53 protein-coding genes, 1 tRNA gene, 1 pseudogene and 1 riboswitch (1 of these 56 cut by a window edge) are annotated in these 56,239 nt (G+C 64.8%); of the genes and pseudogenes, 29 read left to right on the top strand and 26 right to left on the bottom strand.

Annotation, left to right across the window (positions count from 1 at the left end; all coding sequences use genetic code 11):
- The 3 genes from AOP77_RS04360 to AOP77_RS04350 all read right to left on the bottom strand — a co-directional run.
- Positions 1 to 568, bottom strand: partial view of an FUSC family protein gene (locus AOP77_RS04360; protein WP_160300043.1) — the 5' portion only. Its footprint begins 512 nt before the window's first position; only the first 568 of its 1,080 coding nucleotides appear in the window; its start codon is at positions 566 to 568; the stop codon falls past the left edge of the window.
- Positions 569 to 715: 147 nt separating this feature from the next.
- Positions 716 to 806 (bottom strand) — tRNA-Ser (locus AOP77_RS04355).
- An 89-nt stretch (positions 807 to 895) separates the two neighbouring features.
- Entirely contained in the window at positions 896 to 1,351 is a 456-nt protein-coding gene (locus AOP77_RS04350; RefSeq protein WP_236685750.1) for a nucleoside deaminase, read from the bottom strand.
- A gap of 88 nt (positions 1,352 to 1,439) precedes the next feature.
- On the opposite strand from AOP77_RS04350, the gene upp reads away from it, so the two are divergent.
- The 5 genes from upp to AOP77_RS04325 all read left to right on the top strand — a co-directional run bounded on the left by upp (position 1,440) and on the right by AOP77_RS04325 (position 8,640).
- Positions 1,440 to 2,075 carry a uracil phosphoribosyltransferase gene (upp, locus tag AOP77_RS04345; protein ID WP_062209784.1) on the top strand — a complete coding sequence of 212 codons (636 nt, stop codon included), beginning with the start codon at positions 1,440 to 1,442 and terminating at the stop codon, positions 2,073 to 2,075.
- A 439-nt stretch (positions 2,076 to 2,514) separates the two neighbouring features.
- Positions 2,515 to 5,406, top strand: a complete 2,892-nt coding sequence (locus tag AOP77_RS04340; RefSeq protein ID WP_084622420.1) for a ribonucleoside-diphosphate reductase subunit alpha — start codon at positions 2,515 to 2,517, stop codon at positions 5,404 to 5,406.
- A gap of 27 nt (positions 5,407 to 5,433) precedes the next feature.
- Complete coding sequence (locus AOP77_RS04335) at positions 5,434 to 6,420, top strand: ribonucleotide-diphosphate reductase subunit beta (RefSeq protein WP_062209781.1); 987 nt, start codon at positions 5,434 to 5,436, stop codon at positions 6,418 to 6,420.
- Between the two features lie 278 nt (positions 6,421 to 6,698).
- Positions 6,699 to 8,000 carry a multidrug effflux MFS transporter gene (locus AOP77_RS04330; protein ID WP_236685749.1) on the top strand — a complete coding sequence of 434 codons (1,302 nt, stop codon included), beginning with the start codon at positions 6,699 to 6,701 and terminating at the stop codon, positions 7,998 to 8,000.
- 22 nt (positions 8,001 to 8,022) lie between these two features.
- A complete protein-coding gene (locus AOP77_RS04325; RefSeq protein WP_062209778.1) occupies positions 8,023 to 8,640 on the top strand; it encodes a DJ-1/PfpI family protein in 618 nt (205 codons plus the stop codon).
- 47 nt (positions 8,641 to 8,687) lie between these two features.
- Here AOP77_RS04325 and AOP77_RS12090 read toward each other — a convergent pair whose 3' ends face one another.
- Positions 8,688 to 11,906 carry a sigma-70 family RNA polymerase sigma factor gene (locus AOP77_RS12090; protein WP_084622284.1) on the bottom strand — a complete coding sequence of 1,073 codons (3,219 nt, stop codon included), beginning with the start codon at positions 11,904 to 11,906 and terminating at the stop codon, positions 8,688 to 8,690.
- Positions 11,907 to 12,079: 173 nt separating this feature from the next.
- On the opposite strand from AOP77_RS12090, the gene AOP77_RS04315 reads away from it, so the two are divergent.
- Entirely contained in the window at positions 12,080 to 12,853 is a 774-nt protein-coding gene (locus AOP77_RS04315; RefSeq protein WP_062209775.1) for a hypothetical protein, read from the top strand.
- 125 nt (positions 12,854 to 12,978) lie between these two features.
- Here the strand turns inward: AOP77_RS04315 and AOP77_RS04310 are convergent, their stop codons facing one another.
- The 7 genes from AOP77_RS04310 to dnaK form a co-directional block, all read right to left on the bottom strand.
- Positions 12,979 to 13,785, bottom strand: a complete 807-nt coding sequence (locus AOP77_RS04310) for an ABC transporter permease (protein ID WP_062209770.1) — start codon at positions 13,783 to 13,785, stop codon at positions 12,979 to 12,981.
- Positions 13,782 to 14,777, bottom strand: coding sequence for an ATP-binding cassette domain-containing protein (locus tag AOP77_RS04305; RefSeq protein ID WP_062209767.1), 996 nt, complete (start codon positions 14,775 to 14,777; stop codon positions 13,782 to 13,784). Before AOP77_RS04305 ends, AOP77_RS04310 begins: the two co-directional genes overlap by 4 nt.
- A gap of 57 nt (positions 14,778 to 14,834) precedes the next feature.
- Positions 14,835 to 15,221 (bottom strand): VOC family protein, encoded by a 387-nt coding sequence (locus AOP77_RS04300; protein ID WP_062209765.1) that lies wholly within the window; start codon positions 15,219 to 15,221, stop codon positions 14,835 to 14,837.
- 48 nt (positions 15,222 to 15,269) lie between these two features.
- Positions 15,270 to 15,683, bottom strand: a complete 414-nt coding sequence (locus AOP77_RS04295) for a heat shock protein transcriptional repressor HspR (RefSeq protein ID WP_062209761.1) — start codon at positions 15,681 to 15,683, stop codon at positions 15,270 to 15,272.
- A gap of 45 nt (positions 15,684 to 15,728) precedes the next feature.
- Complete coding sequence (locus tag AOP77_RS04290) at positions 15,729 to 16,688, bottom strand: DnaJ C-terminal domain-containing protein (protein WP_062209757.1); 960 nt, start codon at positions 16,686 to 16,688, stop codon at positions 15,729 to 15,731.
- A 33-nt stretch (positions 16,689 to 16,721) separates the two neighbouring features.
- A complete protein-coding gene (locus AOP77_RS04285) occupies positions 16,722 to 17,321 on the bottom strand; it encodes a nucleotide exchange factor GrpE (RefSeq protein WP_062209754.1) in 600 nt (199 codons plus the stop codon).
- A gap of 80 nt (positions 17,322 to 17,401) precedes the next feature.
- A complete protein-coding gene (gene dnaK, locus AOP77_RS04280) occupies positions 17,402 to 19,282 on the bottom strand; it encodes a molecular chaperone DnaK (protein ID WP_062209751.1) in 1,881 nt (626 codons plus the stop codon).
- 208 nt (positions 19,283 to 19,490) lie between these two features.
- Between dnaK and AOP77_RS04275 the strand changes: the two genes are divergently transcribed.
- Positions 19,491 to 19,985 carry a rhodanese-like domain-containing protein gene (locus AOP77_RS04275; RefSeq protein ID WP_236685748.1) on the top strand — a complete coding sequence of 165 codons (495 nt, stop codon included), beginning with the start codon at positions 19,491 to 19,493 and terminating at the stop codon, positions 19,983 to 19,985.
- Here the strand turns inward: AOP77_RS04275 and AOP77_RS04270 are convergent.
- The 5 genes from AOP77_RS04270 to dcd form a co-directional block, all read right to left on the bottom strand.
- Positions 19,982 to 20,644 carry an ABC transporter ATP-binding protein gene (locus AOP77_RS04270; protein ID WP_062209748.1) on the bottom strand — a complete coding sequence of 221 codons (663 nt, stop codon included), beginning with the start codon at positions 20,642 to 20,644 and terminating at the stop codon, positions 19,982 to 19,984. The genes AOP77_RS04275 and AOP77_RS04270 overlap by 4 nt on opposite strands.
- Complete coding sequence (locus tag AOP77_RS04265; RefSeq protein WP_062209745.1) at positions 20,641 to 22,281, bottom strand: ABC transporter permease; 1,641 nt, start codon at positions 22,279 to 22,281, stop codon at positions 20,641 to 20,643. The genes AOP77_RS04270 and AOP77_RS04265 overlap by 4 nt, the downstream gene beginning before the upstream one ends.
- A gap of 34 nt (positions 22,282 to 22,315) precedes the next feature.
- Positions 22,316 to 23,425, bottom strand: coding sequence for a thiamine ABC transporter substrate-binding protein (locus tag AOP77_RS04260; RefSeq protein ID WP_062209742.1), 1,110 nt, complete (start codon positions 23,423 to 23,425; stop codon positions 22,316 to 22,318).
- 24 nt (positions 23,426 to 23,449) lie between these two features.
- A riboswitch (TPP riboswitch) is annotated at positions 23,450 to 23,567 on the bottom strand.
- Positions 23,568 to 23,702: 135 nt separating this feature from the next.
- Positions 23,703 to 24,809, bottom strand: coding sequence for a DUF2510 domain-containing protein (locus AOP77_RS04255; protein WP_062209739.1), 1,107 nt, complete (start codon positions 24,807 to 24,809; stop codon positions 23,703 to 23,705).
- 148 nt (positions 24,810 to 24,957) lie between these two features.
- Positions 24,958 to 25,533: a dCTP deaminase gene (dcd, locus tag AOP77_RS04250; RefSeq protein ID WP_062209736.1), complete on the bottom strand. Its 576-nt coding sequence runs from the start codon at positions 25,531 to 25,533 to the stop codon at positions 24,958 to 24,960.
- Positions 25,534 to 25,749: 216 nt separating this feature from the next.
- Here dcd and AOP77_RS04245 point away from each other — a divergent pair, with 216 nt between their 5' ends.
- Entirely contained in the window at positions 25,750 to 28,176 is a 2,427-nt protein-coding gene (locus AOP77_RS04245) for a glycoside hydrolase family 94 protein (protein ID WP_236685747.1), read from the top strand.
- A gap of 150 nt (positions 28,177 to 28,326) precedes the next feature.
- On the opposite strand, the gene AOP77_RS04240 is transcribed toward AOP77_RS04245, so the two are convergent.
- The gene (locus AOP77_RS04240) at positions 28,327 to 29,436 is read right to left on the bottom strand and encodes a DUF4349 domain-containing protein (protein ID WP_062209724.1); all 1,110 of its coding nucleotides are present in this window, start codon (positions 29,434 to 29,436) and stop codon (positions 28,327 to 28,329) included.
- Between the two features lie 179 nt (positions 29,437 to 29,615).
- Here AOP77_RS04240 and AOP77_RS04235 point away from each other — a divergent pair, with 179 nt between their 5' ends.
- The 4 genes from AOP77_RS04235 to AOP77_RS04220 all read left to right on the top strand — a co-directional run bounded on the left by AOP77_RS04235 (position 29,616) and on the right by AOP77_RS04220 (position 32,815).
- Complete coding sequence (locus tag AOP77_RS04235; RefSeq protein ID WP_062209721.1) at positions 29,616 to 30,440, top strand: DUF4397 domain-containing protein; 825 nt, start codon at positions 29,616 to 29,618, stop codon at positions 30,438 to 30,440.
- 128 nt (positions 30,441 to 30,568) lie between these two features.
- Positions 30,569 to 31,339, top strand: a complete 771-nt coding sequence (locus AOP77_RS04230) for a class F sortase (protein WP_062209718.1) — start codon at positions 30,569 to 30,571, stop codon at positions 31,337 to 31,339.
- A 41-nt stretch (positions 31,340 to 31,380) separates the two neighbouring features.
- The gene (locus AOP77_RS04225; protein ID WP_062209716.1) at positions 31,381 to 31,965 is read left to right on the top strand and encodes an RNA polymerase sigma factor; all 585 of its coding nucleotides are present in this window, start codon (positions 31,381 to 31,383) and stop codon (positions 31,963 to 31,965) included.
- Positions 31,952 to 32,815 (top strand): anti-sigma factor, encoded by an 864-nt coding sequence (locus AOP77_RS04220; protein WP_062209713.1) that lies wholly within the window; start codon positions 31,952 to 31,954, stop codon positions 32,813 to 32,815. The genes AOP77_RS04225 and AOP77_RS04220 overlap by 14 nt, the downstream gene beginning before the upstream one ends.
- 33 nt (positions 32,816 to 32,848) lie before the next feature.
- Here the strand turns inward: AOP77_RS04220 and AOP77_RS04215 are convergent, their stop codons facing one another.
- Together AOP77_RS04215 and AOP77_RS04210 are read right to left on the bottom strand one after the other, a co-directional pair.
- Positions 32,849 to 33,514, bottom strand: coding sequence for a potassium channel family protein (locus tag AOP77_RS04215; protein WP_062209710.1), 666 nt, complete (start codon positions 33,512 to 33,514; stop codon positions 32,849 to 32,851).
- Entirely contained in the window at positions 33,507 to 34,880 is a 1,374-nt protein-coding gene (locus AOP77_RS04210; protein ID WP_062209707.1) for a TrkH family potassium uptake protein, read from the bottom strand. Before AOP77_RS04210 ends, AOP77_RS04215 begins: the two co-directional genes overlap by 8 nt.
- Positions 34,881 to 35,056: 176 nt before the next feature.
- On the opposite strand from AOP77_RS04210, the gene AOP77_RS04205 reads away from it, so the two are divergent.
- Entirely contained in the window at positions 35,057 to 35,296 is a 240-nt protein-coding gene (locus tag AOP77_RS04205; protein ID WP_061963415.1) for a helix-turn-helix domain-containing protein, read from the top strand.
- Positions 35,297 to 35,382: 86 nt separating this feature from the next.
- Entirely contained in the window at positions 35,383 to 35,481 is a 99-nt protein-coding gene (locus AOP77_RS12085; RefSeq protein WP_005504750.1) for a 30S ribosomal protein bS22, read from the top strand.
- 270 nt (positions 35,482 to 35,751) lie between these two features.
- Here AOP77_RS12085 and AOP77_RS04200 read toward each other — a convergent pair whose 3' ends face one another.
- Entirely contained in the window at positions 35,752 to 36,609 is an 858-nt protein-coding gene (locus tag AOP77_RS04200; RefSeq protein ID WP_236685746.1) for an HAD family hydrolase, read from the bottom strand.
- 52 nt (positions 36,610 to 36,661) lie between these two features.
- Here AOP77_RS04200 and AOP77_RS04195 point away from each other — a divergent pair, with 52 nt between their 5' ends.
- Genes AOP77_RS04195 through AOP77_RS04165 form a run of 7 tightly spaced genes read left to right on the top strand, consistent with a single transcriptional unit; the run spans position 36,662 to position 42,868 of the window.
- Positions 36,662 to 36,898 (top strand): glutaredoxin family protein, encoded by a 237-nt coding sequence (locus tag AOP77_RS04195; RefSeq protein ID WP_062209704.1) that lies wholly within the window; start codon positions 36,662 to 36,664, stop codon positions 36,896 to 36,898.
- An 18-nt stretch (positions 36,899 to 36,916) separates the two neighbouring features.
- The gene (locus AOP77_RS04190) at positions 36,917 to 37,537 is read left to right on the top strand and encodes a histidine phosphatase family protein (RefSeq protein WP_062209701.1); all 621 of its coding nucleotides are present in this window, start codon (positions 36,917 to 36,919) and stop codon (positions 37,535 to 37,537) included.
- On the top strand, positions 37,534 to 38,187 hold the full coding sequence (locus AOP77_RS04185; protein WP_084622280.1) for a TlpA family protein disulfide reductase: 654 nt from the start codon (positions 37,534 to 37,536) through the stop codon (positions 38,185 to 38,187). The genes AOP77_RS04190 and AOP77_RS04185 overlap by 4 nt, the downstream gene beginning before the upstream one ends.
- Positions 38,184 to 38,972 carry a cytochrome c biogenesis CcdA family protein gene (locus AOP77_RS04180; RefSeq protein ID WP_439644695.1) on the top strand — a complete coding sequence of 263 codons (789 nt, stop codon included), beginning with the start codon at positions 38,184 to 38,186 and terminating at the stop codon, positions 38,970 to 38,972. Before AOP77_RS04185 ends, AOP77_RS04180 begins: the two co-directional genes overlap by 4 nt.
- Positions 38,972 to 40,612, top strand: coding sequence for a cytochrome c biogenesis protein ResB (gene resB / locus AOP77_RS04175; RefSeq protein WP_062209698.1), 1,641 nt, complete (start codon positions 38,972 to 38,974; stop codon positions 40,610 to 40,612). The genes AOP77_RS04180 and resB overlap by 1 nt, the downstream gene beginning before the upstream one ends.
- Positions 40,609 to 41,700 (top strand): c-type cytochrome biogenesis protein CcsB, encoded by a 1,092-nt coding sequence (ccsB, locus tag AOP77_RS04170; protein WP_062209694.1) that lies wholly within the window; start codon positions 40,609 to 40,611, stop codon positions 41,698 to 41,700. The genes resB and ccsB overlap by 4 nt, the downstream gene beginning before the upstream one ends.
- A 28-nt stretch (positions 41,701 to 41,728) precedes the next feature.
- On the top strand, positions 41,729 to 42,868 hold the full coding sequence (locus tag AOP77_RS04165; protein WP_062209691.1) for a glycosyltransferase family 4 protein: 1,140 nt from the start codon (positions 41,729 to 41,731) through the stop codon (positions 42,866 to 42,868).
- Positions 42,869 to 43,042: 174 nt separating this feature from the next.
- On the opposite strand, the gene AOP77_RS04160 is transcribed toward AOP77_RS04165, so the two are convergent.
- Positions 43,043 to 43,342, bottom strand: coding sequence for a PLD nuclease N-terminal domain-containing protein (locus AOP77_RS04160; protein WP_062209688.1), 300 nt, complete (start codon positions 43,340 to 43,342; stop codon positions 43,043 to 43,045).
- Between the two features lie 33 nt (positions 43,343 to 43,375).
- On the opposite strand from AOP77_RS04160, the gene AOP77_RS04155 reads away from it, so the two are divergent.
- Positions 43,376 to 43,666 carry a DUF4229 domain-containing protein gene (locus AOP77_RS04155; protein WP_062209685.1) on the top strand — a complete coding sequence of 97 codons (291 nt, stop codon included), beginning with the start codon at positions 43,376 to 43,378 and terminating at the stop codon, positions 43,664 to 43,666.
- Here the strand turns inward: AOP77_RS04155 and AOP77_RS04150 are convergent.
- Positions 43,640 to 44,515, bottom strand: coding sequence for a 1,4-dihydroxy-2-naphthoate polyprenyltransferase (locus tag AOP77_RS04150; protein ID WP_062209682.1), 876 nt, complete (start codon positions 44,513 to 44,515; stop codon positions 43,640 to 43,642). The two genes, AOP77_RS04155 and AOP77_RS04150, sit on opposite strands and share 27 nt — an antisense overlap.
- Positions 44,516 to 44,605: 90 nt before the next feature.
- Positions 44,606 to 45,649, bottom strand: coding sequence for an AMP-binding enzyme (locus tag AOP77_RS04145; protein WP_062209680.1), 1,044 nt, complete (start codon positions 45,647 to 45,649; stop codon positions 44,606 to 44,608).
- A 34-nt stretch (positions 45,650 to 45,683) separates the two neighbouring features.
- Here AOP77_RS04145 and AOP77_RS04140 point away from each other — a divergent pair, with 34 nt between their 5' ends.
- A complete protein-coding gene (locus AOP77_RS04140; RefSeq protein WP_062209678.1) occupies positions 45,684 to 46,766 on the top strand; it encodes a DUF3048 domain-containing protein in 1,083 nt (360 codons plus the stop codon).
- A gap of 47 nt (positions 46,767 to 46,813) precedes the next feature.
- On the opposite strand, the gene AOP77_RS04135 is transcribed toward AOP77_RS04140, so the two are convergent.
- Together AOP77_RS04135 and AOP77_RS04130 are read right to left on the bottom strand one after the other, a co-directional pair.
- Positions 46,814 to 48,373, bottom strand: a complete 1,560-nt coding sequence (locus AOP77_RS04135) for an HNH endonuclease signature motif containing protein (protein WP_062209676.1) — start codon at positions 48,371 to 48,373, stop codon at positions 46,814 to 46,816.
- 91 nt (positions 48,374 to 48,464) lie between these two features.
- Positions 48,465 to 49,397: a 1,4-dihydroxy-2-naphthoyl-CoA synthase gene (locus AOP77_RS04130; protein WP_062209674.1), complete on the bottom strand. Its 933-nt coding sequence runs from the start codon at positions 49,395 to 49,397 to the stop codon at positions 48,465 to 48,467.
- 105 nt (positions 49,398 to 49,502) lie between these two features.
- Between AOP77_RS04130 and AOP77_RS04125 the strand changes: the two genes are divergently transcribed.
- The 6 genes from AOP77_RS04125 to AOP77_RS04100 all read left to right on the top strand — a co-directional run bounded on the left by AOP77_RS04125 (position 49,503) and on the right by AOP77_RS04100 (position 55,689).
- Entirely contained in the window at positions 49,503 to 50,042 is a 540-nt protein-coding gene (locus tag AOP77_RS04125) for an RNA polymerase sigma factor (RefSeq protein WP_062209671.1), read from the top strand.
- A complete protein-coding gene (locus AOP77_RS04120) occupies positions 50,039 to 51,565 on the top strand; it encodes a hypothetical protein (RefSeq protein WP_062209668.1) in 1,527 nt (508 codons plus the stop codon). The genes AOP77_RS04125 and AOP77_RS04120 overlap by 4 nt, the downstream gene beginning before the upstream one ends.
- A 47-nt stretch (positions 51,566 to 51,612) precedes the next feature.
- Positions 51,613 to 52,500 (top strand): o-succinylbenzoate synthase, encoded by an 888-nt coding sequence (locus AOP77_RS12230; protein ID WP_152649764.1) that lies wholly within the window; start codon positions 51,613 to 51,615, stop codon positions 52,498 to 52,500.
- On the top strand, positions 52,497 to 54,173 hold the full coding sequence (gene menD / locus AOP77_RS12225) for a 2-succinyl-5-enolpyruvyl-6-hydroxy-3-cyclohexene-1-carboxylic-acid synthase (RefSeq protein ID WP_062211440.1): 1,677 nt from the start codon (positions 52,497 to 52,499) through the stop codon (positions 54,171 to 54,173). Before AOP77_RS12230 ends, menD begins: the two co-directional genes overlap by 4 nt.
- A 29-nt stretch (positions 54,174 to 54,202) precedes the next feature.
- Positions 54,203 to 54,970, top strand: a complete 768-nt coding sequence (locus tag AOP77_RS04105; RefSeq protein ID WP_152649763.1) for a hypothetical protein — start codon at positions 54,203 to 54,205, stop codon at positions 54,968 to 54,970.
- 158 nt (positions 54,971 to 55,128) lie between these two features.
- Positions 55,129 to 55,689, top strand: a complete 561-nt coding sequence (locus tag AOP77_RS04100; protein WP_062209662.1) for a hypothetical protein — start codon at positions 55,129 to 55,131, stop codon at positions 55,687 to 55,689.
- Positions 55,690 to 55,741: 52 nt separating this feature from the next.
- Here the strand turns inward: AOP77_RS04100 and AOP77_RS04095 are convergent.
- Positions 55,742 to 56,011: pseudogene (locus AOP77_RS04095) on the bottom strand (chorismate-binding protein); the annotation flags it as partial.
- Positions 56,012 to 56,239 lie beyond the last annotated feature (228 nt).

The raw sequence follows: 56,239 nt of genomic DNA, 5'->3' as shown, positions 1-56,239 counted from the left end.
GGTGCCGATTTCTCGCCAGGACAAGGGGGAAGGCCGCGACCGCGAGCGAAAACAGCATCCCCGCTGACACGGCGACGATGAGGGAGGCCGGGGAGATGGCCCTCTCGCCATCGACCACCGACGTGACGCGCGCGGAGAGGCCATACGTAAGCGCGACAAAGAGCGGCCCCGGGGCGCCCATGCGGTAGCCGAACGACAGGGCGGCCCCTGCGATTGTCACCACCACGAGGCCCACGGAGGCCACCAAGGGGTAGGGCGCGAGCGCGGTTGCTAGGACGGAGACGGAGAGCAGGAAGGCTGCGACCAAGGGGAGGACGCGTATCCGTTCGCGGACGTTGAGGGTGGTGACGTGAAGCACCGTGAATCCGCCGGTCGCCGCCAGGATCCCTAGAGTCTCCGACCCAAGCGCCGAGCCCACCGCAATGGGCACCGCCATAACTAGGGCCGCCTGCAGCCCCAAGGGCCATCGTGGCCCGGTGTACGGCTGGAAGGTCCGCAGGCTCTTTACTGCCCTGTGCGTGCCGTGCGTCCAACGTTCACGGCGCTCGCGAGCGGCGCTGTGATTCATTTGGGCTCCCATCGCGAGGCGCGTGGGCGTCCCCTCAACCCATTATTGCCGGAGAGCGCCGCATGGGGTCGGGACCATCGCGTCGACCGCCCCGGCCCGGCACACAAAAAACCCGGCCCCGATTCGTAAGAATCAAGGCCGGGTAAGTGGCGGTGACGGCGGGATTTGAACCCGCGGTACGGGGGTACCGTACACAACATTTCGAGTGTTGCACCTTCGGCCGCTCGGACACGTCACCGTGGGAGAGGATACCTGCTGCAAGTGGCCCCGACCAAACTGGGCCAAAGTGTGCACTCAGCCCGAGCATCGGCCGTGTGCCTTGTGCCGCTAGCGGCGCTGCTCAAAAAACGTGCGTAGGAGCAACGCGGATTCTTCACCGCGGATTCCTGAGACGACCTCGACTTTGGCGCCGATGCGGGCATCGCGGACCAAGTCCCATTGCGACCCGGTGGCACCCGCCTTTTGGTCCCACGCACCAAGCACCAGCCGGGGGATGCGTGCGGCGAGCAACGCGCCGGCGCACATCGCGCACGGTTCGAGCGTCACCACCAGCGTGCACTCTTCAAGCCGCCAACTGCCGACAGACTCTGCAGCCTCCCGGAGTGCAAGCACCTCAGCGTGTGCCGTGGGATCGGAGCGCACAGCCCGCTGGTTAAATCCTCGTCCTATGACGGAACCCTCCGTGTCCAGCACTACGGCACCCACGGGCACCTCGCCGATGTTTCCGGCGGCGCGCGCGAGCATGAGGGCCTCGCCCATGGCCGCCTCGTAGAAACCGTGCATGCACGCCAGGCTACCGGGGCGGCTTGCCGCGGGACGATGCTGGGGCAAGGCAGGCGCGCGCGGCGTCGCTACGAAGTAGGGTTGAGCCATGCAGCTTCACGTCGCGGATCACCCGCTCATCGCCCACAAGGTCACCGTCCTCAGGGACAAGAACACGCCGTCGCCGACGTTCCGGCTACTGGTGGATGAGTTGGTGACGCTCCTCGCGTATGAGGCGACCCGCCAAGTGCGCGTGGTGGAGTGCGAAGTGGAGACGCCTCTTCAAATGACCACCGGCACCAAGATCGCGAGTCCCGCTCCGCTGATCGTGCCGATTCTGCGTGCCGGGCTGGGCATGCTTGACGGCATGACCAGGCTGTTGCCGAGCGCCGAGGTGGGATTCCTGGGGCTCAAGCGCGACGAGGAAACCCTTGAGGCGATCACCTATGCGAATCGCTTGCCGGACGACCTCACTGGTCGCCAGGTCTTTCTCATCGACCCGATGCTTGCGACGGGTGGCTCACTTGTAGCCGCGATCGAGTACGTCCTGGAACGTGGCGCGACTGACGTGACCTGCGTATGCCTGTTGGCTGCGCCCGAGGGAATCGAGCGGGTTCGGTCTGCAATGGGTGAGCGCGTAGATGTGTCTGTTGTCGTGGCTCAGGTCGACGAGAAGCTCAACGAACAAGGCTTCATTGTGCCCGGACTCGGTGACGCAGGCGACAGGCTCTACGGGCTGGTGTAGCTGTCCGGCACGCAGGCCGTGCCGCGTTCGATGTCAGACCCCTTTGGCATGCTTGAGTCATGCCCAAAAACTCGCGGTGGCTAATCCTTCCCCAGAGTTTTCGCGCGCCTGTGGAGGACACGCCGAGTTGTGCACAACGTATCCACAGGGTTTTACACAGGACCACAACATCTAGGGGCTGTTTTGGAAAAACACCCCTATATCTAGTTGCACACCGTTGTAATTCGAGATACATTCTAGGAACGCTTCACCAGGATTTCGATGCCGTGAGTACGCCCCATCGAGACCCTCACTCAGAGTGTCACGCAGTATCCAGACAGGGCCGCACGGCCGCAGTTCCAATCACTTGCAGGGGAGCATTGTGACGATCACCGAAAACTCCGCCAACACCGACGTCAACGGCGACGTTTCGGCCACCGCGGCACTCACTAAGCCAGGCATCCACGTCACCAAGCGTGACGGCACGCGCGAGCCGTACAACGCCGACCGCATCAACAAGGCGATCGAGCGTTCGGCCGAGGGTCTCTCAGATCAGATCTCGAAGACCACCCAGATCGCGACTGAACTGGGAATCACCCTGTTCGATGGCATCACCACCGAGCAGCTCGACGAGGCCGCCATCGGCGTGGCCGTCCAGAACGTCAAGGATGACCCCGACTTCGACATCATTGCGGCCCGCCTGCTTCGCAAGGTGATCTACAAGCGCGTCCTTGGTGGCTTTGACAGCTCGCTCGAGCTCGCCCTCCTGCACCAGGCACGCTTCCCGGGCTACATTCGCGACGCGGCGGAGGAAGGACTGCTCGACACGCGTCTCACCACCATCTTTGACCTCGACGCCCTCGCGGCCGCAATCGACCACGAGCGTGACGACCTGCTGAAGTACATTGGCACCGTCACCATGCGCAACCGCTACATGATCACCGATCGCTACGGAAAGTCGCTTGAAGTTCCCCAGTACTTCTGGATGCGCGTCTCGATGGGTCTCTCCCTGAATGAAGAGAATCCCACAGAGATGGCACTCAAGTTCTACGACAAGATCTCCAAGCTCGACTACCTTCCCGCAGGCTCGACGCTGGTCAATGCCGGCACCTCGTACCCGCAGCTATCCAACTGCTTCGTTATGCAGATGGAAGACGACATGGATCACATCGCCAAGACCGTTGGCGACGTCATGTGGCTCACCAAGGGCACGGGCGGCATCGGCCTGTCGGTCACCAAGCTGCGCTCCGAGGGTTCGCCTATCAAGTCGAACAACACCACCTCAACTGGTCCCATCCCCTTCATGCACACCATCGACTCGACGCTGCGCGCCGTGTCTCGTGGAGGTAAAAAGTTCGGTGCGCTGTGCTTCTACATGGAGAACTGGCACATGGACTTCGCGCAGTTCCTCGACCTGCGTCAGAACTCCGGCGACCCGTACCGACGCACCCGTACCGCCAACACAGCGGTATGGATCTCCGACGAGTTCATGAAGCGCGTCGCGGCTAACGAGGACTGGTACCTGTTTGATCCCGCCGAGGCGCCCGACTTGGTCGAGCTCACTGGTTCCGCGTTCTCTGCGCGCTACGCCGAACTCGTCTCGCTGGCAGAGGCAGGCAAGCTGCGCACGTTCAAGAAGATGCGCGCCCGCGAGCAGTACAAGTCGATCCTGCTCATGCTGCAGGGGTCCTCGCACCCGTGGCTGACGTGGAAGGACACCATCAACAACCGTGCCCTGAACACGAACACCGGCACCATCCACTTGTCGAACCTGTGCACCGAGATTTGCCTGCCGCAGGACCGCGAGAACATCGCAGTCTGCAACCTGGCATCGGTGAACCTGTCCGAGCACTTCGTCGACGGCAAGATCGATTGGGACCGCATGGAGAGCTCGGTGCGCCTCGCGGTGCGCCAACTCGACAACTTGGTCGACATCACCCTTTCTGCGGTCAAGGAATCCGACCACGCCAACCGCGAGAACCGCGCGGTCGGCCTGGGCGTCATGGGCTTCACCGACATGACTGAGCGCCTCGGTCTCGCCTATGAGTCGGAGGCCTCTTACGACCTGATCGACGAGATCATGGAGTTCGTGTCGTACCACGCGATCGATGCCTCCGCGGATCTCGCTCGCGAGCGTGGCTCGTACAACAACTTCGCCGGCTCGGGCTGGTCGCAAGGCAAGGTGCCGTTCGACACCATCGCCTCGACCGAGGCTGACCGCGGAGTGAAGATCGACGTCAACCGCACTATGCGACTGGACTGGGACGTGCTGCGCGAGAAGGTCAAGGGCGGCATTCGTAACGCCACCCTCCTGGCCGTCGCCCCCACCGCTTCCATTGGTCTCGTTGCCGGCACCACGCCCGGCTTCGACCCGCAGTTCTCGCAGATCTTCTCGCGTGCCACCTCGTCGGGTAAGTTCCTCGAGGTCAACCGCAACCTGGTCCGCGACTTGCAGGCCGAGGGCATCTGGGAAGACGTTCGCGACCGCCTGCTCGAGGTTCAGGGCGACCTGAGCCAGATCGAGGAAGTCCCCGCGCACCTGCAGGAGGTTTACAAGACCTCGTTCCAGTTGTCGCCGTACGCTTTCATCGAGGTTGCGGCACGTGCTCAGAAGTGGATTGACCAGGCGATCAGCCGCAACATCTACCTCGAGTCGCGCGACATCGACGACATGATGGCGCTGTACTCGGCCGCTTGGGAGCGTGGCGTCAAGACCACGTATTACCTGCACATGAAGCCGCGCCACACCGCCGAGCAGTCCACGGTGCGTGTTAACAAGTCGGAGAAGATGCCTACCAACAGTGCGGGCAACAAGCCCACCGGGGGATCGGCAGGCGGACCCTCGCGTAAGGGCTTCGGCGCTCGTAAGGGCTTCGGCGCTGCCAAGGCGACCGCCGCGGTCGCACAGGTGGAGGCCGTGGTGGCCGACGCCATCGCCGATGCTCCTGCTGAGGCTGTTGCGGCCGAGCCAATCTCCGCGGCACCCGCCGGTGAGTCGGCTCCGCGCAAGGGTTTTGGCGCGGTGGCAGCGGCCGCTCCCGCTGAGTCCCCCGCGGCATCAGCGATCACGACCGCACCCGCAGCAGTGCTGTCTGCGGTGGCCACGCAGGCGTTCTCTTCTGCGCCTACCCAGCAGCCCGCGGTTCCGCCGACCTCGCTCCCCGAGCAGGAAGCGGCTCCCGAAGCAGCTGAATCACACGTCTCCGCACCTGCCTCGGAGGCGGCGGCTCCGGCCGGCGTTGCCGAGCTGAATGTGGTCTCGAGCGTCGCCGGTGGCGACACTGAAATGATCGGCGGCGTGGCTTGCCCCGTCGATCCCATGGAAGCGCTGCAGTGCGAGTCCTGCCAGTAGCGGCCCAGAAAGATTGAGGAACAGAAAATGGGAATTCTAGGAACAGGCATTCAGGACGGGTTGCTGCTCAAGCCCGTCACCTACCCGTGGGCAATGGACCTGTACGACCAGGCCGTGGCCAACACGTGGTTCCCCAACGAGATTCAGTTGGGCGAAGACCTCGGTGACTTCAAGAAGATGACGGACGAAGAGCGTCACGCCATCACCTTCCTGATGTCCTACTTCAACCCGAACGAACTGCTCGTCAACAAGGCACTTGCCTTTGGCGTCTACCCGTACATCAATGCTCCCGAGTGCCACCTATATCTCGCGAAGCAGATGTGGGAAGAGGCGAACCACTGCATGTCCTTCGAGTACGTCCTAGAGACGTTCCCGATCGACCGCGCGGCTGCGTACGACTCGCACGTGACCGTTCCATCGATGGCCGCCAAGGAAGAGTTCGAGGTCAACTTCATCAAGCGGATGACAGAGGAGACTCTGGATATCTCAACGACTGAAGGCAAGAAGGACTTTGTGCGCAACTTGGTCGCGTACAACGTCATCCTTGAAGGAATCTGGTTCTACTCGGGCTTCATGGTCGCGTTGAGCTTCCGCCAGCGCAACCTGCTGCGCAACTTTGGCTCCCTCATGGACTGGGTCATTCGCGACGAGTCTCTGCACCTGCAGTTCGGCATCAACCTGATTCTGACCGTGCTCGAGGAGAACGAGGACCTTCAGGATCCCGATTTCGCCGAGGAGATCCGTCTGATGATCATCAACGCTGTCGAGATGGAGGAGCAGTACAACCGCGACCTTCTCCCCACCGGCATCCTGGGTCTGAACGCGGACTACGTCAACCAGTACGTGAAGTACCTGGCCGACCGACGTCTTGAAGAGTTGGGATTCGACCCGCATTACAACGTGTCTAACCCTGCGAAGTGGATGGCCACCGCCAACGACACCCTGCAGTTGGTGAACTTCTTCGAGGCCACTAACACGTCCTACGAGGTAAACGCTCAGTCGACCAAGAAGTAGTTCTGCACCACCGCTAGAAGGCGGTGGCACCCGGGGTCGACCTTGGCTCCGGGTGCCACCGCCTTTTGCGTATCCGGCATATCTTTTCTTGCCCTAGCCCTGGCGGCCAAACTGACCAAATGGTAAGTTTAGTTTTCAATGAGTTTTTCGCATGCCGGAATCTTCTTGAGCGCGTGGACGTTCCGTCTGTGCAAGGGCGTCACGTGACGCCCATTGTCTAGCCCAACATCTTTCACGGCAGCGTCGCCGGATGCCATCACCATTCAAGGACGTACACCGTGACTTCAGACCTAGCCACCAGGCCCGCGCCAGACGCGATCTCCACCCCGGGATCGCAAGAAGCACCACCGCCGTCGCCGCCGACCCGCCAGCTCGGCGAGACGCTCTCGCGGAGTGGCCGCATCGGCTACATCCTCATGCTCGGCGCGCTCGTGGCACTCGGACCTTTCACGATCGATCTCTACCTGCCGGCCTTCCCCGAGGTCGCGGCGGACCTCAATGCCAGCGACGCAGCGATCCAGTTCACTCTGACCGCCACGATGATCGGCTTTGGCCTGGGTCAACTCATCGTCGGGCCGCTAAGCGACTCCTTTGGCCGCAAGAAGCCCCTCATTATTGCGACCGCACTTCACATTGTGGCTAGCATCGCAGTCGCGCTTGCCCCCACGGTCGAGTGGGTAATGGTTGGCCGCGTCTTCCAGGGCATCGGCGCTGCAGGTGGCGCAGTGGTGGCCATGGCGGTGGTTCGTGACCTCTTTGCGGGCCAGGCACTAATCCGCATGCTTTCGCGCATGGCGCTCGTCACTGGCCTTGCCCCCGTTCTCGCCCCCGTCATCGGTTCGCAGTTGCTTCGGGTAGTCGACTGGCGCGAGGTGTTCTACGTGCTGGCCGCATACGGAATCCTGATCGGCCTCATTGTGATGACCCGGCTGGCCGAGACACTGCCGCACGAGAATCGTGGGGTAGCCGAGCCGGGCATCGTCCGTAAGCGCTACAAGAAGCTTCTGTCTGATCCTGCATTCGTCGGTATTGCGGTGGTCGGAGCGATGACGTTCACCACGCTCTTCGCGTACCTGTCGTCCTCGTCCTTTGTGCTCCAGGACATTTTTGGTCTCAGCGCCCAGGAGTACGGAATCGCGTTTGGCGTGAATTCCGCTGGACTCTTAGTGTGCACGCAGATCGCGAGCCGGCTCATGCGTCGCCTCCCGCCACGGGCAGTGCTCGCGCTAGGCCTTAGTGTCATGATGAGCGGGGCGTTGGCTCTTCTCATCGGTACTGCCTTTGAACTGGGCCTGCTTGGCGTGATGGTGCCGCTCTTCTTCGTTGTGGCGTCCGTGGGGCTCATCATGCCCGCCGTGCAGGTCACTGCCCTCGGCAATCACGGCAAGGAGGCCGGCACCGCGGCATCCTTGATCGGTGCCGCCAACTTTGGTGTTGCCGGACTGCTCTCGCCGCTGGTGGGAATGATGGGGATCTCAGTGGCATCGATGGGAATTGTGATGGTGGGAGCACTGCTCGTCGCTCACGGAACTTTCTGGTTCGTGGTTCGCCCACGCATCCAAACCACCGTGGTGGCGTAGCCAGTCGCGCTAACGTGGGGCCATGGCTCTACGCATCGGAATTCTTCTCTATGACGGCTTCGACCTCATCGACTCGGGTGGGCCCTACGAGGCCTTTCTCACCGCCTCAAGGCTCGCAGAGCGAGACGGGGAAGCGCCCCTGTACGAGGTGATGTTGATCTCCCCACAGGGGAGCGACGTGACCGCATTCGGTGGCATGACCGTCACCGGAACCGTGCCCGCGTCCGACGCAGGCGTCCTTCACACGCTCATTGTTCCCGGACTCGTGGATATCGAGGCGGCACGCCATGACCCGGCGATTGGCGCCGCTGTTGCGTCGCTCGCGGCGGCAGCCACCGTGGTTGCGTCCGTGTGCACCGGCGCGTTCCTCCTCAGTGATCAGGGGCTTCTGGAGGGGTTGCCGGCGACCACACACTGGGAGGACGTTGACCTTCTCCAAGGTGAGAAGCGGATCTCCGTCGGCGTCACGGGTGTGCGCTGGGTCGACAACGGTGCGGTGGTGACTAGCGGAGGCTTGACGTCCGGTATTCATATGGCGCTACACCTCATCGCACGCGATTGCGGGCTCGCAGTAGCTCAGCGCACGGCACGGCAATTGGATCTGGACTGGGATCCTGATGGGGTACGTAGCGTTCGCTAGCCACGCTCCTAGCGCTGCGATGCCCACAGGCGCGTGGCCGGGGCAGACTAATTGTCGGTGATGCGAACCGCGACAGTACTGATCAGAAAGTTGTCGCCACTGGTTGACACGCTCAGCGTGTGCTGGCCCGCCCCTGATAGTGACTGGTCCTCGAACGGTTTCACGTCCACACCGAGCGAGTTCGCGTAGCGGGATCCGGTAGCTGTTGAGTCGGCGGCGTTCTGGCGATCGCCGGTTTCGATGGCCCGAGTGCCATCCCACTTGATAGGACGCATCGCGGTGCCATCGAGGGTGAGTTTGTCACCGGTGCTGGCGCGGTCACCTTCCCAGGCAACCCAGCCCACGTGCGCGGTCGCAGCACCTGCGGTCGAGAAGCGAATCTCGGCGTTCGTGGAACTCGAAACCCAATGGGCACCATCAAAGATAGCCACGCGTGAAGGGGCCAGGTCTGCGGACTCGTACACGACGGTCAGCGCGTAGCCACCGTAGTAGGTGTAATCGGGGTCATACGACGTTGCAGGCAGAGCGATATCAGCGAGCGCGTACTCGCCAGTGCCGGCGCTTGAGACAAGGCTGGTGACGTCCTTGCGGGCAACGTAGTACTCACGGCTGTCGAGGACTTGACTGGTGATGGTATCCGCGGAGACATTCGCATAATTCCCGTTGGGCACGCGGAACCTTGCACTGTCAGAAAGCGATGCGGTCGTGTCGCCGGCCGCTGTTGTCCACTGGTCGGCCTGGTAGTGAGTGCGATTCTGCTTCTGAGACTCGGTGATGGCACTCGCTGGGATGCAGTTTGCCTTGTTGGCAGTAAGGCACCACTTCTCAACTGACCGGTTGGCGGACCACTCGAGGATGGCCTTCTTGACGACGGCGCCTTCAGGAAGGACGAGGTGCGTGGTGCTAGAACTGACAGCACCCTGGGCGTCGTTGAGGGGCACCATCTTCTGCCCGTTGTTGTTGAACGACCCCTGTGTAGTGTCGCCGGCAAAGGTCATCTTCTGCAGGCAATCTGCCTTCGACACGTCACAACCCATGAGGGGAGCACCGACCTGAACGAAGTCCTGGCCGCCGGAGTTGGTGTAGCCGGGGTCGAGTTCGCTGTCGTTGTCTTCGATGCCGGTATCGACCTCGTATGACACGGTGAGGTCGCCAGCGGTAACAGTGAAGGCCGTCTTTGCGTGGTCACCAATCGATGCGCCGTTGAGGTCAAGGGGAAGGTCGAGTTCAGTGCCCGCACCTGCGGCAAGTGCGTCGAGTGTGCAGTCAGCTACGTTCCGGGCGTTCTCCTGCTGGTCGACGTCAGCGGCCAGGTCGCCGCTCAAGGTGCACGTCCAGTCACCCGCGACAAATGTGCCGTCAGTCGCGAACCTCATAAACGACTCGAGCCGCGTAGCCGTACCGCTCAGAGTTGCCCCCGCGCCACCGCTCGGTGAGGCGAAGGAAAGCCCGTCGGGAAGATTGATCACCGCAGACAGTGCCTCGGCGCTTCCATCGCCATCATTGTTGAGGCTCATCGCGAGACTCGGTGAAGTGCGCGAGATCCTCAAGTAGTCCAACGGCGCCTTGGCAATTTTTAGGTTTGCCGAGCCGCTGGGTGGCGGTGGGGTAGTGCCTCCACCATCTCCCGGGTCGGTTCCAGTGCCTGTGCCGGATCCGCTTCCAGAGTCAGTTCCACCGTCGTCCCCAGCGCCGGTCCCGGAGCCCGCCCCAGAGTCCGTGCCGGAGTCGGCGCCTGAGCCAGTTTCAGATCCATCGCCCGTGCCATCGCCGTTACCGTCCCCCGCGCCCGCACCGCTGCCGGATCCGCTCCCGTTATCGGACCCAGTCTCTGAGCCCGTTCCTGCGCCCGACGTCGCACCCGAACCAGAGCCAGTGGCCGATCCAGAACCCGCTCCGGTGCCAGCACCAACACTACTTCCGGATCCTGAGCCCGATGCCCCGGAATTTCCCCGACTGCTGCTGCCGCCTACCGAAGGGTTATTGAAATAGTTTCCAGGTCCGGAATAGGGAGCGGAACCCGTGCCGTCATTGGCTCCGGGGTTGCCGTCGAGGCTCGAATCTCCGGAGCCGCTATCCGCGCCGTCAGCGCCGGGGCCGGTGGTACGCGAGTCATCGCCGTCGGCGAGGCTGTCGTCAGCAGCGCCAGCATCGTCCGCACCCGGGGTGGCGCCTGCATCCGTACTGCCGGTCGAGTCACCCACATTCTGTGGAGTAGCGCTCTCGGGGGAGTTTGTGCGAAGGGGGTCGATTAGTCCAAGGAAGCTCGCGCCCCCTATCGCAATCGCGGCTACACCGACCACCGCGGCCGCGGGAAGGAGGAAGCTGGATGCTCCCGCGAAGGCGGCCGCTAGGCCGCTGGCGCCTACGGTGCTCGAGCCAGTAGCAGCCCCTGCCCCAGCTGCACCGGCGGAGGAAGCCCCGGCCGTGCCGCCGGAGCCGAATGCGCCTCCGACGGGCAATCCGCCCTGCAGTGCACCCATGCCGAGCGTGCCCAGGACGATGGGCGCAATGATGCCACGCATGCCGCGGTTGACGTCCTGAAGCTCGAGCACAAGAGCGGTGCAACGTTCGCAGTCCTTCACGTGCTCATCGATGCGACTGTGCTCGCGCTTGTTGAGCCCGCCGCGGACGTAGGCCCCGAGCTGAGTGTTGGCTTCAAGACAGTTCAAAGTATCGGCACTGTTGAGGTGCTGCTGGAGGTAGGCCTGGCGGAGCGCCTCGCGTGCCCGGTAGGCGAGAGCCGCGACGCCATTGGCGCTAAGGCCAAGCAACGGGGCAATCTCCTTGGGACTCTTCTTTTCCACCTCGGTGTACCAGAGCACGGCCTGCCAGCGCTCGGGGAGGGACTTGAACGCGCCGGCCACCATGCCGTGTTCAAAACCCTCAAGGGCGGGCTCATCAGACGATGCCTCGTAGCCGAGGTTCGCCTCATACTCACCCATGTCCTCGCGAGGCTTGGTGCGGATGCCCTTGTTGATCATGTCCATGCCGGTGCGGCGGACAATCGTAAATAAGTAAGCGCGGAACGCGAGGTCTGGCCCATCGCCGCGCTGCAGTGCGCGTAACACTCGGGAGAACGACTCGGAGACTACGTCGTCGACGTCGGCGGCAGTGTTCGTATACTGCGTAGCAACCTTGCGCGCCGCGTCCGCGTGGCGCTCGTAAAGCAGGCCAAAGGCGGTCGTGTCTCCGGCGCGCACGCCAGCGATCAACTCGGGGTCGCTGGACGTTTCCGTCCATAGCGCGATCGCCTCAGAACTCATGAACCTGTGTTACTCCTCGTCAACTTATAGATAGTCAGTCCCTATAGTCCCTTTAATGCCCTCCTTAGCGCAAGGGTCATGAAGAGGTATTGGTCACACTCCGACTCATCCGCCCCAAGAAAGTTTTTTCAAAGGTTGCGTCATAACCCAACGTGCCGCGTGTCTCATAGTGCATGACCACCGAAGCGAATCTCCCAGGGCGTCCCGCCAGCGACGTGCTGCTACGCCAGTGGGAGACGGCAAGCGTTGAGTCGGTGTGGCTTCGGCCCGGCGATTGGTACACGCCAGCCGCCGAGGCGTTGGTCGAGGCACTCGAGGCGCGTCTAGACACCGCGCCCGCCGCTTTCCGTCTTGGCCAGGCGCGCTCAGTCGCGGGCGTGGGTATCACCGAGGCAATTGACGACATGGCTGTGTTGTTCAAGTCGGCTGGATATGAGTCGGCTCCCATTCGTAGCATTCGCGCTTTGTGCGAGGGCTGGACCGAGGGCGACACCGCGCCGGTGACAGTCCCGGCGATGAAGGACCCCGAGTCGGGCCTCGGCACGGCTGAGTACCTGACGCGTCGACTTGCTGAGGTTTATGGCGCAGCGCAGCGTAACGGACGGGCCGTGACCGAGTCTCACGCTCTCGTCGTGGTTGATGTTGCAGTCGCCGACCCGGACCCTTGGCAACGTATGGCACGCAACGCAGCGGTAGGGCAGGCGCTGACGAATGCTTACGGCGAGGGCTACCCGATGGCTCGCATCGCGGATGGCCTTTACGCCGTCCTGGTCGAGCGTGGAATGTCGTTGGGCGCTGGAATCGCGACCCTTCGCGATCGCATCTCGGACCGCGCTACGGCGCTACGAGTGGGCAACCTCATGCGCCAGCCACCGCGGGTCTGGATTGAGTCACTGCCGGCCGAGCACAGTTACATCACAAGCTTGCTGGAGTCGCTGCAGCGATAGTCCAGTGCGGGAGGACGGCCGATGGCGCGCTGAGGGCGCCATCGGCCGTTCCTGTCTCTGGGGTCGGTTCAGACAACCAGCAGCGCCGATGCGCCGGCCTTGCCGGCTAGCGCATCGGCACCTCACTACGCCTTGCGGTTATATGCCCTGATCGCGAGCGGCGCGAAGATGATGACGAAGACCGCGCACCACAGCAGCGTCCATCCCACGGGCGCGTGCCAGTCGCCGCCACTCCACAGCATGCGCAGCGCCTCAATGAGGTGCGACAGCGGGTTCGCGTTGGCGAATGCGGCGAGCCAGTCGGGCATGGTCTCGGTAGGCACAAAAGCGTTGGACGCGAATGTTAGTGGGAAAAGCGTCATGAACACGATGCCCTGCACTGCCCGCTCCGAGCGCGCGATCAGGCCTACAAGCATGGGCGCCCACGCCAGGCATAGGGCGAACAGGATTGCGAGCAGGCAACCAGCCAGGAAGCTCAGCGGGTCCGTGGTGACGCGGTACCCGAGCGCATAGCCGGTGCCGACCATGATCCCGATCAGCAGCACGTAGCGAACCACGTCGCCCAGCGCCGCCCCTAGCAGCGGTGCCACCCGTGAGATCGGCAAGGCACGGAAGCGGTCGAAAATACCCTTGGACATGTCCGAGTTGAGTTGAATGCCGATTCCCACGGACGCGAACGCGATGTTCTGACCGATCAACCCGGGGATCAGGAACACCAAGTAGTCGGCGGTGGATCCTGCGATCGCGCCACCGAAGATGAACGTGAAGAGCAACGTGAACATGATGGGCGACAACGTGACGTCGATCAGGCCCTCAGGCGTACGCCAGGTCTTGACGAGCGATCGCTTGGCGAGCACCCAAGAGTGGCGGAACATGTCGAAGGGGCCCTGCTGGATGACCTCGACGTCGTGCGTGACGGATGCGGTGCTCATGCCGACACCTCCTGTTCCTCGCCGGCCGTGGCATCGTCCGCCGTGGGCCGTTGCCTTTCTCCGGTGAGCGTGAAGAACACCTCGTCGAGGCTGGGTAGCTGGAGCGAGAGCTCCGTGACTGCCACCTGCTGGGCAGCGAGCTTGCCCACGACCGTCGCGAGAGCGGAGTCGTCGACCACGGGCACCGAGTACTCGCCCGGCCGGTATTCGTCGACGGGCGCACCGTCGGTGGCGACCTCGGCGAGAATCGTGTTCACCGCATCTACCTGTGATGCATCGCTGGGTCGCACGCGCAGCGTCTGCGAGCCGACCACGCGCTTGAGTTTGTCGGCGGTGTCGTGAGCGATGACCTCGCCGTGATTAATCACCACGATGTCGTCGGCCAGGGCGTCGGCCTCCTCGAGGTACTGCGTCGTGAGCAGTACGGAGGTGCCGCGCTTGACGATGTCGCGCACGACGTCCCACATGTCCTCGCGTTTGGCGGGGTCAAGTCCCGTGGTCGGTTCGTCGAGGAACACCACCTCGGGGTGACCCGTGAGTGAGGCGGCGAGGTCGAGCCGGCGCCGCATTCCACCGGAGTAGGTCTTGAGAGTACGGTCGGCTGCGTCCGTGAGATCGAACCACTCCAGCAGTTCCTTGGCGCGCGCCTTGGATGACCGCCCGGACATGTTAAGCAGCGCGGCGATCATGTGTAGGTTCTCGCGGCCGGTCAACTCCTCATCAACCGACGCGTACTGGCCAGTCAGGCCGATGCGCTTGCGGACTTCCGAGGGCTTCTTGGCTACGTCGTAGCCTGCTACTTTTGCGTGGCCGCCGTCGGCCCGCAGCAGGGTCGCGAGAATCCGCACCGCGGTGGTCTTGCCTGCACCATTGGGGCCCAGGACGCCCAGCACACTGCCGCGAGGCACCGCCAGGTCGATTCCCTTGAGGGCCTTGGTTTCCTTGAAGTTCTTGATAAGGCCTTCGGCCTCTACTGCGTTGTCGGACGTCATGGGTCGAGCCTACGACCAGGGGCTGACACGCGGCAATCGGTGTCGTCAGGCGGGCGGTCAATGGCTGAAGAGATGCTCGACCTCGTGGCCCCACACGGCGAGCTCATTGCCACTTGGGTCAGCAAAGTGGAAACGGCGTCCGCCCGGAAACTGGAAGATGTCACGGCGGATGATGCCGCCGGCGGCCGCCACTGCGTCGCGGCTGGCCTCGAGGTCGCGCGAGTAGAGGACGACGAGCAGATCGCCGGAGCCGGCCTGCCCACCCAGCGAGATGCCGCCGATCTCGCGGCCGTCCGGGCTCACGATGCCGAGGTAGCCCGGGCCGTAGGCGGTGAATCGCCAGCCGAAGGCGTCCCCGTAGAACGTCTCTGCGGCGCCGATGTCCTGAGTAGGGATCTCGACGTAGTCGAACGAGTGGTGCAGGTGCGGAGTGTCGTCGGCCATGCCTCATGCTGGCGCGGCCCACTGCGGGTGTCAAGAGATGGCGGTGTCCTAGGAGTTATGACTGCGCCACAGCACCAGCGCGCGCCCCTCGTCGCGCGCGCCTCGCTGACCGCGCTCCACGATCACTACGTTGCCGCGTGAGCCGGTCGCAAAGACTCGCGATCCGGTGTCTGCGCGGTGGCGCAGTTTCTCCACCTCGGCCTCGAGCCGCTCGACCTCGCGCGACAGCGTGAGGATTCGTGCGATGCCGGCCAGGTTGATGCCCTCGTCCTGGCTGAGGCGCTGGACCTCACGCAGCACGGCGACATCGCGCAGGGAGTAGCGGCGTCCGCCGCCTGGGCGGCGGCGGGGAACGACGAGCCCCACGCGGTCGTACTGGCGCAAGGTCTGGGCGTGCATTCCGGCCAGTTCGGCCGCGGCCGAGATCAGGAAGACGGGCTCGTCAACGTCGGGACGTTCCATGCCTGACTCCTTCCGTCAGCTGGTGCCGGGCCTACTGGGCTAAAACTACTTGACGGCGTCCTTGTAGAGGTCTCCGCGCGGGTCGTCCTTGGCGGTCTCCAGCGCGAAGGCCTGCAGCGCCTCCTTGCCCGCGCGCGAGACCTTGCCTGGCACCGTCACGCTGACCGTGGCCAACAGATCGCCCGTCCCGGTTGGTCCGTTCAGGCCGCGCCCCTTGACGCGCAATACGCGGCCGGAGTTGGTGCCCGAGGGGACCTTGACCTTGACGCGAGTGCCGTCCAGCGTGGGGACCTCGACGTTCGCTCCCAGCACGGCCTCGTCAAAGGCGACGGGGAGTGTCATGCGCAGGTTGTTGCCGTCTACCGTGAAGACGGGGTGCTTAGCGACGCGGACCGTGAGCATCAGGTCGCCGGGAGGGCCGCCGTTCTGGCCGGGGCGTCCCTTGCCGCGGATGCGGATCTTCTGACCGTCCTTGACGCCCACGGGTAGGCGGGTGGAGAACTTGTGGCCGTCCAGGGTGAGGGAGATGGTCGCGCCGTCCGCTGCCTGGCGAAAGGCCACCTCAGTGGTTGCGCCGATGTCCTGGCCCGGAGTGGGCCCACGACGTCCGCCACCAAACATGTTCGACAGAATATCTTCGAATCCGCCGCTGCTCTGGGTGCGGCCCCCGCCGAACGAACCGCTTTGCGTGCGGCCTCCGCCGAACATGCCACCCATGGCGTCCTCGAAGCCGCCGCCTCCCTGGCCTCCTGCCTGGAAGCGGGGTCCGCCGCCCATTGCGCGCACCGAGTCGTACTGCTCGCGCTGAGTCTTGTCACTCAGTACCGCGTAAGCCTCGCCCACGTCCTTGAAGCGCTTCTCAGCGCTCGCGTTGCCGGGGTTACGGTCCGGGTGTAGTTCCTTGGCCTGCTTGCGATAGGCCTTTTTGATGGCGGCCTCATCGGCATCCTTGGGGACGCCTAGCGTCTTGTAGAAGTCCTTGGAGAACCAGTCTTGACTCGTCATGGGCGCCTCCCTTCGCGAAGCATTAGCGGGTGATTACTCGGGCTGAGCGACGATGACGCGCGCGGGGCGCAACACCTTGTCGCCGATGCGGTGGCCCGGCTGGGCAACCTGCTGAACGGTGGGCACGGTGACCTCGGCACTGGGCTGAGACATCAGTGCCTCGTGGATCTGGGGGTCGAACTCGTCACCGATGGCTCCGTAAGGCTCCCAGCCAAGCCGGCCCAGGGACTCCTCGAGCTTGGTCGCGATGGACGCGAATGGGCCATCGGTCAGGTCGCCGTGCTCGCGAGCGGCGGCGATGTCGTCTAGGGCAGGGATGAGCGACTCGATGACCTTGGCCTGAGCCTGGTCGCCAAGAGCCGCGCGGTCGCGGTCCACACGCTTGCGGTAGTTCACGAACTCGGCCTGCAGGCGGCGCAGGTCCTCGAGGTGCTCGGCGGCCATGTTCGCAGCCTTGGTCAGCGCGTCGCCCGCGCCGTCCTGGTCGGCGTCGAGGTTCGAGCCGGCCTCGTTGAGGATCGACTCGACGTCGGCGAGAGCATCGTCGCCGTGGTGGGCCGATGCGTCGTTGTTCTCTGCGTCGTCGCTGGGGGTCGCGTCGTCGTTGGGCTTGTCTTCGGGTGTATCAGTCACGATGTCCTCCTATGGAGCGGTGAGTGGGGTAACGCGCGACGGGCGGGCGGCGTGTGCCAACCCGCCCGTCGCATCGGGCGCTACTTCTTCTCTTCGTCTTCCTCGTCGTCAACGATCTCGGCGTCAACGACGTCTTCCTCGTCGTCGGAGGATGCGGCGTCATCGCCAGCGGGAGCTTCGCTCTCGCCCGCGTCTGCGCCTTCGGACTGCTGAGCCGCGTACACGGCCTCGCCGATCTTCTGAGCCTTCTCGACCAGCGAGTCGTGCGCGGTCTTGACGGCTGCGGTGTCATCGCCCTCGAGCGCGGTCTTCACCTCGGCGATCGCGGCCTTGACGTCCTCGGCCACCTCGGCAGGAACCTTGTCCTCGTTCTCGCCCAGGATCTTCTCCGTGGAGTACGCGAACGACTCGGCATTGTTGCGGGTCTCGGCATCCTCTCGGCGCTGCTTGTCCTCTGCCTCGTGCTCGGCCGCGTCCTGAACCATGCGCTCGATGTCTTCCTTGGACAGTGCCGAGCCGCCGGTCACGGTGATGGACGATTCCTTGCCCGTTCCGCGGTCCTTGGCGTGCACGTGCACGATGCCGTTGGCGTCGATGTCGAACGTGACTTCGATCTGCGGCACGCCGCGTGGTGCGGGTGCGATGCCACCGAGCTCGAACGTACCGAGCAGCTTGTTGTCGCGGGCGAACTGGCGCTCACCCTGGTAGACCTGGATCATCACGGACGGCTGGTTGTCGTCAGCAGTCGAGAAGACCTCGGAGGACTTGGTTGGGATCGCGGTGTTGCGCTCGATCAGCGACGTCATGACGCCACCCTTGGTCTCGATGCCGAGGCTCAGGGGAGTGACGTCAATCAGCAGCACGTCCTTGCGCTCACCGGTGATGACACCAGCCTGCAGGGCGGCGCCTACTGCGACGACCTCATCGGGGTTGACGCCCTTGTTGGGCTCCTTGCCGCCGGTGAGTTCGGTGACGACCTCGGTCACGGCGGGCATGCGGGTGGAACCACCCACGAGCACGACGTGGTCGATCTGGCTGAGCTGAACGCCGGCGTCCTTGATGACCTGCTTGAAGGGAGCCTTGGTGCGCTCGAGTAGGTCCTTGGTCATTTCCTGGAACTGAGCGCGCGTGAGCTTGCTGTCCAAGTGGACCGGGCCATTCTCGCCAATGGAGAGGTACTGCAGCGAGATGTTGGTGGAGTTGGCCGAGGAGAGTTCCTTCTTGGCCTGCTCTGCCGCCTCGCGCAGACGCTGCACGGCGGACTTGTCCTTGGACAGGTCGACGCCCTGGCCGTTCTTGACCTCCTTGATGAGGTGGTCAACGACGCGCTGGTCCCAGTCGTCGCCGCCCAGGCGGTTGTCACCTGCGGTGGCCTTGACCTGGATGGTCGAGAAGGCGTCCTCGTCCTTGCCCACTTCGAGCAACGAGACGTCGAACGTTCCGCCACCGAGGTCGAAGACCAGGATGAGCTCGTCTTCCTTGCCCTTGTCGAGGCCGTACGCGAGTGCTGCAGCGGTGGGCTCGTTGACGATGCGCAGGACCTTGAGGCCCGCGATCTCGCCGGCATCCTTGGTGGCCTGGCGCTCGGCGTCGTTGAAGTACGCGGGAACGGTGATGACGGCCTCAGTCACGGCCTCGCCGAGGAACTCCTCGGAGTCACGCTTGAGCTTGCCGAGGATGCGCGCGCTGATCTCCTGCGCGGTGTACTTCTTGTCCTCAATCTCCTGGTCCCAGTCGGTTCCCATGTGACGCTTGACCGACGCGATGGTGCGGTCAACGTTGGTGACGGCCTGGCGCTTGGCGATCTCGCCGACCAGCACCTCACCGGTCTTCGAGAACGCGACCACCGACGGGGTGGTGCGGGCGCCCTCTGCGTTTGCGATGACGGTGGGCTCGCCACCTTCAAGTACGGCAACGCACGAGTTCGTGGTGCCGAGGTCAATGCCTACTGCACGTGACATGTGATTCTCCTTGTCTGCGGCTTGCGCCGCTGGGCCCTTCTTGGCCCACGGTTGAGTCCGGCTCTCAAAGTTGAGCCGCCTACACTCAAGTATGCGGATTTGGGACGGGTTGTCAAGTGAATTCGTCAAACTTGAGTCGCCAACGCTCAACTCTAGTGCGCGCCGCTCCATTGCCCCAAGGAATCGCGCGCTCGGGTAGATTCGCCCCATGACAATCGATGCCACCGCCACCGCAATGACGGCCGATGCTGCAGCCCACTTCGCCGCCAAACTCGCCTTCGAGACGGACGCCTCCGACGTCCATTCAGCGCTCGAGAGCCAGGACGCGGGCTTCGTGTTCATCGATACCCGCGACCAGATCGCCTGGGACCAGGGCCACGCGCGCGGCGCGACTCACATGCCCAAGCCAGAGATGGCCCAGCGCATCCCCGAGTATCCCGTTGGCACGAGGTTCGTTGTGTACTGCTGGGGTCCTGGCTGCAACGGCGCCACCCGCGCGGGTCTGATCATTTCTGAGCTGGGCTACGAGGTCCGCGAGATGATTGGTGGCTTCGAGTACTGGGCGCGCGAGGGTTATCCCGTGGATGCCGCAGGTTCCGACCCCATCACGGGCGTTCCCGCCACGGTAGACGCAACCCGCGCACCTGACTCCCTCACCGCGCCGGCGCTTCAGGCGGGCAATCGCATCGCCTGCGACTGCTAGAGAAGCACCCCGTCCCGCATCCGCACCACGCGGTCGCACACCATCTCCGCCTCGCGCGGATCGTGCGTGACCATCACGGCGGTCATGGAGTAGCGCCGCAGAATCTGGCCCAGGTCCGTGGCCAGGCGCCCACGCAACTCCGAGTCCAGCGCGGACAGCGGCTCATCCAATAGCAGCAGCCGGGGTCGCGGGGCGAGCGACCGTGCCACCGCCACGCGCTGACGCTGCCCGCCTGACAGCTCGGTAATCTCGCGACCCCCATAGCCCGCCAGGCCCACCACCTCTAGCAGTTCAGCAATCCGTTCGTCGCGCTCAGCGCGGGCAACCCCGGCCATGTCGAGGCCGAAGCCCACATTGCCCGCCACCGTCCGGTGAGGGAACAGCTGTCCGTCCTGGAATACCAACCCGAACCCGCGCTGGTGGATGGGAGTGTGCGTGACATCGACGCCGTCCCACGCGACCGAGCCGGCATCGGGCTCCACGACGCCCACGATGGCGCTGAGCAGCGTCGACTTGCCGCACCCGCTCGGTCCCAACAGGCCCACGATCTGGCCGGGTACGACAGTGAGGTCCACGCCCGCGACCGCCTCTACGGGAGGTTTTCCGGGATACGTCACGCGCAGTCCCGCAACTTCTAGCCCGGCTCCATTTTTAGTCACAGATCAGCTCCTACCTGCGTACGCATACGCTCTGATGCCATCATGACGGACGCGGTCATGATGGCGAGCAAGACAGAGGCCGCGAACGCCATGCCGATGTTCTCCAGGCCGGGGCGACCCAGCAGTCGGTAGATCGCCGTAGGCAGCGTGGGCCGGTCTGGACGCGCCAAGAAACTGGTCGCCCCGAACTCCCCGAGTGCGATCGCGAACGCGAACCCTAGCGCCAGCCCGGTGGTGCCGCGTAGTAGCGGCCAGTCCACGGTCCGCCACACGCGCCACGGGCTCGCGCCAAGAGATGATGCCGCCATGCGCAGATGTGGATCGATGGCCCTGGCGGTGGGAACGATGCTGCGGACCACGAGCGGCAACGCGACCACCGCCTGCGCCGCGGCCACGAGCCACCACGAACCACCGATTGTCACGCCAAAAATGGGTTGGTTCAGTGTGAGCAGCATGCCGAGTCCCACCATCACGGCGCTGACTCCCAGCGGCAGCATCACCAGAGTGTCGAGCAGCGCAGAGCGCCGGGTTCGGTGCGTCACCAGGTGCGCCACCACGACGCCGAGGATGGTCGCCACCGCCGCGGCGAGCGCCGCGGTCTCGAGCGAGTTCACCGCCGCCTCCCACACCGGTACCGGCAGGACTGATCGCCCGGGTTGCTGAAACAGCGCCGCATAGTGGTCAAAGCCGTGTCCCGATGCCGTGCGCAGCGAGCGCTCCACCAACGCATACAGGGGCGGGAGCAACACCAGCCCCAGAGCCGCCAGAATCGCCGCAAGTACGGGGACGTCCTTTCGGCGTGCCGCCCGGGTGCCGTCCAGGCGCTTACCCGACGTCGCGCGCTCGCGGCGCTTGCGCGCCTGGTCCGCCACCCACAGCGCAAGGCCCACAATCAGTAACTGCAATATTGACAGCACGGCAGCCGCGCGCAGGTCGAGGAACTGGTTGACCTGCAGATAGATCTCGGTCTCCACGGTGGAGACACGCGTGCCTCCCAGCACCAGCACCACGCCAAAGGACGTGGCGCAAAACAGGAAGACGATGGCGGCGGCCGATGCCACGGCAGGCATGAGCGCGGGAAGCGTCACCTCACGGAAGGCTCGCCAGCGGCTGGCGCCGAGTACGCGCGCGGCGGCGACGGTTGAGGGGTCAAGGCCAGCCCAAGTTCCGCCCACCACTCGCAACACCACGGCCACGTTGTAGAACACCAGCGCGGCGGCGACGGCGGCCATCGACTGGTCGAGTGAAAAGTGGCCGAGCAGACCTGACGGTCGCAGCAGTGCTGAAAAGGCCGCTGCGACCACGACGGTGGGCAACACGAACGGCACGGTAGCGAGCGCGCGCACCGCCTTCTGTCCGCGCCAGCGGACCCGGAACAGTGCGTACGCGGCGGGCACCCCTAGCAGTAGCGACCCCACCGTACCGAGCAACGCGAGCCAGATCGTGGTGGCGACCACCTTGCCCGTTCGCGGCTCCGTCAAGACCTCCCACGCGCCGGCCACGTCCAGGTGTCCGTCGACGATGAGCCCACGCCCCAGGATCGTCAGCAGCGGCCACAAAAAGAAGAGGCCGAGAAACGCCACCGGCACGGCCGCCAGCGCCCACCACGCGGGGTGGAGCGAGCGTCGGCGCAGCATCGGCGTTTCTCGGCCTCGACGGATCAGTCGCGCGCTACGGCGTGACGATGTCCGTCCACTGCTGAATCCAGTCGTCCCGGTTTGCCGTGATCTCCGCGGGAGTCAAGGTCCACGGAGTGGTGGCGAGCGGCGCGGACTCCTCCCACGAAGCGGGAATCGCCACGGAGGTGGATACCGGGTAGACGTACATGTTCTCGGGGATGGAGGCCTGGAAATCGTCAGAAAGCATCCAGTCCACTACGGCCTGCCCGGCTGCGGGGTTCTTCGCACCGTTCAGCACGCCCGCGTACTCGACCTGACGGAAGCACGTGTCCAGCAGCGCCGACGTGGGGGTGGTGCCATCCTCGCCAGCCTCGTAGGGCGGGGAGGACGCGTAGCTCAAGACAATGGGGTAGTCGCCGCCGTAGTTGGGGGCGGAGAAGTCCGTGTAATAGGTGTCTGACCAGGAGGATGTCACGCGCAAGTCATTGTCGTTCAGCGCGGTCCAGTAGTCCTGCCAGCCGTCGCCCTCCGCGGAGATGGTCGCCAACAAGAACGCGAGCCCGGGGGAGGACGTCGCGGGGTTAGTGACGGAAAGCAGGCCCTTGTACTCGGGCTTGAGGAGGTCGTCGAGTGCCGCCGGAACGGCGACGTCGTTGGCCTCGAACCATGAGTTGTCCACGTTAAGGCACACGTCTGAAAAGTCGATCGCAGTCAGCGCGGCGCTGTCGGGGACTGCGTACTGCGCAGCCTGCGCTGCGGCAGGTGCGGAGGAGGCGTAGTCGGCAAACACGTCCTCGTCAATGGCCCGCGACGCAAAGGTGTTGTCCACGCCAAAGACCACGTCGCCAAGCGGTGCGTCCTTGGTAAGGATCAGCTGGTTGACCAGCGTGCCACCGTCACCAGGGGCTACAAAGGTGACCTTGAGGCCGCTGTCCTCTTCGAACGCTGCAAGTACGTCATCGGGCACGGCAAAGCTGTCGTGCGTCACGACTGTGACCTCGGTGCCCAGGCCGCCCGCGGCTGCGGTGGGCTCAGAAGAGCTGGCCGTAGCGGTAGTGGGGGTGTCGCTCGACTCGCTGTCCGGGTCGCCGGACGAGCAGGCGGCGAGCGCGAGCGTGGAGATGGTGATTGCCGCGATGGCGGCGGTGCGCACTGTGCGCATGGTGAATCCTCCCGATACTCAAGGAGGGGACGAGACTCGACTCCCTACGCCGGTGTGAGCCGGATCAGGTTCGAGGGTCTGCGGCGGTTCCGCACTCTCAGCGTTCTGGTCCCTTGCGGGAAACGCTCCCCTGTCGTGAAACGCCAGCATAGCGCCGATGCCGCGACAGGAGAACTCCGGTCTTGCCTCGCGTGGGGGCGAGAGGGAAGGCGAACGGCGCCGGTCATAGTGACCGGCGCCGCCGTGGTCGAGAGGTGTCGCGGAGCGACGTAGGCCCTTACGGCGCGTGGTTGATCACTACCGAGTCGACCGTCTTCTGGTTGAGATCCGCCGCCTGTTCAGCGTCGTGAGTACTCGACGCGAAAACGAACAATGAGGCATCCTCGTTGGTGATAATCGTCACCGAGGAGTACCCCTTGACGTCAAGTGACGTCGAGGAATAGTCGAGAGTGTCGGCGTCGTAACCAGCAGCAGTGACGGATTCCCTGGTCTCGCTCATGACGAGGTCCTCCGCGCCCCCGGTCGCGGACTGCGCGAAGGCCTCGAGCTCCACCGAGGGGTTGCCGGAGTTCACCGCACTGTTGGTTGCCAAGACCATGACGGATGACCCCGAGGTGTCGGTCGCGGTGACGTCCACCCACATGCCGCTGATCTCCGACGTCGAACCCGGCAGGGCGGCTGACATTTGCTCGTTGAGTGCGCCAAGGTCGATGAACTCGGAGGCATCGCTCATGTCTGGCGAGTGCGCGAAAGTGACGGCCCCGCTCTCGCTCGTGACTGCCGTCCAGCCATCGGGGACCACGGCGTTGCCCGCCCCGGTCGCGACGTCGCCGGCCGGGGTCTCGTCGCCTGCCGGCGCATCGTCGCCAGTGGTGTCGTCCGTTCCGGGGGCATCGTCAGTCGCCGTGTCTTCGGTGGCGGATCCCGAGTCCTCACTGGCGACCGGATCGGTGGTGGCGGCGTCGTCGGAGCCGCTCTTCGTGAACAGGAGCACAGCGCCGATGATCGCGGCAATGAGGATGGCACCGCCAACGATGATGCCGACGAGTGCGCCCTTGCTCAGGCCGCCCTTGCTCTCTTCGGTGCCGCCGACGGCGACGTGTTCAGAACTTCCGTAGGAGCCGTACGCAACGGCGGGGGCTGCTCCCTCGCTAGTGGCGACGCCGTCGCCGTATCCGCCCGATTCTGCGGTCGGGGCTGCGAACGAATCCTGCGGCGCTGACTGCTGGGTGGTGGCGGGCGGCATCGCCGAGGCTGCCGCTGTGGCGGCCGCGGCATCGGCGGCACTGTGGGTGTGTTCGGTCCAGCCTGCGCCATCCCAGTAGCGGAGGCCGGTGGCGTCCTGTGGGTCGGTGTACCAGCCGGGTACGGGGGAATCGGTCATTGTTGGTCCTCCTCAAGACGGCATCAGCCTAGCCGTAGGGACCCACATGTCAATTGTTCGCGCGCCCGGCCCCAAGGGGTTACTCAAGCGGACCCATCAGACTGGGCGCGAATGGATTGCCGGCGGTCATTGAGCGCCGCGAGTAGCTTTAGACCTCGGTGCGGTGGAAGTTTTGTGCGCTGCGGCTGGCCGTGGGTCCGCGCTGGCCGCTGTACCGCGAGCCATACGCGGCAGATCCGTAGGGGTGTTCAGCGACGGAAGACAGGCGAAAGAAGCACAGTTGGCCAATCTTCATGCCGGACCACAGGTTGATGGGCAGGGTGGCCACATTTGCGAGCTCGAGGGTCACGTTGCCCACGAAGCCGGGGTCAATGAAACCGGCAGTCGAGTGCGTCATGAGGCCGAGTCGTCCGAGCGAGGACTTGCCCTCGAGACGCGCCGCGATGTCATCGGGGAGCGTGACGGACTCGTACGTCGAGCCCAGGACGAACTCTCCCGGGTGGAGCACGAAGGGCGCGTCCGGCTCAACCTCGACCAGACGGGTCAGGTCGGGCTGGTCGACGGACGGGTCAATTACGCCGTACTTGTGGTTGTCGAACACGCGAAAGAACTTATCGAGGCGTACGTCGATTGACGAGGGCTGGATCATGCCAGGCTCGTAGGGGTCGAGGGCTACGCGGCCCGCATCGAGTTCGGCTCGGATATCGCGATCTGACAGCAGCATGTGCCAAACCTACCGGTCACGCGTGCAGTAGGTGGCACAGAAGCACGCGCTTAGCCGAGTTGAGTTCAGGAAAGTTTCCCGGTTGCGTGCGCTAGCGTGTACCGTAGTGGCATTAACGAATCGTTTCGATAGCGCGCGGGTTGGGCATGATCTAGTAGGTCTTGCCCCGCTCGGGCAGTCGAAGGCTGGGTTGCACCGCCTTCAATGGGGAAGGGCATGATGAAGTTCGGACACTTTGACGATGACGCACGCGAGTACGTCATCACCACACCACACACTCCTTATCCGTGGATTAACTACCTCGGGTCACAGGAATTCTTCGGACTCATCTCCCACACGGGTGGCGGCTACTCGTTCTACCGTGACGCCAAGATGCGTCGCCTCACGCGTTACCGCTACAACAACACCCCCGTGGACTCGGGTGGCCGCATCTTCTCTATCAACGATGGCGGCGACGTGTGGAGCCCCGGCTACTTCCCTTATAAGGCGGAGCTCGACTTCTTTGAGACCCGCCACGGCATGGGCTACTCGCGCATCACCGGCTCGCGCGGCGGGCTGAAGGTCTCCACCCTCTTTTTTGTGCCCGTGGACATCAATGCGGAGATCCACCAGGTCACCGTCACCAATGAGTCCGATTCCGAGAAATCGGTCACACTGTTCAGCTTTGTCGAGTTCTGCCTGTGGAACGCCGAAGACGACCAGACTAACTACCAGCGCAACCTCAACATCGGCGAGGTCGAGGTGGTGGACGGCAACATCTATCACAAGACCGAGTACCGCGAGCGGCGCGACCACTTCGCGGTCTACGGCGTGAACGCCCCCATCGCGGGCTTCGACACTGACCGCGATACGTTCCTGGGTCACCAGAACGGCTTCGGCGAGGCTGAGGTGCCTGCGGCGGGCAAGTCCGCGAACTCGGTCGCGTCCGGCTGGTACCCGATCGGCTCGCACTCGCTCGACGTGACGCTCGCCCCCGGCGAGTCAAAGACCTACACGTTCACGCTGGGCTACCTCGAGAACGCCCGCGAGGACAAGTGGGAGTCCAAGGGCATCGTCAACAAGGCGCCCGCTCTGGAGCTACTGAAGAAGTTCGACTCCAACGAGAAGACGGACGCGCAGTTCGCCAAACTCAACTCCTACTGGGATCACTTGCTGGGCTCGTACACGGTGTCCTCGAATGACGAGAAGCTTGACCGGATGGTCAACATCTGGAACCAGTACCAGTCCATGGTGACGTACAACATGTCGCGCTCGGCCTCGTACTTTGAGACCGGAATTGGCCGCGGCATGGGTTTTCGTGACTCCAACCAGGACCTGCTGGGCTTTGTGCACCTGGTGCCGGAGCGTGCCAAGGAGCGCATCATCGACATCGCCTCGACACAGTTCGAGGACGGCAGCGCCTATCACCAGTACCAGCCACTCACCAAGCGCGGCAACAATGCGGTGGGCTCTGGCTTCAACGATGACCCCATGTGGCTGGTGCTCGGCACCGCGGCCTACATCAAGGAGACGGGCGACTACTCGATCCTTGACGTGCCCACGCCGTTCGACAACGACCCCGCCACCGAGGTTCCGCTCATGGAGCACCTCAAGCGCTCGTTTGACCACGTGACCAACAACCTAGGACCGCACGGTCTGCCGCTGATCGGCCGCGCCGACTGGAACGACTGCCTCAACCTCAATTGCTTCTCCGACACCCCGGGCGAGTCCTTCCAGACCACCGAGAACCAGGCCGGCGGCGTCGCCGAGTCCGTATTCATTGCGGGCATGTTCGTGGCCATTGGTCCCGACTACGTCGAATTGGCTCGCCGCCGGGGAGACGATGCTGAGGCTGACCGGGCAGAGGCGGCCATCCAGACGATGCGCGAAGCAGTCATGGAGCACGGCTGGGATGGCGACTGGTTCCTGCGGGCCTACGACTTCTACGGCAACAAGATTGGCAGCCACGAGAACGACGAGGCGCAGATCTGGATCGAGCCGCAGGGCTACTGCATCATGGGCGGCCTGGGCGTCGAGGATGGGCGCGCCATCAAGGCGCTGGACGCGACTCGTGAGCGACTGAACACCCCCCACGGCATTGTGCTGCTCAACCCCGCCTTCACCGAGTACAAGATCGAACTGGGTGAGGTCTCGACTTACCCGCCGGGCTACAAGGAGAACGCCGGCATTTTCTGCCACAACAACCCCTGGGTGATCATCGCCGAGACCGTCGTGGGTCGCGCCGAGTACGCCTGGGAGTATTACAAGCAGATCGCCCCCGCATACCGCGAGGAGATGTCCGAGGTACACCAACTCGAGCCCTACGTCTACGCGCAGATGATCGCCGGCAAGGACGCCTCGCGCCACGGCCAGGCCAAGAACTCGTGGCTGACTGGCACTGCGTCCTGGAACTTCGTGACGGTTTCTCAGTACCTGCTGGGCGTGCGCGCGGACTACGACGGGCTCGTCGTGGACCCCTGCATCGGCGCGGAGATCGACCAGTTCACCGTCAAGCGCCAGATCCGTGGCGCCGAGTACATCATCAACGTGACGAACTCGGGCGGCAAGGGTGCGGTGCTGACCGTGGACGGCGTGGCGATCGACGGCAACACCGTGCCGTACGCAGCCGCTGGATCGACCGTGGTGGTCGACGCGGTCGTCTAGCGACCCGCTAACTCAAAGACGCAGCCGCCTGGCACGCCCCCTTGGGGTGCGCCAGGCGGCTACTTTTTTCCTGCGCTTACATCCGGGTCCAGAGTTGCCTGATTCTGCGCCTAGACGTAAGCACAGGAGCCTTGGTGGGCCTCTGGCCGGCTACTTATCGCTGTCGCCCGATGCTGGCTTGGGGGCGTCGGGTCCTACGGCCTCGTCCGGCTGGGCTGGCGCCTGCGGCGCGGGTTGCGATTGCTGCGCAGGCTGGGCGTATGGTGCCGGCTGACCCTGCTGCCACGGCTGGCCGGGGGCTCCAGTGCGCGCGTAGGCGGGCTGTGGACGAGGTGCCTTGGCAGGTCGGCGAGCCTTGCGCGCCCGTCCGGCGCGGATCAGGAGGAGGACCACGAGGGCGATGATTGCCGCCAGCACGAGCCAGGGCAGCAGCACCCCGAGCACGATCAGCGCGCCGGCGAGGAAGGTCACGAGCGCACCCCACCCGGCCGCCAAGGCGTCCCAGAAGTTCTGTGGTTCGTCATCGACAATCACGACCGGCTCGGTGGTGAGCGACAGGTCGATGGTCGACATCGACACCTGATCCTCAAGGCCGCGCTGGCGTGCCTCGAGGCCCTCGAGCTCCGCCTGGCGGCTGTCCAACTCGGCCTCGAGCTTGATGATGTCGGAGATGTCCTCGGCCTCAAGCAGCAGAGCCTCGATGCGCGCCGTGGATGCGCGCAGCGTGGAAATCTGTGCCTCCAGGTCCGTTACCTGAGTCGTGACGTCGCTGGACTGGGTGCTGAACTCGTCAACCGTGCCCAGGTCGCGCAGGTCGTCGACCACCGTGTCGAGCTTGTCCGAGGGAATCCGCATGGTGAGGTAGGCCGAGCCTCCGTAGCCTTCATCGGGTGCGGTCTCGCTGCGGGCGTCGATGCGTCCGCCAGAACCCTGCACAATGCCTACCGCCTGGTCTGCAGCCGCGATTGGCTTTTCGACCGTCATGTACATGGCGCCGGTGACGATGACGGACCGGTCGGCGACCGATGTCTGGACATTCTCGGCGCCGGGCGCCTGGGCGATCTCAGCGCCGGGCGCCTGGGCCGCTGACTCGTCGACGTATGCGGCATCCGCGCCCGCCTCACCGCCCTCATAGGTGGCGGCGGAGTCCTCACTAGAGGACGAACAGCCGGTGAGCACCCCCGCAATCACGACGAGCGAGGCAAGCGTCCCGCCAATGCGGACACGACGCGACGTGGTGTGGGTGCGAGTGCTAGTCATGGTGTTCATAGTAGGGAGACGCACACCACCGCGAAAGCGTTGGGGGCAACCGTAATCATCCTGGTATCTAGGCGGACCAAAAAGTTATCGAAGCCGCTGCATCCAAATGAGCCCCTTCGTCGGAAGTACTTCATGAAGGCGGGTCACAACAACGTGACCCCCGGAATGGAGAAGGCAAGATGCGCAAGACAATTTTCGCCTCAATCGCGGTGGGCACTGTGCTCGCCGCTGGACTTGGGGCACCCGCAATGGCCGTCGACGACGGCAAGGCGGAACTGTCAGTTCTGCATGGCATTCCCGACCTGACCGTAGATGTCTACGTGAACGGCGACCTTACGCTCGACGACTTTAAGCCTGGTGACATGGGCGGACCTTTGCAGCTCGCGCCGGACACGTACTCTGTCGCGATCACCGCGGCCGATGCTGCGGACGACTCGGCTCCCGTTCTTGGGCCCATCGACCTCAAGCTCGACACCGACATGAGCTACACCGCAGTGGCTCACCTGTACGCGGACGCCAAGCCCACCGCCACGCTGTTCACCAACGACATCTCGTCGGCCGCATCCGGCAGTGGCCGACTCACGGTGCGTCACGTCGCCGCGGCCCCCGCGGTGGACGTCTGGGCGGATGGCGAGGTGCTGTTCGAGGACCTGGCTAACCCGAACGAGATGATGGCCGACGTGCCCGCTGCTACCTATGAGGCGGCAGTCTCGCTCACCGGAGAGAGTGACCCGGTCATTGGCCCGGCCGATGTGCCGATCAAGGATGGCGTCAACACCATCGTCTATGCCTGGGGCAGTGCGGCAGATGCCAACCTCGCGCTCGCGGTGCAGACGGTCGACACCGCCAGCGCAGGAGCGGCTCCCACCGGCGTTCAGGCCGGAACCGCGGGATTCGCTGACACTGGCTCAAACTCCACCGTCCTGTGGGCCGTGGGGATCATCGCGGCACTGGGGCTCGCAGGCTTCGGTGCAACCGCGGCGGTGGCGCGTAGCCGCCGCTAACGAGAACGTCACGTAGCTGTCGCGTGACACTCACGGCAGGGGCGTCCCTCTCCCCCCAGGGGCGCCCCTGCCGCTCGCGTCGTGAGGCGCGAGGCAAAACAAGGGGGACTCAAGAAAGGTGTCAGAAGGTGCGTACTTCTAAAGTTCTCACCCACCGCGGTAAGCGTGCGGTGGGCGGGTCCACGCCATCGCTCAGCCTTCGCCGCCTCGTCCGCTACGTCGTCGGCGCACTGATGGCGGCCACGGTGCTCGCCGGCTGTGCCACCACCGATGGCTCGGGAGTTCCCGAGTCCATCCAGCGCGCCGCGACGGCTAGCCCTGCCCCTGCTGCCAGTGGTGGGTCGGTACGCGCGACAAGGTCGGGTGAGATCCCGAGTGTGGGAGCACCGGTCGCCGCGCCCCAGATGCCCGTCTACACCGCAGACCTCGACTACCTTGCCGAACAGCGCGCACCCGAGCCGGTCCGCCTCACCGTGGCGGACCTCGGCATCGACATGGATGTCACCGACGTCGGACTTCTTCGCGATGGCACGCTCGAGATCCCGGAGACCGCGGCGGTAGCGGGCTGGTACCGGGCCATGGCCGCGCCGGGGGCCGACGACGGAATCGCGCTCATCGCCGCTCACGTGGACTCACCCACCGGGCTTGGTCCGTTCGCCGCGCTCCAAGACGTGAGTGAGGGCGCCGAGGTGGACGTGGAGCTCGAGGACGGCGCGACCGCCCGCTACCGGGTATCCGCCATTGAACAGACCTCCAAGGACACGGTGGACTTTGAGCGCATCCTGGACGGCTCGCTCGGTCATCACCTCGTGTTGGTCACTTGTGGAGGGGAATTTAATTGGAGTACTCGTCATTACGATGACAATGTGATTGTCTGGGCGGAGCGGGTCAATGACTAGCGTCGCTCACGAAGGTCGGTTCTATTCAGGGGGTTACGCGGATGGTTTCACAGCCGCCCAACGACGGCCCCTCTGATGAGCGCCCGGACGCCTTCAGTACGGACGATGCAGGGATCGCCTTCGCCGCAGGAGCGGAAGGCTCGCTCGAGCGCATCTATCGCGACGCATCGGCGCTGGTCTACACGCTCGCTGTGCGCGCACTCGGGGACACTCACGAGGCGGAAGACGTGACACAGCAAACATTTGTCTCCGCGTGGCGCGCTCGCGACACTTTCGATCCGTCACGTGGCGAGGTCCGCGGCTGGGTGGTGGGAATCGCTCGTCGCCGCATCGCCGACGCGCTCGACAAGCGGCGCCGCGAGAACCGTAAGGTGGATGCCGTGCGTTCCGTCGTTGAGGACTCCGCGAGCCTGGATGCGGAACTAGACCAGGTGCTTTTGTCCTATGAGCTGGAGACGTTGGGAGACCCGCGGCGCACCATCATGGCGCTCGCGTTCGTCGACGGCCAGACTCACGAGCAGATTTCTGAGCAACTCGAGATGCCGCTGGGGACTGTGAAGAGCCATATACGCCGTAGCCTCATAACGTTGCGCAACCGCTGGGAGGTGTCCGATGTCGCATCTTGATGACGAGGCAGTCGCCAGCCTTTCAGTGGGCGACGACCAGGACGCCACGGCGGCCATGCACGCAGCCGAGTGCGTTGAATGCGCTAACCGGGTTGAGCACATGCGCACGCTCGCTGATCGCATTGGCGCCCTCGGACGCAGTTCGGGGATGCTGACTCCTCCCGATCGCGTATGGGAGCAGATCGCCAACGAGCTCGGCGACGAACTGCTTGCGGGTTCCGACGCTGAGTCACCGGCGACGCCCCTCGTGATTGACCTGCCCATCGCCGGTGGTGACGACTCCACCGACCAGGCCACGGCATCGGCCGATGCCACGGAGGAGTTTATTACCGACCTTTCCGCGCGCAGGGATGCGCAGGCGGAGTCGCGTGGCGAACCCGGCGCGGAGGGCGCCCACGTCAGCCACAGGAGGTACACGCCATGGTTGATCGGCATCGCCGCGGGTGTCGTAGGAGTAGTCGTGGGCGGTGGCATCGTCGCAGGTATTCTAGATAATTCCGACCCAACGGGAAGCATCATCGCGGAGGCCGCGCTCACCGACCTTGCGACCGAGGCGAACGCGGGCACGGCACGAGTCGAGACGCTCGACGACGGCCGCGAGGTGCTCGTTGTCGACACTGATACGGACTTCGAGGACGTCTCCGACGGCTACCTCGAGGTGTGGCTCATCGATCCGAACATCGAGGGCATGGTCAGCTTGGGGCACCTCACCCAGGCCAACGAGGAGTTCGTGATCCCCAACGGCTACTCGGTGGCCGCCTTCCCCATCGTCGACATCTCGGTGGAGCCTCTGGATGGCGTTCCGACGCACAGCGGCGACTCCGTTACGCGAGGGGTGCTTGAGTCTTAGGCCTCGAGAGCGGCACCCACTACTGAGAGCTACCTACGGACGCTGTGCAAAGCGCTCGAGCAGCTCCCCGTCGCCCGCGACCACCAGCAGGTCATCAGAGTTGACCACGGTGTCGGGACTGGAGTACTCGAAGTCGCGCCCGGGGCTCTTGACGCCAATGACTCGGACGCCATACTTCTCAGTCAGGTCCATCTGATCGAGCGTGAAGCCGTGCGTCTCCTTAGGCGGGCGCATCTTGACGACGGTGAACCCGTCCTCGACCTCGATGTAATCGAGCATCTTGCCGCCCACCGAGTGGGCCACGCGGGCTCCCGCGGAGGACTCGGGCAGCACCACGTGGTGCGCGCCGATGCGCCGCAAGATGCGCTCGTGCTCGTCGCTGATGGCCTTGGCCCAGATCTCCGGCATGCCGATGTCGACGAGGTTTCCGGTGATGAGCACGGACGCCTCGAGTGACGTGCCGACGCCGACGACGGCGGCCGCGAACTCGCGCGCGCCCATCTGCTCGAGTGCACGAGGGTCAGTGGCATCGGCTTCGACAACGGGCAGGCGCTTGGACCAGCGCTCGACGAGGTCTGCGTCGCGTTCCACGGCGAGCACCTCGACGTCCATGGTGTCCAACGTGTCCGCGAGCGCAGAACCAAAGCGACCCAGTCCGATGACCAGAACGCCGGAGGCGGAGGAGGCCTTGTTAGCCAATGAGGGGCCTTTCTGAGGGATACCGAATGACGCGGCGCTGCTTGTTCAACGCTAGCGCAGCCGCGATGGTGAGCGAGCCCACGCGACCGATGTACATCATGACAACAAGGGTCGTCTTGGCATCGTCGGGCAACGTGCTGGTGATGCCGGTGCTGAGTCCGCAGGTGGCGTAGGCGGAGACGACTTCGTAAAGCGATCTGTCGAGCGGGATGTCGGTCTGTGCCATGAAGATTCCCGTACCGACGATCACGACCGAGAGACCGACGATGGTGATGGCGACTGCTCCGCGCAGTACCTCTGTGCCGATGCGCTTGCCGAAGGCCTCCATGTCGCGGCGGCCTCGAGCCTCAGCCCAGATCGCGAGCAACAGCACCGCGAGAGTGGTCACCCGGATGCCGCCGGCGGTCGAGCCGGAGCCGCCACCGATGAACATCAGCACGTCCTCGAGCAGCCAGGTTTGCTCGCGCGCCTGAGAGATGTCGAAGGAAGCGAAGCCGCCGGATCTTTGGTTGATGGACTGGAAGAAGATTCTGGCGATGGTCTCGTGTGTGGCTGCGTCGCCGAGTGTGGCCGGGTTGGACCACTCGAGGATGGCCAGCATTCCAGCGGAGACTAGGGCCAGGGCCGCGACCATGATGAGTGTGAGCTTGGTGTGCAAGGACCAGGACTTGGGCCGGCGCCAACCGCGAATCAAGTTGAGGTAGACGGGGTAGCCGAGCGCGCCAACCAGCACTCCGAGTCCTAGGGGGATCAGCACCCAGAAGTCGTTGACGAACGGGTAGAGCCCCTCGGGGTCGGGGGAGAAGCCAGCGTTGTTGAACGCGGAGATGCCGTAGAAGATCGAGTATCCCGCTGAGCGACCGAGCCCGTAGTCGAGGGTAAGGAAGCGAGGGAACAGCACTAGCGCGATGGTGATCTCGATGGAGAACGAGATGATGACCACGGTGCGCAGTAGCGAGCGTAGGTCGCCAAGACCGCTGGCACGAGCCTCCCCGGCCGCGAGCAGGCGCTGGGTAAGCCCAATCCGCCTGGAGACCGCCAGGCCAACGAGCGACGCCAGCGTCATGATTCCCAGGCCACCAATCTTGATGCCTGCCGCGATAATCGCCAGCCCCCATGCGGACCAGTACGTTCCGGTGTTGACCGTAGTCAGGCCGGTGACACACACGGCGGAAGTTGCGGTGAAGAGGGCGTCGATGAAGGGTGCGCGCTGCCCAGATGTCGTGGCGACCGGCAGGGACAGCAAGCTCGTGAAAATCAGGATCACGGCGCCAAAGGTGATGAGCGTGAGGCGTGCGGGTGCGGCAAGGGCGACGCGGTCGACCCATTCGCCAATCGATGCGCGCGCGTTGCTCAGCGTGCTCATGCGCCTCCTCCACGGCCCTAGATAGACCGCCTACATCATTAGGTTGCCACCACTTGGCGTCCCCTTATGACTCATCGGCACGTTCTCTCATCTTCACAACTGTCACTTCTGCCCCTACAGTAGAAGGAGCAACCGGCCGATAGACCGGCTGATTGCTGAGAGGGAGAAACTTAGACATGGCTGACAACGGCTCATCGCGCACAACCTTTTTGACCGTCGCCGAGGTGGCGGACATGCTGCGCGTCTCGCGCATGACCGTTTACCGCTGGGTGCACGCGGGAGAAATCCCCGCTGTGCGCTTCGGTAGGTCCTTCCGAGTTCCCCAGCAAGCGGTCGAAACCTTCATGGAGCAGGCCGCCCTCCAAGGCGGATTTGTGGCCGAAGATGACGATCGGTCCTCCGGCGCGGTAGGCTAGGTAACCGTCTGTCGCGTCCAGCGCGTTCTGGACGCTCGTGTGTGGTCACATACACGCAAGCTTTTCCAACAATCAAGGTAGGTTCCGTGGGTTCCGTTATCAAGAAGCGCCGCAAGCGTATGTCGAAGAAGAAGCACCGCAAGCTGCTTCGCAAGACTCGTCACCAGCGTCGCAATAAGAAGTAGTAGCAGGGTCTATACCCCTGCAATCAGGCAAGCCCGTGTCACCGTCTGGTGACGCGGGCTTTGTCATGCGCGGCGGAGTGCGGCCAGCCCGACCCCGACCCAACCCAGACTTGACCCAGCTTCAACCCGGCCCGACGCAACCCGTTATTGGTCCTTGAGCGCACGCTCTGGGCGCTCCGCGACTCCTCTTGGTCCGCGAAGGCACGGCAGACTCAAGAAACCACCGCAGCAGCGTGGATTGTCGAAGCCTGACGTAGTACTGGCGGACCGCTAGTCCTGGCCGGCAGGACCGTACGGGGACTTGCGTGACCGGAACAGTTTCTTGACCGGCCCGCACACGCCAGCGGTGAGTCCGCGCACCACGGCCATCGTCACCCACACAAAGCCGGTGACCGAGGCTTTGACGATCCCACGCCGTCCACTCTTGCGGCGGTCGCGAAACTCCTTGATGTTCCACCCCTGTGCCAACGCAAACTTACGCAGTTTGGTGTCGGGGTTGATGGCGCAGGGGTGGCCCACGGCATTCAGCATGAACTGGTCGTTGATCGAGTCGCCGTAGGCAAAGGAGGCCGCGAGGTCCAGCCCACGCTCGTCCGCGAGGATCTTGATGGCGTCGGCTTTGCCCTCGCCGTGCAGCATCGGGCCTGCGAGCCGGCCGGTGTAGTAACCGCCCTCGTGTTCTGGCGTGGTGCCGAGCGCCCCGGTCGCACCCATGCGACGGGCGACGATGCGCCCCACCTCGACGGGGGACGCGGTCACGAGCCATACCTCGTGGCCCTGCGCGAGGTGGTTGTCGAGGAGCGCCTTGGTGCCAGGGAAGATTCGCAGCGCGAGGACCTCGTCGTAGACCTCTTCGCCAATGGCTGCCATCTCGGCCACCGACCATCCCTTGACTAGCGAGACGCCGTCGGTGCGCAGATTCTCCATCTGCTCCTTGGTCTCGCCGAGCAGGACGTACTTGCCCTGCTCCCAGCCGAACTTGATCATGTCGCGGCTGCTGAAGAACCCACGCTGCTTGAGGCCGCGCGCGATGTGAAACGCGCTCGCGCCACGGATGATCGTGTTGTCGACGTCAAAGAACGCAGCGATGCCGGGACCCGGCACGTCGTTTTTCTTTGGCTTCTTCACCCGGCTAACCCTACAGAGCGGTGGGACCCTCAGCGGCACGTATTCTTGAGGGATGAGCCACCGGGTCACCTTCTACACGCGTGAGGGGTGCCACCTTTGTGAGGCCGCACGCGCGACAGTCCAGGAAGTTTGTGCGGAAACGGGCGTCGAGTGGCTCGAGGTAGACATCGACACTGACCTAAAACTGCGCGAAAAATACGGCGACGAAGTTCCCGTTGTTCTCGCGGACGATGCCGTGGTGGGCTTCTGGCGCATCGATGCGGGGATCTTGCGCAGGGCACTCGCGTAGGCGGGTGACAATAGACATATGCCCCTGGTTCACCTCCTGCGTCACGGTCACGTCCACAACCCGGACAAGATCCTGTACGGCCGCCTGCCTGAGTTCCGCTTGTCGGAGACCGGCGAGGCGATGGCGCAGGCTGTGGCGGACTCCCTTGTCGAGGGCGGCAACAGAGTCGGCCGAGTGGTGGCCTCACCGCTTCTCAGGGCCCAGCAGACCGCGGTGCCCGTCGCGAAGGCCTTCGACCTGGAGATCGTCACCGACGACCGGCTCATCGAGGCCGCCAACGTTTACCAGGGCGAACCTGTGCAATCGGGCCCCAAGGACTTCATGCACCCGCGCCACTGGTGGCGCCTGCGCAACCCGTGGACGCCGTCCTGGGGCGAGCCCTATGTCGAGCAGCGCGACCGCATGTGGGCGGCCATCACTGACGCCGCCCGCGCGAACCCCGACTCGGAGACCGTGATGGTGAGCCACCAACTGCCCATCTGGGTCGCGCGCATGCACTTTGAGGGGCGCAAGTTCTTCCACGACCCGCGGTCGCGCGAGTGTGCAGTGGCGTCGCTGACGTCGTTCGAGTTCGAGGGCGACAAGCCCGTCGCGATGTTCTACAGCGAACCGGCGGCCCACATCGAGGTCCCTAAGTGAAGCGCGGCGCGCGCCTGGTGTTGCTCGTCGCAGTGATCGCCGCCATCGTGTTCACGCTTGCGAGCTGCGCCCCGGGCGAGGCAGTCGAGTCACCCGGCTATGTCAGCGGCGACGGCACGGTCACGATATTTAGCGAGTCCGACCAGCCAGACCCCCTCGTGTTGACGGGAACCTCCTTCACAGGCGAGCCCATCGATGTCGCGGACTACCGCGGCCAGGCTGTCATCGTCAACACTTGGTACGCATCCTGCCCGCCATGTCGCGCAGAGGCGCCCGACCTGGTGGCAGCGGATGCGCGCGACGACGTCCAGGTGGTGGGCATCAACGGACGGGACGATGCCGCGACTGCCGAGGCCTTCGACCGCACCTTTGGCGCGCATTACCCCAGCATTGACGACAAGAACGGAGAGGCAGTGGCCGCGCTGCAGGGGCTCATCGCCGTCAACGCCGTGCCGTCGTCCGTGATCCTCGACACCGATGGCCGCATCTACGCGCGCGTCATCGGCCGCGTCGAGCCATCGACGCTCACGTCCCTGCTCGATGGCGCGCTGGGCGAGCCCGAGGGCAGCGACACGAGCGATGACTCGAGCGATGCCAGCGCGGCCGGTAGGGCCGACACCGCATCGGCCGATGCTGAGGCCGGCTCTTGACGGGCCTCGCCACGGGCGCCATGACGGGCATTGGCGGTAGTTTCGCCGACACGGCCCTGACGGGCTCCCTGCTCGCAGCGCTACCCATCGCGCTCCTCGCGGGTCTGGTCAGCTTCGCGTCGCCCTGCGTGGTGCCCCTGGTACCCGGCTACCTGGGCTACGTGTCTGGCATGGCCGGCGCGGATGCGGGAACCGGCAAGGGGGCCTCACGCCCGCGACTGGTTCTGGGAGTGCTGCTCTTCATCGCCGGTTTCTCCGCGGTGTTCATCACGATCGCCTTTCTCGCGACGTCACTCGGCGCTCAGGTGCAGGGCCAACTGGACATCATTACCCGCGTGCTGGGTGTCATCGTCATCCTGATGGGAATCGCGTTCATGGGTGCGATGCCGTTTCTGCAAAACGAGAAGCGCTTCCACGTCAGCCCCAAGGCCGGCCTTGCCGGGGCGCCGCTGTTGGGCGTGGCATTCGGGCTGGGCTGGACCCCCTGCATCGGCCCCACGCTCACCGCCGTCCTCACGCTCGGCTTGACGGAGGGTTCGCAGGGGCGAGGCGTGCTGCTGGCCGTCGCGTACTGCTTTGGTTTGGGCCTGCCGTTCCTGCTGTTCGCGCTATTCATGCAACGCTCCAAGCCCGCGCTTGCGTGGCTGCGCCGCCACCGCCTGGCACTCATGCGCTTTGGTGGGGCCATGCTCATCATCCTGGGCGTGATGCTCGTGACGGGGCTGTGGGGACAGGTCACGAACTGGTTGCAGGGCTGGATCGACTCCTTTTGGGTGGCAATCTGATGGCACGCGTGAAGATCGACAACTACGCCGTGGCCGACGCGCCGCGGCTGGGCGTGCGCGGCTGGCTGCGGTGGATCTGGCGTCAGGTCACCTCGATGCGCATCGCGCTGATTCTGCTGCTCCTGCTGGCGCTCGCGGCCATCCCCGGGTCGGTGCTGCCGCAGTGGCCGCAGCAGCCTGGTGAGACCAAGGCGTTCATTGACAACAATGCCGTGATCGGGCCGGTGCTGGACAAGCTGGGCTTCCTGGACGTGTTCGGCTCGGCGTGGTTCACCGCCATCTACGTGCTGCTGTTCGCCTCGCTGATCGGCTGCATCATCCCGCGGGCCCTCGCGCATTACAAAGCGATGCGCGCCCCGGTCCCCGCCGTCCCGAGCTCGCTCGCGCGCTACGAGCCGTCCGGCCGCGAGGAGACGGACGTCGACGCCGCGACCGCGATCGAGCGTGCGCGCAAGGAGCTGCGCCCCCGTGCCGGCTGGCTGGGAGCCCTGACGGGCTACCGCATCCGCATCGACGAGCGCGCTGTCAAAGATGGTGCCGTCAAGACGAACGACGGCAAGGAACGCCGCGAGCTCGCGATGACTGCGGACATGGGTCACATCCGCGAGCTGGGAAACCTGATCTTCCACATCTCGCTGGTGTTCGTGCTGATCGCGGTGGGCGCCGGCACGCTGTTGACGTATCGCGGCCAGGCGATCATCGTCGAGGGCCGCACATTCACCAACGCGGCGGTTGCTTACGACACGTTCTCCAACGGCAGCGGCTTTGATCCGGCCGACCTGCAGCCGTTCACAGTGAAACTCGACGGTCTGGACGCGGTCTTCGAAGACAACGGCCGACCCAAGGAGTTCACGGCTCACGTGACGCTGCAGGAGCCCGGCGAGGACGCGGTCCAGAAGGACGTGCAGGTGAACCGCCCGTTGCAGGTGGACGGCGCCAAGATGTACCTCCAGGGCAATGGCTACGCGCCCGTGTTCACCTACACGGACGGCGACGGCAACGTGGCCTTCGAGGGCCCGGTAGTTTTCCTTCCGCAGGACCAGGTCTACACGTCGACCGGAGTCGTGAAGGTGCCGGACGTGACGTCGGGCGAGCAGATCGGACTCAAGGGGACGCTGCTGCCCACCGAGGTCACCAAGCCCGGCGGGTCTGTATCCATTCACCCGGATCCGGGCAATCCGGTGATCTACTTCACTGCCTACACCGGCGACCTGGGGCTCGACGACGGGGTCCCTCAGAATGCGTATCAGCTTGACGAGAGCGAGCTGAGCCCGGTCCGAGGTGATGACGGCCAGCCGTTCGTGTTCGGCATCACGCTGGGCGACACCGTCACGCTGCCTGACGGCCTAGGGACCATCAGTTTTGATGCGCTGCCGCGCTTCGCCGCCATGGATCTACGCGCCGACCCCAGCCTGCCGTGGCTGCTCGCCGCATCCATCTCGATGCTGGTGGGACTCGCGATCAGCCTTTTCGCCACCCGGCGCCGAATGTGGCTGGTGGCGCCGATGGATACGACAACTACAGTGGTTGAGGCGGCCGCGCTCGCGCCGTCGCATGATGGTGGAGTCGAGGCGGCGCTAGACCGGGCGCTCGCCGCGACGAGCGGGCGTGTGCCCGACGCCGATGAGGAGGACGAGTGAACAACCTGCAACAGCTCAGTGCGATGGCCCTGTGGGGCGCGTGTGTGCTCTACGCCATCGCGATGGTCGCCTACGCGATCCGCCTCTCCCGCGTCGCCGAACTTAAGGGCGCCGCCGCTGCCGCGAACAAGACCGCGGAGCCGGAGGCCGCAGTCAGTGTTGGTAGCGCTCCCGCGCAGGCATCCGCCGCATCGGCCACAGTCAGCGCAAACGCCGGGACAGGGAAGACTGGAGCCTCAACGCCGGGCGCCGGGGCATCGGCTGGAAGTCGTGATCAGAAGGCCGCCAAGGCGCTGGGCATCGCGCGGGCGGCGACCCTGGTCGGCGCCGTGCTGCACGCCGTGGGCGTGACCGCGCGCGGTATTGAGGCCGAGCACGTGCCGTGGTCGACCATGTACGAGTACACGATTTCGGGTTCGCTCGTGGCCGTCGTTGTCTTCCTGATAGTGCAGCGCAAGCGCGACATCACCTACATGGGTGCCGGCGTCACCGGCCTCGCGACCATCGCCCTGGGTCTGGGGCTCACCGTGCTGTACCAGGACGCAACCGGCCTCCAGCCGGCGCTGCAGAGCTTCTGGCTGGTCATCCACGTGTCCATCGCCACCATCGCGACCGGCATCTTTGGCGTGGGCTTCATCGCGACCGCGCTGCAGTTGATGCGCGACTATCGCGACAGTGAGCCACGCCAGGTCACCAACCGCTTCCTCAAGGCCTTCCATGACCCCGGAGTACGCGTCATCAAGGGCAAGACCTTCCGCTTCCTCGAGGCGGTGCCGAGCCCCAAGAAGCTCGAGGCGCTGGCGTTCCGCCTGAACGCCGTGGGTTTTGTGCTGTGGACGTTCACTGTGATGGCCGGCGCGATCTGGGCCGAGCACGCGTGGGGCCGCTACTGGGGCTGGGACCCCAAGGAGATCTGGTCCTTTGTGATCTGGGTCATCTACGCCGCCTACCTGCACGCGCGCACCACTCAGGGCTGGGCGGGTCGCCGCAGCGCATGGGTCTCGATCGTTGGGTTCGCAGCGATCATCATGAACTTCACCGTGGTCAACCTGGTATTCCAGGGTCTGCACTCCTACGCCAAGGCCTAGTCGCCCGCGCGGCGCCTAAAGTGAATCCGTGACTGACTCCCTGAAGATCGCGCTGGTCCTCGACGACAGCATCGACCGGCCCGACGGCGTGCAGCAGTACGCGCTGACGCTGGGCGGCTACCTCGAGCGTGCCGGTCACACCGTGCACTACGTGTGCTCCGAGGCGTCTCGTGACGATGTGACTGTGCACTCGCTGGCCCGCAACATGGCCGTGACGTTCAACGGCAATGGGCTGCGGGTACCCCTGCCCACGTCTCGCAAGGCGTTGCGCGAGTTCCTGGAGCGCGAGCGCTACGACGTGATTCACGTGCAGACGCCGCATTCGCCGCTGTTTGCGGCGCGCGTGGTCGATGAGGCCAGGCGCGTGCAGGCCCGCACCGTGCGGATTGTGGGGACTTTTCACATCCTGCCCGATGGTCGTGTCAGTTCGATCGGCACGCACGCCTTGGGAAAGGTGTTGCGGTGCAACCTGCGCAAGTTCGACGATTTCGCTGCCGTATCCGCGCCGGCTGCCGAGTTCGCCCGGGAGGCCTTTGGTATCGAGTGCACGGTGATTCCGAATGCCGTGGATGTGGCTGCGGTTGCCGGCGCGGTGCGTGAGCCGCGGCCAGTGCGGGGCCCGGGTGACCGCTTGGTGGTTGCGTTTCTTGGCCGGCTGGTGGAACGTAAGGGAGCGCTCGAGCTCGTGCAGGCTCTCGGTGCCCTCCCAGGTGAGACCGTGCGACGACTGGACGTGCGAATCGGCGGAAAGGGCCCGTTGCTGGGCGACCTCGAGGCGGCCATCGAGTCCCAAGGGCTGGGTGGCGTGGTGAGGCTTGAGGGATTTGTGAGCGAGGAGGACAAGCCGCAGTTTTACGCGGATGCTGACCTCGCCGTCTTCCCCGCCACCGGTGGTGAGAGCTTTGGGATCGTGCTGATCGAGGCGATGGCGTCAGGATCGGGCGTCGTGATGGGAGGCGACAACCCTGGCTACCGCTCGGTGCTGGGTGAACGCCCCCAGGTGACCGTAGATGCACGAGACGCAGGAGCCTTCGCCGCTGTGCTCCAGGAAGTGCTGAGCGACGCGGCGCTGCGCGACGAGATTCACGACGAGCAGGTAGAACTACTGAAGGCCTACGACATCAATGTGACGGGTGCGGCGATGTTGGAGCTGTACAAGGGACACTGAGCCACACCTGGCGCGCACGGAATCCTCAAATGGCGCACCGAGCCTCACACTGCGGACCGAATCTTCAAAAAGGTGCGTCGAGCCTCGCGCCGCGCGCCGAATCCTCAGATGTTGCGCTGAGCCCAGCACCGCGCACCTAGGGAGCGCGCCCGGTGAGCGGGCTACATTGCTTGCCTAGTTGCCGTTGCCCTGCTGCTTGCGGCGGCGTTCCTGCTCGCGCAACCAGCTGAGGTAGTCGGGGTCATCGTCCGGACCCTTGCCGCGCGGCTCAGGCTTGGGCTGACCGCCGGTTCCGCGGTTGCTGAACTTCAGGAACAGCCAAGCGCCGGCTCCCACGTAGGGGAACAGCAGGATGATCAGCACCCACGCCCACTTGGGCAGGCTGTAGGGCGAGTCTTCGGGGCGCTGGAGGGCATCGGAGAGGCAATACGCGACCAGGAGTACGTAAAGAACGAACGGTAGTAGGCGGAGCATGAGCACACTCTAGCGCCGGGTACCGTTATCCGTATGAAGGTTCTCGCCTATTGGGCCGCCCGCACCGGCATCTTTGTTGTGGTGTTGATTGTGTTGTGGAGCGTCGGCTGGCGCGACATTCTTGCTGTGATCGCCGCGTTCATCGTGGCCTGGCTGATCTCCTACCTGGTGCTGCCCAACATGCGAGAGCGCGCCAAGGTGCAGATGGACGCGTGGGTGAGCCGTTCACACGCGCGCCAGCACTCTGAGGACTCGGTGGAGGACGCGGAAGCCGAGGGCGGCTCGCAGGGGGTCTCTCTAGAGCGCGATGCCGATCGCGAGTAGTAGGCCGTAGGTGAGTCCGACGGCGCTGATGCCGCCAAAGACTAGCGGCATGCGAGTCGTGACCGCGCTGACGCGCATGGCGATGGCGAGCAGTAGCGAGGGCAGGGCCACGACCGTCGCGATGAGCGCCCACGGGTGCGAGAACGCGATGATCACGACGATGACGATGGGCAGCAGTACCGTGATTGCGAACAGCTGACGAGCCCGCAGGTCGCCAATCTTGACCGCGAGGGTGTGTTTGCCAGCGAGCGCATCGGTCTCCAGGTCGCGGATGTTGTTCACCATCAGTAGTGCGACGGCGTACAGGCCTACGCCGATGGATCCGAGCACCCCAATCCAGCTGATTGCGTTGGCCTGGGTCACCTCGGTGCCGAGCACCGCCACGGGGCCAAAGAAGACAAAGACGCTGATCTCGCCCCAACCCGAATATCCGTAGGGCTTGGAGCTGCCGGTGTAGGTCCAAGCCGCGATGATCGCGACGATTCCGATGGGGGCAAGCCACCACAGGCCCGAGACCAGGATCAGCGCAACGCCCAGCAGGGCGGCGACGGTGAACGACATGTACGCCGCTCGCTTGACCTGCGTGGGGGTTGCCTTGCCGGTAGCAACCAGCCTGTCGGGGCCGATGCGGTCCAGGTCGGTTCCCTTGACGCCGTCGGAGTAGTCATTGGCGAAGTTCACGGCGATTTGCATGGCGAGGGCTACGCCAAGGGCGAGGAGCGCTGGCACGGCGGCAGCCTGTCCGGGCGGCTGGGCGCTCGCGGCGGCGGTGCCGACAGCGACGGGCGCGATCGCTGTCCAGAGAGTGCGGGGGCGCGAACCGGCAACCCAGTCGTTGATGGTCGGCATGTGTCTCCCGTCGGGTGTGCGCGAGGCTCCTCGCGCATTGGATACTTCGTTGCGGCGTCTAGAAGTGGCCGCAGTTGCTCAGGCGCGGGCCTATTTGCCCCGCGAGAGCGACTGCGATGCCAGGAATGCCGCCGCGCTCCTATCGATTTTGCCACCTGCGGTGCGGGGCAATGACCGCGTCAGCACGGTGTCGCGGGGCAGGGCGTAGGGCGGGAGCATCTCGCGCAGTGCGTCGCGAAGTTGCTGTGCGTCCGGCAGAGGGGTGTGGGAGTCGGGGTGTTCCATGACGGCGACCACGCGCTTGCCCCATTCAGGGTCGTCGACCCCAACCACGATGGACTGCGGCGCACTGTCAAGGGCTGCGATGGCCCGCTCCACCATGACGGGATGAACCTTGTGGGCCCCGGAGATGATTACGTCGTCCGCGCGGCCCAGCACCTCGAGCCGGCCACTGTGCCAGCGGCCCAGGTCACCGGTGCGTAGCCACCGCACCCCGTTGTGGGTTACCCACGCGGATGTGTCCCCGTCCGCGTAGCCGTCCGCGAGTGTCGCCCCGGAGATCAAGATCCGGTCGTCGTCGGCGATGGCCACCTCGACGCCGTGAAGTGGGTCGCCGTCGTAGACGCAACCACCGGTGGTCTCGGTCATCCCGTAGGTCTCGATGACATTGGGCGGGCGCTCTCCGTCGCCAAACGCAGCGCCGCCCACCAGCACGGCATCGAACAAGGCGAGCGCGTCACGGCCAAGGTCGGAGGCCATGAGGCGCACCACTTGGGTCGGAACCAGCGACACGTATCGCCGCCCGGCCGGGACCTCTGCGGCGGCGGTCGCGAACGCCTCCGCCGTGAAGCGTCCAGGGGGCATGGTGGTCAGCGTCTGCTCGGTAAGGCCGGCACGGATGGCGACGAGGGCTCCGCCGATGCGGTCCGGCGGTAGGGCGAGTAGCCAGGACCCGGGCCCGCCAAGACGCCCAATGGTCGCAAAGGTCGACGCGCGAATAGCCCGAATGCTCAGGAGGACCTCGCGGGGTGTCCCAGTCGACCCGGAGGTCGCCACGGAGAGGCCATCGGTCTCGCCTTCCAACACTGCCGAGACCGCCGCGGTGGGATTCTTCGCCAGGGGCGCGTACGTCATGTGACCAGCGTATGACGCACGTACACTTTCGCCTATGAGGATCAACCGAAAGCTTGCCGGATTTTCCGGATTGGTCATTGCCGCGCTGACGCTGGCCGCGTGTGCAGCGGATCCGGTCCCGAACGTCACGAACACGGCGACTCCCACGCCGAGCGCGTCGCGAGTAGCAGTGCCGTCGCCCCCTCCGGTGCCTGAGGCCGCGATAGTTTGGCCGCTGACGGGCATCGACGCCGCCGATGCATCGGCCGATGACCTCGCCCGTCCGGCGCTGTCGATCAAGATCGAAAACTCTGCCGCCGCGCGCCCTCAGGAAAACCTCGACAAGGCCGACGTCGTCTTCGAGGAGTATGTCGAGTCGGGCATTTCGCGCCTCGTCGCCGTGTACCACTCCGATGTCCCCGCGAGTGTGGGGCCGATTCGTTCGATGCGCCCGATGGACAAGAACATCATGGGGTCTATGAAGGGCCCCTTGATCTTCTCCGGCGCCCAAGCGCGCTTTGTCACGGAAACCATCAACAGCGGCCAAAAGGTCATCACGCAAGACCGCGGCGACTACGGCTTCTACCGCACCAGTGACAAGGCCTCGCCTCACAATTTGCACGGGTACACCTCGGACTTCTTTGAGCAGTCCGAGGATATGCCTGCCCCGCCGCAGCAGTGGGACTACGCCAAGGAGGGTGACGAGCCCACCTCTGCTGCAGGTACTCCAGCATCGGCGATCAAGATCCACATGTCGCAGTACTCCAATCCGAGTTGGAAGTGGGACGACGCCAAGAAGCTGTGGATGCGTTCGGAGGACGGCAACGCGCACGTCACGAGCGACGGCGATCAGATTGGCGCCAGCAACGTTGTGGTGCTCGACGTCACGGTGCAATACACGTCCGCGAGTGGCGGGTCCTCGGTCCCCGAGACCATCGTGGCTGGCCAGAGTGGCACCGGAATCGTCGCCTCGGGCAATACTCAGATTCCGATCAAGTGGTCAAAGGCTGGTCAATACGACCCGTGGGTCTTCACCACTGAGGACGGGGACCCTGTCGAGTTGCTTCAGGGCAAGACCTGGGTTGAGCTCATCCCGAATAAGGGAGTCTCCAATGACACGTCGGTTGCAGTCTCCTAGATAGAGCCCCTTGTCCCGAACTGCCATACGCCGCAAGAATGGCAATGTCAGGCGGCCGGGGTGGACTCCCCGTCTAGAGCTAGATGCGCCTTGCCGCCGAGTCGCGGACCCATCTCAGAACTAACCCCGGGCGGCGGAGTAAACCAGACCTCCCCTCGCTTGACGTCTATCTTCCAGTTGTCGCGATGGATGCGATGGTGGCATCCCGTGCACAACATGACGCCGTTGCTGAGGTCCGTGGGGCCTTTGTCTCGGGCCCACCATCGAATGTGGTGCGCCTCGCAAAATGAGGGCGGGGCGTGACACCAACTACAGCCTCCATCACGCTCCACAAGTCCGATGCGTTGCGCGGGTGTGAATCTGCGGTGTCTGCGTCCGATGTCGAGCGGAAGCGACTCGCCGCCGAGCATCACAGGAACTATCGCCGCGTCCACCGCCATGGTCCGCAGGGTTCCGACGGTGACTGGGCCGGTTAATTGATCGCATTCGCCGAGGGCTAGGTTGACCGCTTCCGGGACGCCTCGTGCAACGCTGCCGTCGCTGCCGGCAGCACTCGTCCCGCGGTAGCCCGCCGCACGCCCGCCACTCTTGTCGCTCAGGCGTTCGCGCAGGTCCTTCTCCGCTAGGCGTACCACCACGGTGGTTTTGACTCCCGAGGTGGGCTGGTCGCAGTCCATTCCGTGCTGTGCGAGGCTCGCAAGGGCGTCAAGCCGGATCTGTCCGGGCATGCGCGTGTCCGACAGCCCTGTGCCACCGTCGGGCACCGCGCGGCGCTGCTGAAAGGCCCATTTGGTCTGTGCATCTATCCACGCCTTGATGGGGGCCGCGCTCGCGGCGTCCATTCGCGCAGTCATTGTCGTCATTCCGTCTGGATCCTCGCCAAAGAAAAGCGATCGGTTCTCTACATGGCGGCGCTCCTTTGCGGCGAGCTCTCTGGGCGAGCACCACGCGCGTTCGCGGTCACACACGCGACGCAGGTCAGCCAAACGCAGAGTGAGCGCCTTCGCTACGAGTCGTCGCTCTAACTCGTCTAGCCGCTTCATCACCGCTGTGAGCGCGACCTCGTGCTCGTCCTCCTGTTGTGCGTCGTCGGTCATCGCTGCGCGACAGGCGTCCAACGTGCGCTTGATGAGCGCGACCTGCTCGGACCCGAGTCGACCCGCGGTAATTGCCGCCGCAAGGTGCGGGTAGCGAGGCTGCGTTGCGGCTCCCGTCGACTCGATCTCGCCCGATGCGTCGCGCTCCCCGTCCATCGCTGCGTCACGGGAGGCAAGTAGGCTACGCGGCTCCTCGGTACGGAGCGCCTGCCCCATCGCAATCAGCCGACCAGCATCGCCAGGGGACGTTCCCAGCGTCTTGGCTAGGAACTGCTGAGAGTTACTGAAGCCCTCCTTGCGCGCCAACCCGCCCACACCCAACTCGGGCACACTTCGACGCTCGACCTCGCCGGCCATGGTCGCCGCGACCACGTCAAGGGCGCGCCGCGCACCGCCCACCGCCTCGCGCAGTTCGTCGAGTTCGGTCTTCGACAGTTCCGCCTCTGCGCGTCCCTCAAAAGCGCGCAACCGCGCTACTTCCCGGGCCAGTGGATTCGTCAGAATGGTCATGCTCAAAGTCAATCATCGGGGTCCGACAAATGGTGTCAAACCATGACAAACTCGACCGAAACCGTTGAGTTACCACGGCAGATTGCCGCTCCTAGAACGCGTACGGGAAACGCGTCCAGTCCGGCTCGCGGCGCTCGAGGAACGCGTCGCGCCCCTCCTGAGCCTCGTCCGTCATATACGCCATACGGGTCGCCTCACCGGCGAATACCTGCTGACCCGCGAGCCCATCGTCGGCCAGGTTGAAGGCGTACTTCAGCATCCGGATAGCCTGCGGCGACTTGGACGCGATCGTCTTCGCGTACTCGAGCGCTGTCGCCTCCAACTGATCGTGCAGCACGGCCTCGTTCACCACGCCCCAAGCCGCAGCATCGGCCGCCGAATATTCGCGCGCGAGGAAGAAGATCTCCCGCGCACGCTTGTCTCCCACCTGGCGGGCCAACAAAGCAGACCCGTACCCGGCATCGAACGACCCCACATTCGCGTCGGTCTGCTTAAAACGCGCGTGCTCGGCCGATGCGATGGACAGGTCCGCGACCACGTTCAGGCTGTGTCCGCCCCCGGCCGCCCAGCCGTTGACGGCCGCGATGGTGACCTTGGGCATCGTTCGCATGAGTCGTTGTACTTCAAGAATGTGGAGGCGCCCACCGTGAGCCGGCGCATCGGCAGCCGAGCCCTCGTACAGGTAGCCGTCCCTGCCACGAATGCGCTGATCGCCGCCCGAGCAGAACGCGTGGACGCCATCGGCCGGGCTGGGGCCGTTGCCCGTCAAAATGACGGCGGCGACGTCCGACGTCATGCGTGCGTGGTCGAGCGCGCGGTACAGCTGGTCCACGGTCTGCGGACGGAACGCATTGCGCACCTCGGGGCGGTTGAACGCAATACGCACGGCGGGCAGGTCGCGCTCCTCGCCTTCGGAGCGCAGCACCCAACGGTGGTAGGTGATGTCCTCGTCGGCAAAGCCATCGATGGATCGCCACTGCGACGCATCGAAGGTGCTGGAAACGCTGGTGGGAATCTGGCTCATACTCCGAGCGTATCGACACCCCGCCCCTGGCATCCACCAAGTGCCCCAACCTTTTGCCCGCGCGGCTACGTGTCATATCCAGACACCAACTGGAAAGGTAGGCGCATGCGACAGGATCCGATGCTGACTCGACTGCTCGACGAGCGGTACTCAGCGCTGGTGGGCTACGCGGTGGTGGTGACCGGCGCGCGGCCAGACGCCGAAGATGCGGTGCACGATGCGCTGATTTCCGTCTTCTCCCGCCGCCGTAAGTTCCAATCGCTTCAGCACGCCGAGGGCTACGTCAAGCGAGCCATCGCTTCGCGCTACATCGACTCCAAGCGCAGCGGTGCGAGCAGGGCTGCGCGCGAGCTGCGTAGTTACGTACGCGACACTCCTCGCGTCGCACCCGCCCCCGAAGATCAAGCATCCGGGGATGCGGCACTCGTGGCGGCGATGAGGTCGCTGGCTCCGCGGGTGAGGGCCTGCGTGGCGCTGAGGTATTTGGCGGATCAATCGATAGTGGAGACTGCGCGAGCGCTCGGCCTCTCCGACGGCGCAGTGAAGCGCTACACGGCGGATGGCCTCGCGGCCCTGTCCACTCAACTGGGAACGGACGTGACCGCGCCGGAGACGGCCGAGGTCATCACTGGAGGAACACGATGAGCGACATTCGGGAACTACTTCACGGCATGCAGCGCGACGCAGACACCGGAGCGGATGCGCCGGCCGGGTTGCGCGCGAGCATCCAGCGAATGGCGCGGCGTCGGCGGGTCACGCGCGAGGTCGCCGGCGGCTCGCTCGCCGTGGTCGCGGCGGGGGCGCTCGCCTGGGGTGTGGTGCGTATCGGGGACGGAGGTCAGGCCGCGCCTGCAGGAATTTCCATGTCCCCGTCGCCCATGTCGTCGACCGCCGCCACGCCAACGCCGGAACCAACTGTGACGCCGAGTATCTCTCCGAGTGGGTCTGGTGATGGGCCGTGGGGCGATTCGAGCTCCACCATGCTGGTCCCCGCAACCCACCAGGCGGCCAACGCGGCGTTGAGCCCGACCGCGGGGCCCACTCTGAGCATTGGGGTCCTGGAGCCTGCCATCTCGTTTGCGGGATGGGAGGACGCCCAGTGTTCCTCGATGGTTGGCGCCTGCGGTCGAGTTGAAGCACCTCCAGCGACTCGCGAAATCCTGGACCGCGTCGCACCCGAGTGGGCCGTGGTGGCGGACCTCGTGAACGCCGCATGGGCGCCCGACGCGCCGCTCAGCGCTCTATACCTTGCTTCCCCCGAAGGGGATTTCTACACACTGCTCGACACCGCCGCACTTGAGTCCGGGCTGGGCGTGCCGATGGGCACCGTACGAGACCTGGCCCTCAACGCGCGGGCCGGAACCATGGTGCTCGAGATGATCGGGCAGGGTGGACAGAACGCCACAGTATTCGTTGACCTTTCCACGGGTCGCACCACACAACTATTTTTTAGCGACTCGTGGACCACCAGCATCGAGCGCGACGGGGACAGTTGGCTCGTCTGGGGCGCCACAACTGACGGCACGCCCTTCGGCGCCCGCTTGGCTCCAGACGCACAGTCGTGGGACGTAGACGGCATGTGGGCCGTGAAGGATGGACAGGTCGAGCGGGCTGCGGGGCGGCTCATTGTTCGAAGCGATCTGGGCTATGTGGGGCTACCGCAGTCGGATCTGTCCATTGCGAACGTCACCGCCCCCACTTCAGCGTCGGAGCAGTGCGAGGTCGTGAAGGCGAACGACGACGGGCTGCTGAGATACTGTGCGACGGATGCCGGCTCTGCTCCAGCCGGTCAGCGCGTGGCGTGGGACGGGACAGTGAGCCAGGCCCCTGGGGCGCCCATCTTGGTCGGCGTGCCGTACTGGCGTAGTGCGGTAGCGCTGGGCGACGGAATCCTCGCCGCGTACCGCTATGTCAACGGAGATGACCCGACCGACAACCCCGATGTCCCGCTCTACGAGTGGTACCGGCCTTCGGGGACCACAGTCATTGATGAGCCCTCGGCCTTCGGTCTCTATCCATCACGCGTCGATGGCGCTGCTGCCTGGGTTCTCCCTGAGACGGGGGTGGCAGTGATCGGTGGGGACGGCACGTGGCACCAACTCGCCGAATGGGCGGACGACTCAGACCTCCAGTATGCGCACCACGCGTCGGTCCTCGACATCGGATAGGCGCAATTCGCGCAACACTCGGCCCCGCTCACTCGTACTCTAGGTATATGGAGTTCCGACCGTTCAAAGTCGAGCTCGCGACCACCTTCAGAGGGGTCACGAGCCGCTCCGGCATTCTCATGCGTGGCACGGGCCCTGATGGCGCCGATGCCTGGGGCGAGTATTCGCCCTTCGCGGACTACGGACCGGAGCGCGCTGGTAGATGGTGGAGGGCCGCAATGGAGGCCGCGCGCGGCGGGTGGCCCGCACCCGTGCGTGACCAGGTCGAGGTCAACTCCATCGTCCCCGAACTTCCGCCGGCAGAGGCCGCGCGCCTCGCGGTGGCAGGCGGTTGTCGCACCGCCAAAGTCAAAGTGGGCGGGTATTCTTCGCCGATGCAGGATGCGGCTCGCGTGGAGGCCGTCGCCGGGGCGTTGGGTCCGGGTGGCAAGGTCCGCGTGGACGCGAACGGCCACTGGGATGTGGACGACGCCGTGCGCGCCCTGACGGAACTCGAGCTCGCCGCCCGCCGCGGCGGACTCGACGGACTGGAGTACGTTGAGCAACCGTGCGCCACTGTGGATGAGCTCGCCACATTGCGCCGCCGTGTCGACACGAAGATTGCGGCTGATGAATCCATCCGCATCCCCACCGACCCCATGGAGGTGGTGCGCAAGCACGCGGCCGACATCATCGTCCTCAAAGTTGCCCCGCTGGGTGGAGTCCGGGCCTGCCTCGACCTAGCCGAACAGGTCGGAATCCCAGTGGTCGTCGCATCGGCGATGGAAAGTTCGGTGGGTCTCGCGGCGGGAATCGCGCTCGCCCGTGCACTGCCCCAACTCGACTACGCGTGCGGCCTCGGCACCGGCGCGCTCCTCGCCACGGACACTGTGCGCGAGACGATCGTCCCGAAGGATGGAATGCTAGGGCCCGTGAACCTGGACGTCGTCGCGTGAGCGCAAACCCATCCGCGGAGTTCGCGCGGGAACTGATCGCCGCGCTCGCCTCTCATGGAGTCGAGGACTACGTACTGTGCCCCGGGTCGCGTTCAGGCCCCTTGGCCCACGCGCTCGCTGAGGCAGGGTCCTCAAACCCGCCTCTCGGTGCTCCACGCGTGAACCTGCACGTGCGCATCGACGAGCGCACGGCGGCCTTTCTCGCGCTGGGAATCGCTCGCGCTCGCGCGCTCAAGGGCGATCTGCGACCCGTCGCCATCGTCACCACCTCCGGCACGGCCGTGGGTAACCTGTTGCCAGCCGTGATGGAAGCTCACCACTCTGGAATCCCACTGCTGCTACTCACCGCCGACCGGCCAAGTGAGTTGCGCGGCGTGGGGGCCAACCAGACCACCGACCAGACCGACATCTTCGGTACCTTCGCGCGCTGGTCCGCCGAGGTTCCAGCTCCCAATGTGGGCGAGGGGTCCGGTCGCGCGGCCCGCCTCGCCGCCCGCGCCGTCAAGGCTGCCGTGGGCGACTCGCGTCGCGACGACATGACCGGCTCGCCTGGCCCCGTCCAACTCGACCTCGAATTCCGTGAGCCACTCGTGGGTGATGGTGGAGTCTGGCCGGACGTTCCCGCCGTCGACTACTCGCCCTCAGGCGGCGTCCCCGTGGTGACGCCGGCCGATGCCGCCGCACCCCTACCCAGCGTGACCAACGGCGTGGTGATCGCCGGGGACGGCGCTGGAGATGCCGCTCGACTAGTTGCCGAGGCGCACGGCTGGCCCCTGCTCGCTGAGCCCACCTCGGGAGCCCGCTGCGGCGACTCGTGCGTGTCCGCGTACTTTGACCTTCTTGCGGCCGATGCTGGCAAGAAGCTGGCCGAGCGCGTCCACCTGGTAGTGGTGGTGGGTAGGCCCACGCTGTCGCGTGGCATCTCCGCGCTGATCGCGCACGCGCCCACTCTGATGGTGGCTCGCCATGGCGCGCGCTGGCGCGAGGCCCCCCGACATGCAGAGCGAGTGGTGCGTGACGTTCCCCGAATCTGGACCGAGGCGCCCAGCGAATCCCTCGACCTAGGCGACCGTGCCTGGCTGAATGAGTGGAAGTCCGCGGCGCTCGCGGCACACGTGCAGACTCCCGCGTGGGGCCGTCGCGCCGTCGCCGCCGAACTTGTCAGGGCACTCGGAAGTGGCGACATCGCGGTGCTGGGCTCCTCGGGGTCCATCCGTGCGGTGGACCGCATCGCGCCGAGTTGGGTCACGGACGATCTCCCGACCTTCATCGCCAACCGAGGCCTCGCGGGCATCGACGGCACGGTCTCGACCGCCGTAGGCGTGGCGCTCGCGGCCCGCCGCCCGGTGCACGCGCTCATGGGCGACGTCACCTTCCTACATGACGTAGGCGGACTGCTCATTGGGCCCCATGAGAGCCGACCCAAGTTACGGATCGTGGTCGTGAACGACGGTGGCGGAACCATCTTTGGCGGCCTCGAGCACTCGAGTGCTCCCGCCGAATACGTGGAGCGGGTGTTCACCACGCCGCACGGCGCGGATATCGCGTCCCTCTGCGCGGGCTACGGCGTCGCGTACACGGCGGTGCGCTCTGCCGATGCGCTGGCCGCGGCCCTCGCGCAGCCTCCGGTGGGGCTTGAGGTCGTCGAGGCCGTGCTGAATACGAGCGATTAGTTCGAGTCCGCGTTCGTAGCATTGTCGGCTTGCTGGAAAGGGCGAACTCCAGTCTCGACGTCGCGAGAAACGCGTATGTGGACCTACCTGAAGCAAGCTTTGGGCATGCGATGCTCTCGACTGTGTTGGGAGGTGGAGTCGCAAATCTCGGAAGATTCGGTATTGCGAGCAGTGTCATCGGCCTCTACGTGGCGAAACAAAAGATGGAAGCGGCTCGTGATGCAGAGGCACTCGTAGCACTGCGCGCCCTGCAGAGTGACCTAGACGCGATTGCACAGAACATTTCCCTGCTCGACCACGACCTTGAGGCCACTGGTCCCGGAATGTCACAGTGGGCCAGCTTAGGGTCGTCAGACACAAGCGGGCCCGATGAACTGGGGTTCTCCATCGGCTCCCCGCAGCGCCCCGATATTGAATGGGATGAGGATTTTATTTACGACTCGCAGTCGGCGAACCCTGGCGACTATGCGAATGCTGCGAAATGGAAGGCGAAGAGTGCCGGGGCGAGGCTCTTGAAGGGGGATCTTGGGGACGCACTTGATGCGTACGACCACTATTGGTCGATCACGGGTGATCCATTCACGATCGACCTGGAGAAGGCGTACAGCGACGACGCCAGCATCGCAAGCAACATTGACAGTGCGATTCGCATTGCGCAACAGTCCGCTGACGGTTATGCAGCAAGCGGGCGAAGCGACTTTTCAATGACAGGGGAGGCGGGCGCGGCGGGCGACTACCCAGTAACTGAAAACTGGCAAAAGACGGTTGGCGGACATCGCAAGCGGCGCTCCGGATGATGAAAACGGCAGATTTACTGAGGTCGGCTGGGCTAAACCGTTCGAGACTTCGGGGTCCTACACCCGTACCGTCACGTGGACCGTGGGAGACCCCGACTCCATGACGATTTCCGCTCCCTCTCCCGCCCCCGAGGCAGGGGCAAGATAGCGTGGCTCACATGATGCGTCCCAGACTTTCAACAACCGAGGCATCGCTTGCGCGCGAGAATCTGGCACAGCGCTCTGCACTGACTTTGACGCTCATAGTTTCGATGCTGGTTCTGACGTTGATGCTGACGTCGTGCGCATCGTCATCCAATTCCACCCCTGGTGACCGAGGAGAGAACGTGACGAACTCCACCGACAAGCAAGGCGACGGGCAGCTGCGAAGCGACCTGGAGCCACTGGTTAACCGATTCCCTGCGCTCGCAGCGGCAGACTCGGCAACGTGGGTGTCAGGAACGATGGGCAGCTCGGACGTGCCCGGCCCGAGTACTTACTGGATCGATGCTGTCATTGTGTTGCCGCCGAACGAGTATGCGGCGCTCAAGGAACGTGCGACTGAAGCGGTGGCGGAGCAACCGGAGGGGTTCTCGGGCGAGCTCGCCCCGGCTGTTCCTGGTGGTGGCCTCCTCGGCTCAGCCGAGCTCGACGCACTATTTTCGCAGGACGGCTTTTCAACCACAGCGGTGCTCGTTGACGACGGGCAAACGCTTTTACTCTCCAGCAAGTTTCAATGACGAGCCCCAGACTGCGCTCGTGCCCATCCGTAGCGGGCTGACGAGGGCCGCGTTACAGCGCGCCTAGTGCCTTGCGCATGGGCTCCAGCTTGGCCTCCGATTCGGCCCATTCGGAGTCCGGTACGGACATGGCGACGATGCCGCAGCCGGCGAACAGCCGCGCACGGCTGGGGTCCTCGCGGTTGATTTCTGCCGAGCGCAGGCCGATGCACCACTCGCCGTCGCCGGCGGCGTTGGTCCAGCCCACGGGGCCGGCATAGCGACCGCGGTCCAGGTCCTCTAGGTCGTCGATCACGCGCGCGGCGGCCAGGGTGGGGGTGCCATGGCGGACCTCTCACTCGCGGCTTTGCGATTAAGACCACGAATGCTGGTCAGCCGCACTCAACAAGATTCCAGTGAAAGGTCGTAGAGCAGTGAGCAGTGAGCAGAGAGCGGCTAGCGGTCAGTTGGATGAAGTTCCAGTCGAAGTTGAATAACTCCGCGAGTCCATCGACAGTAACCGCGGTCTTATCCATCTGCATACCTTTGGAAACTGGCGGGGGACGGCACG

The sequence above is a fragment of the Demequina oxidasica genome (genome assembly GCF_000975115.1).
Lineage (GTDB): Bacteria > Actinomycetota > Actinomycetes > Actinomycetales > Demequinaceae > Demequina > Demequina oxidasica.
This window is presented reverse-complemented; position numbering and strand designations above follow the sequence as displayed.

What these genes read in the sequence shown, in the direction of transcription:
- AOP77_RS04350 (WP_236685750.1), bottom strand. Translation starts at nt 1,351, where the DNA reads ATGCACGGTTTCTACGAGGCGGCCATGGGCGAGGCCCTCATGCTCGCG.
- upp (WP_062209784.1), top strand. Translation starts at nt 1,440, where the DNA reads ATGCAGCTTCACGTCGCGGATCACCCGCTCATCGCCCACAAGGTCACC.
- AOP77_RS04335 (WP_062209781.1), top strand. Translation starts at nt 5,434, where the DNA reads ATGGGAATTCTAGGAACAGGCATTCAGGACGGGTTGCTGCTCAAGCCC.
- AOP77_RS04325 (WP_062209778.1), top strand. Translation starts at nt 8,023, where the DNA reads ATGGCTCTACGCATCGGAATTCTTCTCTATGACGGCTTCGACCTCATC.
- AOP77_RS12090 (WP_084622284.1), bottom strand. Translation starts at nt 11,906, where the DNA reads ATGAGTTCTGAGGCGATCGCGCTATGGACGGAAACGTCCAGCGACCCC.
- AOP77_RS04315 (WP_062209775.1), top strand. Translation starts at nt 12,080, where the DNA reads ATGACCACCGAAGCGAATCTCCCAGGGCGTCCCGCCAGCGACGTGCTG.
- AOP77_RS04310 (WP_062209770.1), bottom strand. Translation starts at nt 13,785, where the DNA reads ATGAGCACCGCATCCGTCACGCACGACGTCGAGGTCATCCAGCAGGGC.
- AOP77_RS04305 (WP_062209767.1), bottom strand. Translation starts at nt 14,777, where the DNA reads ATGACGTCCGACAACGCAGTAGAGGCCGAAGGCCTTATCAAGAACTTC.
- AOP77_RS04300 (WP_062209765.1), bottom strand. Translation starts at nt 15,221, where the DNA reads ATGGCCGACGACACTCCGCACCTGCACCACTCGTTCGACTACGTCGAG.
- AOP77_RS04295 (WP_062209761.1), bottom strand. Translation starts at nt 15,683, where the DNA reads ATGGAACGTCCCGACGTTGACGAGCCCGTCTTCCTGATCTCGGCCGCG.
- AOP77_RS04290 (WP_062209757.1), bottom strand. Translation starts at nt 16,688, where the DNA reads ATGACGAGTCAAGACTGGTTCTCCAAGGACTTCTACAAGACGCTAGGC.
- dnaK (WP_062209751.1), bottom strand. Translation starts at nt 19,282, where the DNA reads ATGTCACGTGCAGTAGGCATTGACCTCGGCACCACGAACTCGTGCGTT.
- AOP77_RS04275 (WP_236685748.1), top strand. Translation starts at nt 19,491, where the DNA reads ATGACAATCGATGCCACCGCCACCGCAATGACGGCCGATGCTGCAGCC.
- AOP77_RS04265 (WP_062209745.1), bottom strand. Translation starts at nt 22,281, where the DNA reads ATGCTGCGCCGACGCTCGCTCCACCCCGCGTGGTGGGCGCTGGCGGCC.
- AOP77_RS04260 (WP_062209742.1), bottom strand. Translation starts at nt 23,425, where the DNA reads ATGCGCACAGTGCGCACCGCCGCCATCGCGGCAATCACCATCTCCACG.
- AOP77_RS04255 (WP_062209739.1), bottom strand. Translation starts at nt 24,809, where the DNA reads ATGACCGATTCCCCCGTACCCGGCTGGTACACCGACCCACAGGACGCC.
- dcd (WP_062209736.1), bottom strand. Translation starts at nt 25,533, where the DNA reads ATGCTGCTGTCAGATCGCGATATCCGAGCCGAACTCGATGCGGGCCGC.
- AOP77_RS04245 (WP_236685747.1), top strand. Translation starts at nt 25,750, where the DNA reads ATGATGAAGTTCGGACACTTTGACGATGACGCACGCGAGTACGTCATC.
- AOP77_RS04240 (WP_062209724.1), bottom strand. Translation starts at nt 29,436, where the DNA reads ATGACTAGCACTCGCACCCACACCACGTCGCGTCGTGTCCGCATTGGC.
- AOP77_RS04235 (WP_062209721.1), top strand. Translation starts at nt 29,616, where the DNA reads ATGCGCAAGACAATTTTCGCCTCAATCGCGGTGGGCACTGTGCTCGCC.
- AOP77_RS04225 (WP_062209716.1), top strand. Translation starts at nt 31,381, where the DNA reads ATGGTTTCACAGCCGCCCAACGACGGCCCCTCTGATGAGCGCCCGGAC.
- AOP77_RS04220 (WP_062209713.1), top strand. Translation starts at nt 31,952, where the DNA reads ATGTCGCATCTTGATGACGAGGCAGTCGCCAGCCTTTCAGTGGGCGAC.
- AOP77_RS04210 (WP_062209707.1), bottom strand. Translation starts at nt 34,880, where the DNA reads ATGAGCACGCTGAGCAACGCGCGCGCATCGATTGGCGAATGGGTCGAC.
- AOP77_RS04205 (WP_061963415.1), top strand. Translation starts at nt 35,057, where the DNA reads ATGGCTGACAACGGCTCATCGCGCACAACCTTTTTGACCGTCGCCGAG.
- AOP77_RS04195 (WP_062209704.1), top strand. Translation starts at nt 36,662, where the DNA reads ATGAGCCACCGGGTCACCTTCTACACGCGTGAGGGGTGCCACCTTTGT.
- AOP77_RS04190 (WP_062209701.1), top strand. Translation starts at nt 36,917, where the DNA reads ATGCCCCTGGTTCACCTCCTGCGTCACGGTCACGTCCACAACCCGGAC.
- resB (WP_062209698.1), top strand. Translation starts at nt 38,972, where the DNA reads ATGGCACGCGTGAAGATCGACAACTACGCCGTGGCCGACGCGCCGCGG.
- AOP77_RS04160 (WP_062209688.1), bottom strand. Translation starts at nt 43,342, where the DNA reads ATGCTCCGCCTACTACCGTTCGTTCTTTACGTACTCCTGGTCGCGTAT.
- AOP77_RS04155 (WP_062209685.1), top strand. Translation starts at nt 43,376, where the DNA reads ATGAAGGTTCTCGCCTATTGGGCCGCCCGCACCGGCATCTTTGTTGTG.
- AOP77_RS04150 (WP_062209682.1), bottom strand. Translation starts at nt 44,515, where the DNA reads ATGCCGACCATCAACGACTGGGTTGCCGGTTCGCGCCCCCGCACTCTC.
- AOP77_RS04145 (WP_062209680.1), bottom strand. Translation starts at nt 45,649, where the DNA reads ATGACGTACGCGCCCCTGGCGAAGAATCCCACCGCGGCGGTCTCGGCA.
- AOP77_RS04140 (WP_062209678.1), top strand. Translation starts at nt 45,684, where the DNA reads ATGAGGATCAACCGAAAGCTTGCCGGATTTTCCGGATTGGTCATTGCC.
- AOP77_RS04135 (WP_062209676.1), bottom strand. Translation starts at nt 48,373, where the DNA reads ATGACCATTCTGACGAATCCACTGGCCCGGGAAGTAGCGCGGTTGCGC.
- AOP77_RS04130 (WP_062209674.1), bottom strand. Translation starts at nt 49,397, where the DNA reads ATGAGCCAGATTCCCACCAGCGTTTCCAGCACCTTCGATGCGTCGCAG.
- AOP77_RS04125 (WP_062209671.1), top strand. Translation starts at nt 49,503, where the DNA reads ATGCGACAGGATCCGATGCTGACTCGACTGCTCGACGAGCGGTACTCA.
- AOP77_RS04120 (WP_062209668.1), top strand. Translation starts at nt 50,039, where the DNA reads ATGAGCGACATTCGGGAACTACTTCACGGCATGCAGCGCGACGCAGAC.
- AOP77_RS12230 (WP_152649764.1), top strand. Translation starts at nt 51,613, where the DNA reads ATGGAGTTCCGACCGTTCAAAGTCGAGCTCGCGACCACCTTCAGAGGG.
- AOP77_RS04100 (WP_062209662.1), top strand. Translation starts at nt 55,129, where the DNA reads ATGATGCGTCCCAGACTTTCAACAACCGAGGCATCGCTTGCGCGCGAG.